Source organism: Ruegeria haliotis (genome assembly GCF_013377785.1).
Lineage (GTDB): Bacteria > Pseudomonadota > Alphaproteobacteria > Rhodobacterales > Rhodobacteraceae > Ruegeria > Ruegeria haliotis.
Genome location: NZ_JABXWT010000008.1, coordinates 57316 through 113122, shown reverse-complemented (window position 1 = coordinate 113122; position 55807 = coordinate 57316). Strand labels below are relative to the sequence as shown.

The 55807-nt window shown below is 55.1% G+C and carries 59 protein-coding genes (1 of these 59 cut by a window edge); 20 read left to right on the top strand and 39 right to left on the bottom strand.

Annotation, left to right across the window (positions count from 1 at the left end):
- Positions 1-20 precede the first annotated feature (20 nt).
- Genes HW561_RS14550 through HW561_RS14530 form a run of 5 tightly spaced genes read right to left on the bottom strand, consistent with a single transcriptional unit; the run spans position 21 to position 4934 of the window.
- Positions 21-488: a hypothetical protein gene (locus HW561_RS14550; protein ID WP_176866007.1), complete on the bottom strand. Its 468-nt coding sequence runs from the start codon at positions 486-488 to the stop codon at positions 21-23.
- A complete protein-coding gene (locus HW561_RS14545; protein WP_176866005.1) occupies positions 485-1771 on the bottom strand; it encodes an amidase in 1287 nt (428 codons plus the stop codon). Before HW561_RS14545 ends, HW561_RS14550 begins: the two co-directional genes overlap by 4 nt.
- Complete coding sequence (locus tag HW561_RS14540; RefSeq protein ID WP_176866003.1) at positions 1771-2658, bottom strand: polysaccharide deacetylase family protein; 888 nt, start codon at positions 2656-2658, stop codon at positions 1771-1773. The genes HW561_RS14545 and HW561_RS14540 overlap by 1 nt, the downstream gene beginning before the upstream one ends.
- Complete coding sequence (locus HW561_RS14535) at positions 2655-4241, bottom strand: amidohydrolase family protein (RefSeq protein ID WP_176866001.1); 1587 nt, start codon at positions 4239-4241, stop codon at positions 2655-2657. The genes HW561_RS14540 and HW561_RS14535 overlap by 4 nt, the downstream gene beginning before the upstream one ends.
- Positions 4242-4247: 6 nt before the next feature.
- Positions 4248-4934, bottom strand: a complete 687-nt coding sequence (locus HW561_RS14530) for a DUF1989 domain-containing protein (RefSeq protein ID WP_176865999.1) — start codon at positions 4932-4934, stop codon at positions 4248-4250.
- Positions 4935-5191: 257 nt separating this feature from the next.
- On the opposite strand from HW561_RS14530, the gene HW561_RS14525 reads away from it, so the two are divergent.
- Together HW561_RS14525 and gcvA (HW561_RS14520) are read left to right on the top strand one after the other, a co-directional pair.
- Entirely contained in the window at positions 5192-5770 is a 579-nt protein-coding gene (locus tag HW561_RS14525; RefSeq protein ID WP_211198653.1) for a VOC family protein, read from the top strand.
- A 112-nt stretch (positions 5771-5882) separates the two neighbouring features.
- Positions 5883-6806, top strand: coding sequence for a transcriptional regulator GcvA (gcvA, locus tag HW561_RS14520; RefSeq protein WP_176865998.1), 924 nt, complete (start codon positions 5883-5885; stop codon positions 6804-6806).
- 29 nt (positions 6807-6835) lie between these two features.
- On the opposite strand, the gene HW561_RS14515 is transcribed toward gcvA (HW561_RS14520), so the two are convergent.
- The 5 genes from HW561_RS14515 to HW561_RS14495 form a co-directional block, all read right to left on the bottom strand.
- On the bottom strand, positions 6836-7828 hold the full coding sequence (locus HW561_RS14515; protein WP_176865996.1) for a branched-chain amino acid ABC transporter permease: 993 nt from the start codon (positions 7826-7828) through the stop codon (positions 6836-6838).
- A 1-nt stretch (position 7829) separates the two neighbouring features.
- A complete protein-coding gene (locus HW561_RS14510; protein WP_176865994.1) occupies positions 7830-8702 on the bottom strand; it encodes a branched-chain amino acid ABC transporter permease in 873 nt (290 codons plus the stop codon).
- Positions 8699-9373, bottom strand: coding sequence for an ABC transporter ATP-binding protein (locus HW561_RS14505; RefSeq protein ID WP_176865992.1), 675 nt, complete (start codon positions 9371-9373; stop codon positions 8699-8701). The genes HW561_RS14510 and HW561_RS14505 overlap by 4 nt, the downstream gene beginning before the upstream one ends.
- Positions 9366-10094, bottom strand: coding sequence for an ABC transporter ATP-binding protein (locus HW561_RS14500; protein ID WP_176865990.1), 729 nt, complete (start codon positions 10092-10094; stop codon positions 9366-9368). The genes HW561_RS14505 and HW561_RS14500 overlap by 8 nt, the downstream gene beginning before the upstream one ends.
- A gap of 85 nt (positions 10095-10179) precedes the next feature.
- On the bottom strand, positions 10180-11382 hold the full coding sequence (locus HW561_RS14495) for an ABC transporter substrate-binding protein (RefSeq protein ID WP_176865988.1): 1203 nt from the start codon (positions 11380-11382) through the stop codon (positions 10180-10182).
- Positions 11383-11701: 319 nt separating this feature from the next.
- On the opposite strand from HW561_RS14495, the gene HW561_RS14490 reads away from it, so the two are divergent.
- The 4 genes from HW561_RS14490 (at position 11702) to HW561_RS14475 (ending at position 14873) form a co-directional block, all read left to right on the top strand.
- The gene (locus HW561_RS14490; RefSeq protein WP_176865986.1) at positions 11702-12163 is read left to right on the top strand and encodes an ester cyclase; all 462 of its coding nucleotides are present in this window, start codon (positions 11702-11704) and stop codon (positions 12161-12163) included.
- A 120-nt stretch (positions 12164-12283) separates the two neighbouring features.
- On the top strand, positions 12284-13069 hold the full coding sequence (locus tag HW561_RS14485; RefSeq protein ID WP_176865984.1) for an SDR family NAD(P)-dependent oxidoreductase: 786 nt from the start codon (positions 12284-12286) through the stop codon (positions 13067-13069).
- 14 nt (positions 13070-13083) lie between these two features.
- Positions 13084-13989 carry an ADP-ribosylglycohydrolase family protein gene (locus HW561_RS14480; RefSeq protein ID WP_176865982.1) on the top strand — a complete coding sequence of 302 codons (906 nt, stop codon included), beginning with the start codon at positions 13084-13086 and terminating at the stop codon, positions 13987-13989.
- A 176-nt stretch (positions 13990-14165) separates the two neighbouring features.
- Positions 14166-14873, top strand: a complete 708-nt coding sequence (locus tag HW561_RS14475) for an IS6 family transposase (protein WP_176865980.1) — start codon at positions 14166-14168, stop codon at positions 14871-14873.
- A 9-nt stretch (positions 14874-14882) separates the two neighbouring features.
- Here HW561_RS14475 and HW561_RS23970 read toward each other — a convergent pair whose 3' ends face one another.
- Positions 14883-15188 (bottom strand): hypothetical protein, encoded by a 306-nt coding sequence (locus HW561_RS23970; RefSeq protein ID WP_408015390.1) that lies wholly within the window; start codon positions 15186-15188, stop codon positions 14883-14885.
- Entirely contained in the window at positions 15175-15732 is a 558-nt protein-coding gene (locus tag HW561_RS14465) for a MarR family winged helix-turn-helix transcriptional regulator (RefSeq protein WP_176865978.1), read from the bottom strand. Before HW561_RS14465 ends, HW561_RS23970 begins: the two co-directional genes overlap by 14 nt.
- A 90-nt stretch (positions 15733-15822) precedes the next feature.
- On the opposite strand from HW561_RS14465, the gene HW561_RS14460 reads away from it, so the two are divergent.
- Positions 15823-16575, top strand: a complete 753-nt coding sequence (locus tag HW561_RS14460; protein ID WP_176865976.1) for a hypothetical protein — start codon at positions 15823-15825, stop codon at positions 16573-16575.
- Positions 16576-16681: 106 nt separating this feature from the next.
- Here the strand turns inward: HW561_RS14460 and HW561_RS14455 are convergent, their stop codons facing one another.
- Positions 16682-17011: an ArsR/SmtB family transcription factor gene (locus HW561_RS14455; protein WP_176865974.1), complete on the bottom strand. Its 330-nt coding sequence runs from the start codon at positions 17009-17011 to the stop codon at positions 16682-16684.
- Positions 17012-17112: 101 nt separating this feature from the next.
- Here HW561_RS14455 and HW561_RS14450 point away from each other — a divergent pair, with 101 nt between their 5' ends.
- The 6 genes from HW561_RS14450 (at position 17113) to HW561_RS24315 (ending at position 22058) form a co-directional block, all read left to right on the top strand.
- Entirely contained in the window at positions 17113-17814 is a 702-nt protein-coding gene (locus HW561_RS14450) for a glutathione S-transferase family protein (RefSeq protein WP_176865972.1), read from the top strand.
- A 63-nt stretch (positions 17815-17877) separates the two neighbouring features.
- On the top strand, positions 17878-19122 hold the full coding sequence (locus HW561_RS14445) for a MalY/PatB family protein (RefSeq protein WP_211198652.1): 1245 nt from the start codon (positions 17878-17880) through the stop codon (positions 19120-19122).
- A gap of 108 nt (positions 19123-19230) precedes the next feature.
- Entirely contained in the window at positions 19231-20487 is a 1257-nt protein-coding gene (gene soxC, locus HW561_RS14440; RefSeq protein WP_176865968.1) for a sulfite dehydrogenase, read from the top strand.
- A complete protein-coding gene (locus HW561_RS14435) occupies positions 20477-21022 on the top strand; it encodes a c-type cytochrome (protein WP_176865966.1) in 546 nt (181 codons plus the stop codon). Before soxC (HW561_RS14440) ends, HW561_RS14435 begins: the two co-directional genes overlap by 11 nt.
- 74 nt (positions 21023-21096) lie before the next feature.
- A complete protein-coding gene (locus HW561_RS14430) occupies positions 21097-21840 on the top strand; it encodes an SDR family oxidoreductase (protein ID WP_176865964.1) in 744 nt (247 codons plus the stop codon).
- Between the two features lie 62 nt (positions 21841-21902).
- Entirely contained in the window at positions 21903-22058 is a 156-nt protein-coding gene (locus HW561_RS24315) for a DUF3088 family protein (protein ID WP_176865962.1), read from the top strand.
- An 11-nt stretch (positions 22059-22069) separates the two neighbouring features.
- Here HW561_RS24315 and HW561_RS14420 read toward each other — a convergent pair whose 3' ends face one another.
- Positions 22070-22780: an IS6 family transposase gene (locus HW561_RS14420; protein ID WP_176865959.1), complete on the bottom strand. Its 711-nt coding sequence runs from the start codon at positions 22778-22780 to the stop codon at positions 22070-22072.
- Between the two features lie 74 nt (positions 22781-22854).
- Here HW561_RS14420 and HW561_RS24310 point away from each other — a divergent pair, with 74 nt between their 5' ends.
- Together HW561_RS24310 and HW561_RS14410 are read left to right on the top strand one after the other, a co-directional pair.
- Positions 22855-23043 (top strand): agmatine deiminase family protein, encoded by a 189-nt coding sequence (locus HW561_RS24310; RefSeq protein ID WP_176865957.1) that lies wholly within the window; start codon positions 22855-22857, stop codon positions 23041-23043.
- Between the two features lie 411 nt (positions 23044-23454).
- Positions 23455-24000 carry a cysteine hydrolase family protein gene (locus tag HW561_RS14410; protein ID WP_176865955.1) on the top strand — a complete coding sequence of 182 codons (546 nt, stop codon included), beginning with the start codon at positions 23455-23457 and terminating at the stop codon, positions 23998-24000.
- Positions 24001-24085: 85 nt separating this feature from the next.
- Here HW561_RS14410 and HW561_RS14405 read toward each other — a convergent pair whose 3' ends face one another.
- The 4 genes from HW561_RS14405 to HW561_RS14390 form a co-directional block, all read right to left on the bottom strand.
- Complete coding sequence (locus HW561_RS14405) at positions 24086-24775, bottom strand: c-type cytochrome (RefSeq protein WP_176865953.1); 690 nt, start codon at positions 24773-24775, stop codon at positions 24086-24088.
- Entirely contained in the window at positions 24762-26093 is a 1332-nt protein-coding gene (gene soxC, locus HW561_RS14400; protein ID WP_176865951.1) for a sulfite dehydrogenase, read from the bottom strand. Before soxC (HW561_RS14400) ends, HW561_RS14405 begins: the two co-directional genes overlap by 14 nt.
- Before the next feature lie 38 nt (positions 26094-26131).
- A complete protein-coding gene (locus HW561_RS14395; RefSeq protein ID WP_176865948.1) occupies positions 26132-27394 on the bottom strand; it encodes a cytochrome c in 1263 nt (420 codons plus the stop codon).
- A 1143-nt stretch (positions 27395-28537) separates the two neighbouring features.
- A complete protein-coding gene (locus tag HW561_RS14390; protein WP_176865946.1) occupies positions 28538-29662 on the bottom strand; it encodes a Coenzyme F420 hydrogenase/dehydrogenase, beta subunit C-terminal domain in 1125 nt (374 codons plus the stop codon).
- A 294-nt stretch (positions 29663-29956) separates the two neighbouring features.
- On the opposite strand from HW561_RS14390, the gene gcvA (HW561_RS14385) reads away from it, so the two are divergent.
- Complete coding sequence (gene gcvA, locus HW561_RS14385) at positions 29957-30868, top strand: transcriptional regulator GcvA (protein WP_176865943.1); 912 nt, start codon at positions 29957-29959, stop codon at positions 30866-30868.
- 83 nt (positions 30869-30951) lie between these two features.
- On the opposite strand, the gene acuI is transcribed toward gcvA (HW561_RS14385), so the two are convergent.
- The 11 genes from acuI to HW561_RS14330 form a co-directional block, all read right to left on the bottom strand.
- Positions 30952-31941: an acryloyl-CoA reductase gene (gene acuI / locus HW561_RS14380; RefSeq protein ID WP_176865942.1), complete on the bottom strand. Its 990-nt coding sequence runs from the start codon at positions 31939-31941 to the stop codon at positions 30952-30954.
- Positions 31942-32022: 81 nt separating this feature from the next.
- Complete coding sequence (locus HW561_RS14375) at positions 32023-32847, bottom strand: enoyl-CoA hydratase/isomerase family protein (protein ID WP_176865940.1); 825 nt, start codon at positions 32845-32847, stop codon at positions 32023-32025.
- Positions 32840-34957, bottom strand: coding sequence for an acetate--CoA ligase family protein (locus HW561_RS14370; RefSeq protein WP_176865938.1), 2118 nt, complete (start codon positions 34955-34957; stop codon positions 32840-32842). Before HW561_RS14370 ends, HW561_RS14375 begins: the two co-directional genes overlap by 8 nt.
- A 269-nt stretch (positions 34958-35226) precedes the next feature.
- Positions 35227-36207, bottom strand: a complete 981-nt coding sequence (speB, locus tag HW561_RS14365; RefSeq protein ID WP_176865936.1) for an agmatinase — start codon at positions 36205-36207, stop codon at positions 35227-35229.
- 177 nt (positions 36208-36384) lie between these two features.
- Positions 36385-37092 (bottom strand): glutathione binding-like protein, encoded by a 708-nt coding sequence (locus HW561_RS14360; protein WP_176865934.1) that lies wholly within the window; start codon positions 37090-37092, stop codon positions 36385-36387.
- Between the two features lie 90 nt (positions 37093-37182).
- The gene (locus HW561_RS14355) at positions 37183-37860 is read right to left on the bottom strand and encodes an ABC transporter permease (RefSeq protein WP_176865932.1); all 678 of its coding nucleotides are present in this window, start codon (positions 37858-37860) and stop codon (positions 37183-37185) included.
- A gap of 8 nt (positions 37861-37868) precedes the next feature.
- The gene (locus HW561_RS14350; RefSeq protein WP_176865930.1) at positions 37869-38546 is read right to left on the bottom strand and encodes an ABC transporter permease; all 678 of its coding nucleotides are present in this window, start codon (positions 38544-38546) and stop codon (positions 37869-37871) included.
- A 75-nt stretch (positions 38547-38621) separates the two neighbouring features.
- A complete protein-coding gene (locus HW561_RS14345; RefSeq protein ID WP_176865928.1) occupies positions 38622-39386 on the bottom strand; it encodes a transporter substrate-binding domain-containing protein in 765 nt (254 codons plus the stop codon).
- 31 nt (positions 39387-39417) lie between these two features.
- Entirely contained in the window at positions 39418-40203 is a 786-nt protein-coding gene (locus HW561_RS14340) for an ABC transporter ATP-binding protein (protein ID WP_328803289.1), read from the bottom strand.
- Positions 40204-40332: 129 nt separating this feature from the next.
- Positions 40333-41250 (bottom strand): LysR family transcriptional regulator, encoded by a 918-nt coding sequence (locus tag HW561_RS14335; protein ID WP_176865926.1) that lies wholly within the window; start codon positions 41248-41250, stop codon positions 40333-40335.
- A 290-nt stretch (positions 41251-41540) separates the two neighbouring features.
- Positions 41541-42446, bottom strand: coding sequence for a LysR family transcriptional regulator (locus tag HW561_RS14330; RefSeq protein WP_176865924.1), 906 nt, complete (start codon positions 42444-42446; stop codon positions 41541-41543).
- 111 nt (positions 42447-42557) lie between these two features.
- Between HW561_RS14330 and HW561_RS14325 the strand changes: the two genes are divergently transcribed.
- The 3 genes from HW561_RS14325 (at position 42558) to HW561_RS14315 (ending at position 44444) form a co-directional block, all read left to right on the top strand.
- Positions 42558-42989, top strand: a complete 432-nt coding sequence (locus HW561_RS14325; RefSeq protein WP_176865922.1) for a DoxX family protein — start codon at positions 42558-42560, stop codon at positions 42987-42989.
- 118 nt (positions 42990-43107) lie between these two features.
- On the top strand, positions 43108-43704 hold the full coding sequence (locus HW561_RS14320) for an FMN-dependent NADH-azoreductase (RefSeq protein WP_176865920.1): 597 nt from the start codon (positions 43108-43110) through the stop codon (positions 43702-43704).
- Positions 43701-44444, top strand: coding sequence for a pirin family protein (locus HW561_RS14315; RefSeq protein ID WP_176865918.1), 744 nt, complete (start codon positions 43701-43703; stop codon positions 44442-44444). Before HW561_RS14320 ends, HW561_RS14315 begins: the two co-directional genes overlap by 4 nt.
- Before the next feature lie 148 nt (positions 44445-44592).
- On the opposite strand, the gene HW561_RS14310 is transcribed toward HW561_RS14315, so the two are convergent.
- The 9 genes from HW561_RS14310 to HW561_RS14270 form a co-directional block, all read right to left on the bottom strand.
- Positions 44593-45438, bottom strand: coding sequence for a BKACE family enzyme (locus HW561_RS14310; RefSeq protein WP_176865916.1), 846 nt, complete (start codon positions 45436-45438; stop codon positions 44593-44595).
- Entirely contained in the window at positions 45435-46316 is an 882-nt protein-coding gene (locus HW561_RS14305) for an intradiol ring-cleavage dioxygenase (protein ID WP_176865914.1), read from the bottom strand. Before HW561_RS14305 ends, HW561_RS14310 begins: the two co-directional genes overlap by 4 nt.
- Before the next feature lie 9 nt (positions 46317-46325).
- Positions 46326-48080: an FAD-dependent oxidoreductase gene (locus tag HW561_RS14300; protein WP_176865912.1), complete on the bottom strand. Its 1755-nt coding sequence runs from the start codon at positions 48078-48080 to the stop codon at positions 46326-46328.
- Between the two features lie 2 nt (positions 48081-48082).
- Complete coding sequence (locus HW561_RS14295; protein ID WP_176865910.1) at positions 48083-49138, bottom strand: branched-chain amino acid ABC transporter permease; 1056 nt, start codon at positions 49136-49138, stop codon at positions 48083-48085.
- Entirely contained in the window at positions 49138-50001 is an 864-nt protein-coding gene (locus HW561_RS14290) for a branched-chain amino acid ABC transporter permease (protein WP_176865908.1), read from the bottom strand. Before HW561_RS14290 ends, HW561_RS14295 begins: the two co-directional genes overlap by 1 nt.
- The gene (locus HW561_RS14285) at positions 49998-50720 is read right to left on the bottom strand and encodes an ABC transporter ATP-binding protein (protein ID WP_176865906.1); all 723 of its coding nucleotides are present in this window, start codon (positions 50718-50720) and stop codon (positions 49998-50000) included. Before HW561_RS14285 ends, HW561_RS14290 begins: the two co-directional genes overlap by 4 nt.
- Positions 50720-51439: an ABC transporter ATP-binding protein gene (locus HW561_RS14280; protein WP_176865904.1), complete on the bottom strand. Its 720-nt coding sequence runs from the start codon at positions 51437-51439 to the stop codon at positions 50720-50722. The genes HW561_RS14285 and HW561_RS14280 overlap by 1 nt, the downstream gene beginning before the upstream one ends.
- Positions 51440-51527: 88 nt before the next feature.
- Positions 51528-52697, bottom strand: coding sequence for an ABC transporter substrate-binding protein (locus HW561_RS14275; RefSeq protein ID WP_235962908.1), 1170 nt, complete (start codon positions 52695-52697; stop codon positions 51528-51530).
- 130 nt (positions 52698-52827) lie between these two features.
- Entirely contained in the window at positions 52828-53892 is a 1065-nt protein-coding gene (locus tag HW561_RS14270) for a maleylacetate reductase (protein ID WP_176865900.1), read from the bottom strand.
- Between the two features lie 93 nt (positions 53893-53985).
- On the opposite strand from HW561_RS14270, the gene HW561_RS14265 reads away from it, so the two are divergent.
- Positions 53986-54936 (top strand): LysR family transcriptional regulator, encoded by a 951-nt coding sequence (locus HW561_RS14265; protein ID WP_176865898.1) that lies wholly within the window; start codon positions 53986-53988, stop codon positions 54934-54936.
- A gap of 325 nt (positions 54937-55261) precedes the next feature.
- Here HW561_RS14265 and HW561_RS14260 read toward each other — a convergent pair whose 3' ends face one another.
- Positions 55262-55807, bottom strand: partial view of a LysR family transcriptional regulator gene (locus tag HW561_RS14260; RefSeq protein WP_176865896.1) — the 3' portion only. The gene runs 339 nt beyond the window's last position; the window shows 546 of its 885 coding nt (coding positions 340-885); the start codon falls outside the window, past its right edge — the gene reads right to left on this strand; the stop codon is at positions 55262-55264.

Here is a 55807-nt window from a genome sequence, read left to right as displayed (position 1 = left end):
CCAAATTATGTCAGGGGGGATCAGATTTCGAACCGGTCTGCGCTTAGGCCGGTTGCAGCAAAGGCTTGTGCGATCGAAGGCAGGATGTCCCAGGCCTGTGAAGCAATGGCCCAGCCATCGGGGTTTTTGACCAGCAGAAAGGCGCTGATATCTTCGGTGATTTCGCCGCGGTTTTCGTGCATTTCGCACCCCGCCATGGCCACGGCCACGTTGCCTGCGACCCAGATATGCAGACCCACGCCCTTTTCTTCGAAAACGGGGATGGTTCCGTCGTCGCGCAGCCGGGCCATTCGTTCGCCAAAGGCCTGCGGGGTCTGCCCCTTGGCAGGACGGGCAGAGGCAAAGAGGTTCGCGCCTTCGACATAGGTCGCGTTCAGCGCCATCAGGTCCGGCGGCGTGGCCTCATCCCAGCATAAGGATCGGAACTGGCGTTTGATCAGCTGCGCAATCTCGGCCCGGTCCTGGGCAACTTGGGTTTCGTCACTCATGCGGCAACTCCGGTTTCAAGGTTTAACAGCGGCTGGGCGATAGCCTCGGCGACCTGCAACAGCACATCATCCCGTCCGGTTGCAGCGCTCAGCGTCAGGGATTGCCCCGGCAGGCGCCCGGCCACCGGCATGGCCAGCGACGGCAGATCAAGGAATGCACCCAGCATAGTCAGGCTCAGCGCCTTGGCGTTTTCACTGGCGAAACGATCAGGATCGGCGACAATGGCGGACATGGCAGGCGGCGGCGCGGGCACTGTTGGCATCAACATCAGAGCGTCGCCCAGCAGGTTGTCCATTTCGCATTGGAACCCTGCACGAGCAGTCTGCAACAAGGCCAGCTTGCCCGGATCGAACGGCATGCCCTGCGCGATGCGGCGGCGCACATTCGGGTCCAGATCAGGATGATCGAACGCCGTGAATTGCGACAGTACATCGGGAGCCTCAGCTGCAACCAGCGTGCCTTCGCGCACGAACAGCTCTCGCACATGCTGAAACACGGGAACGGGCGCGGTCTCTACCTTGTGCCCGGCCTGCTCCAACACGGCTTGCGCTTGGGGTAAAAGCGCCGCGATTTGCGGGCTTATCGGCCCAAGGCTGTCGGCGTCAGGGATCAAGATACGCGTTGGCTTTGCATCGCGCGACGTTGCCACTTTGCGCAGAACGGCATCCAAAGCCCGAATCCCGGCAATATCCCACGCCATCGGGCCGGGTGTGTCCAATGACGGGGCAAGTGGCAAGACACCGGTCACGTCATAGCGGCCCATGCTGGGGCGATAGCCATAGATGCCCTGATACGCCGCGGGCACGCGGGTCGAGCCTGACGTGTCAGACCCCACCGCCAGATCCGCGATCCCCAGCGCAATGGCCGAGGCACATCCGCTGGATGATCCACCCGGAACCAGATCCGCATCCAAGCCATTGACAGGTGTACCGAAATGCGGGTTCAACCCTAACCCGCTATAAGCATATTCCGACATGTTCACATGACCCAACGGCACGCCGCCCGCAGCCACGATCCGGTCCACCAACGGGGCCGATCCGGGCGCGGGTTGGGCCTGAAAGGTGCGAGTGCCCGCGGTGGTGGGCAGGCCTTCAATGTCGATATTGCCCTTGAGGATCACCACAGCTCCATCCAGCGGGTAGGCGGCGTCAGTAGCATCCAGCCGCCGCGCCACATTCTGGGCCGCATCCACTCCCAGATGCAGGAACAGATCGGTCGCATCTTCCCGGCCCGCACGCTGTATCGCGCGAGCTAAAGTATCCTGAGCCGTCATTAGAGTCATTAGAACAGGACAGGTTTGGTGTAATAAGGCAGCCGCTCAACACGTACGGCGTTGGGGTCTTTGGCGGCCTCGGCCCGGACATGGGCAGCGATTTCATGCATCGGAGCAAACCAGATGTCTCCCCGTTGCAGAACGGCCTCCAGCCATCGCTCGACCTGCCGCCAGCGCGCCAGACGGCCCGTAAGGAACGGGTGCCAGATGGCCAGCCAGAAACCACCGGCTTCGTATTGTGCCTCAAACTCTTCCCAGAACCCTTCCAGACCCTGGCTGGGGCTCGCGACAGGCATCATGTATCCGATTTCGTCGTAATGGGCGAAGGGCGGCCAGTCATCAGTGCCCCAATGAACCGGCAGTTCCACCAAAGAGCCCTTGGCCGTTTTCATCAAATAGGGAATATCGTCAGCCATCAGCGAGCTTTCGTATTCGAACCCGTGTTCGATCATCAGATCGATCACTGACTGGTTCACATTATAAACCGGCGCGCGATAACCCTTGGGTGTATTGCCGATGACCCGTTTGTGGCTGTCCAAAGTGCGTTCGAACCATTCGCGTTGCTCGGCCGGGCCATGGGCGGTCGGGTCTTCGTGCAAATAGCCGTGATGGCCAATCTCATGACCATCCTTCAGGATCATCTCCATCGTGTCCGGGTATTGCTCGACTACCCAGCCCGGTACAAAGAAGGACTGCTTCAGGCCGAATTTGCGATAGGTCTCAAGAATACGCGGGATCGCCACGGTGGGGCCATACCGCCCCATCGAGATCGGATAAAGACGGTCATGCCCGTCCTTGGGGCGCGAGATGTGGATCAGGCTGTCAGCGTCGATATCAAAGCTGATCGCACAGGCGCAGCGCGCACCATTCGGCCATTTGATTGGATTGCGGATCATGTTACCTCTCCTAGTTTCACCTTGGGTGCGGGGGTCCGTGCAGCCAGAGGCGATGTTTTGTGCATCGGGAACGGCGCGCCATAGCGGGTGACCGGGACAGTTCCGGCCTGTTCCCAATGGGCGTACCAATCCAGCAGATAGGGGCGTAGGTTGCGTGCCAGTGTCAGCGCCGCGTCATCGGGCGGGCTCTGCTCCAGCTCAGCGCGCAGTTTTTGCAGCAGCTGAGTTTCGTTCAGGCCAGTCACGGTGCCATGGGCGACCACCAGCGCGCCGTTCACGATCACGTCGCGCACATCAGCGGCGGTTGCGCGACCTACGATCAGCTCGATCGGGTCCACATCCGGCGCACACCAGGGTGACATCGGTCGGCTCAGGTCCAGAACCACGGCATCGGCGCAATAGCCCAGTTGAAGCTGTCCCAACTCATGGGCACGGCCCAGAACCCGGGCCCCACCTTGGGTGGCCAGCGCCAGCACATCGCGAGCGTTCAGCGCTTTGGCCGAACGGTGCGGCGGCGTGTTCAACGCCAGTGCCAGACGCATCTCGGTAAAGATATCTTCGGCCCCGCCCAGCGTGGTGCCATCCATCCCCAACGCAACGCTGACCCCGTTGCCGCACATGTCGGCAATCGGTGCCACGCCCGAGCGCAGCCGCAGGTTCGAACTGGGATTGTGACTGACCTGAACGCCGCTGCGGGCCAGTTCTTCGATATCCTGCGGCCCGGCCCAAACCACATGAGCAAGGGACAGCCGCTCGGACAGAATCCCCTGATCTGCGAAATGCTGCATCAGATGCTTGCCGCGGATCTGCTGGCTTTCCAGCCCTTCGTAAAAGCTTTCCAATGCGTGGGTCTGGATGCGGGTGTCCAGCCGCTCGGCCTCTTGCGCGACACGGGCGAGAACTGCGTCTGGGGTCCATTGCGGGCCGGTGGGCCCAAACCAGAAGTCGCGCAACCCGTCGCCCTGCGGCACCAGCGCAGCCATCAGTTCGAAATAGGCATCAGGGCTCAATCGCGCGCGCCCCGCCTCGTTGCGGGCCAGATCATCGCGCAGATTTTGCGGCAGGGTGGCCAGAAATCCGGCCTCTTCCCCGGCGCCATGTACGATCCGGTTCTGCCAACGTTCACCGGGTGCGATGGCCGCGCGCAGACCGGCGTCGCGATAGGCCTGAGCCTTTTCCAGCAGCCGCACTTCTCCGCTTTCCCGCGTCACCCCGGCCGAGCACATGTCGACCACGGCTGTCACCCCGGTTTTCAGCAGCCGCAGCGCCGAATGGGCCGAGGACAGATAGGGCGACAACCCAACCATGGAAGGACCGCAAAACATCCACGGCTCCAGAAAGTCATCTTTAACTTTCTGATTGACCAGCTCGATCCCATAACAATGGTGATGCGCGTTGATCAGCCCCGGCAGGATGGTGCAATCCGCCCCACCATGTTCGGGGATACCTGCATGACGCGCGCGCATCTCGGGCGCCTTGCCGATCTCGGCCACACGACCGCCGCGCAGCAAAACGGCGCTGTCCTCGCGCACATCATCTGCCGAGACAACAACCCACCGACCCCAGAGAAGCATGTCCGCCATCACGGATTACCCATCGACCCGGAATGTCAGACCGGCGGGCGAGGTGCCCTCGCCATTCACTGGTGTCACATCCTGCGGGCAGGCGGACATCACCGCGATCACATCCATATCCGCCTTGAACGACATATAGTCCCCCGGCTTAGCCACAGGTGGCTGAAAGCTGAGGCCGCCATCGGAGCCAACCGGCACATTCATCCAAAGGTTGAACGGCGCAGGGATCGCAGGGGCGCGCAGACCGATTGCAATCAGCGATTGACGAAGGTTGTCGGCGCAGTTCTCATGGTATTCCGTCAGGCCGAGCTGTTTGTAACGGGCGTGATCGCAATTTGCGATTACGGTGTCATGGATGCCGGGCGAAGTGTCTTCGGTGATCGTCATCAGCGACCGGCGTAGATTTGATGCAACGCCATCACCCGCCTTGGGAAAGATCGACAGAAGCGAAGTGTGCAGGTGCTCCATCGAGCTATATTCCTCGATGTCGTTGGCGTTAAATATCCAGAAATCACAGACCTGATAGCCCGCCGGGTTCGAGACCGTCAGCACCTGCCCTTTTTTGACTCGAACGGCCCGCCCGCAACGGGCGGGGATTTCGTAGGTGGTACCCAGTTCTGGCGTGCCGCCATCCGGCAGACCAAGACCAAGGCTTTGGTTGGTGCCGTCGGGCTGTCCGGGGTCAAAGGAGGAATCCTTCATGGCGCAATCCTTGTTGATCAATTTGTTGCACCCAAAGACACACTATACTGACGCCATCGGAAACTGAGGAAATCTCAGGTCAGACTGAAGGAAAATCGCATTGTCCATCCTTGCAGCGGCGAAACCGGGTTCCCAAAGGGCGTAGATGAAAATCTCTCACGTCCAGCATGACATATCATCGTGTGACAAGTCCGACACTCCGGTTCAAGACTGGTTCAAGGGCTGCGATGCCGTGGTTTACAATGATGGAAATGCCGATGACAAACCTACCTCAAGACATCCTTTCGAACCTGCCCGAAGTCACCAGTGACGAAACGCTGTCAAACACCTTCATGGGCAATGTGGTCGAGCTGGCGATTGTCACCGATGATCATGTGAAAACCATGGAAGGACTGTGCCGACTGGGGATAGGACCCTGGGCAGTGTACGAGTTTTCGCCGAAAAACGTGACCGATCAGACCTATAAGGGCGAGCCGTGCGAATTCGCACTTAAAGTGTGTTTTGCCAAATCCGGCAACATGATCTGGGAGCTGATGGAGCCGCTCTGGGGCTCCTCGATCTTCAAGGATTTCCTGGACAAGAACGGCACCGCTTTTCACCACGTGGCCTATGACTGCAATGACGCCCCGTGGGAGGATCGTCTGGCCGAGTTCGAAAAACGTGGGTTCAAACTGGTGCAATCAGGCAAGTGGAAGGGCAAGAACGCATTTGCCTTCTTCGAAACCGGTGACGCCACTGGCACCACATTTGAAACCTATCACTTCCCCGAAGACTGGGATTACCCGGAACCTGAAAGCTGGTTCCCGGCCAAACCAGAGGGTGAGGTGACCTGGTAACCCCGAAAACCCTGCCGCTCACCTAGAATGTCGGGTGGAGATTTGTGCCGTATCGAATTCTCTCAACTTGCGATATGGTCCCGGAAACTCCACCCGGCGTCAAAGATGGCACATGTCCCGTCTCCCCAATTTGAAAAGCGTTCAAGCCTTTGAAGCTGTCGCCCGGCACCTGAGCTTCAAGGATGCCGCAGATGAGTTGTGCGTGACGCCCACGGCGGTGTCGCATCAAGTCAAAGCATTGGAAACCCATCTTGGTCTGCAATTGCTGAACCGGTCGAACCGATTTGTCACCCTGACCCAAGATGGGGCGATCTATGCCCAACATATCTCGACCGCGTTCGAACATCTGGTGGCGGGCACCGATGCGTTGGCGCAGGATGAGATTGATGGCGATCTGACCATCTCGACCACCACCTCTTTTGCCTCGAACTGGCTCAGCCCGCGTCTGGCGCAGTTTGCCGAGCTTTATCCCAGCCTGTCGGTGCGCATTCTGGGCAGCGATACGGTAACCGATTTCAAAGCCGAACCGGTGGATATCGCCATCCGCTATGGGTTTGGAGATTACCCTGATATGCATTGCGCCTGGGTGCTGGATGATTTCGTTGCCCCCGTCTGCCGACCGGATCTGGCTAAGACTTTGCAAACGACCGAAGATCTGGCCTCGGCCCGGTTGATACAATATGAATGGGCCGGCTATTCCGAGGCCGATCCCAGCTGGCAGAAATGGCTGGCGCAGCATGGCATCACGTCTGCCGGGTTTCGCCCCTTTGTGACCTATTCCGAGGAACATATGTGCCTGCTGACCGCCAGCGACGGCCATGGCGTCAGCCTGGTCAGCCTGATTGCGGCGGCGCGGTACGTGGCTGACGGGCGGCTAGTGGTGCCGCATCCCGCCAAGATCAAGAACAAAAGTTATTACCTGGTCTGTCCCCATTCCGCCGCGCACAAATCCAAGATTGAAGCGTTTCAGAACTGGCTGTTGGATCAGGCCGATCAGTTCCGCGACAGCGATTACGGTCGCGAATTCTTTGAATGAAACCCGCCCCGGTGTCGGGGCGGGCTGTCTTATTTGCGTTTCGCAAACAGCCCGGCCACGCCATTGGGCAGGAAAATCACCGTCAGCACCACGGCTATCCCCAAGAGCAGCAGGCGATAATCGTCAAAGCTGCGCAGCAGCTCATTGCCGATCACCACGATGAACACACCCAGCACCGCGCCCGGGAAGCGCCCCATGCCGCCAATGGCTAGCATGACCATCGCCATCAGAAAGAACTCGGTCCCAAGAACTTTGGGCGTCACCACGGATGTGTAGTGCGCATAAAGCCCCCCCGCCACGGCGGTGAACATGGCTGAGACGACAAAGGCAAGCATTTTGTACTTGTACTCATTCACACCGATGGCTTGCGCAAAAGTATCGGCATCTCGCATGGCGATAAACGCCAGACCCATGCGTCCACGCAGCACGATGAAATAGATCAGGTAGACACAGACAGCGCCAAAAGCTAGCGCCACCCAATACCAGGTCAGCTTGTCAATCGACGACACCTGATAGCCAAACAGGTTCAGCCATGGGATACCCAGAAGACCGGTATTGCCGCCCATGCCGATGGCTTTGCCCTGCTGAATCAGCGGCGGCAGCGCCAGATGCACGGCAAAGGTGAAGAGGGCCACATATTCGCCCTTCAGCCGCAGGCTGGGCACCGCCACGATCAGGCCGATCACCGCCCCGATCCCGGCTGCGGCAGCAATCGCTAGCAAAGGTGTCAGCCCCGCATAGATCGACAGCATCGCCGAGCCATAGGCGCCGAAGGTAAAGAACACCAGCTGCGCATAGTTGAAGATTCCGGCATAGCCCAGGATCAGATCCCAGCTGGCGATCACGATGCACCAGATGAACACCAGGATCAGGATGTGGTGGACATAGCTGTCGCCGATCAGCCCGCCCAGCAGGGCCAGCCCGGCCACGACGGCCCAATAGACCATCGAGTCACGCTTGAGCCCGGTGCCTGTAAAGACCGACGGAATTTTGGCAAGGGTCGCGTTTATTTTTGCGGACATCTCAGTTCTCCCACACGCCGAACAGGCCTTTTGGACGGACCATCAACACGATGATCAGCATCAAGAGCCAGGCCGGCATGGCCCAGCTTGGACCGATATAGAAAATGACGAAGGCTTCGAGCACGGCCAGGATAAAGGCAGCTACGAACGCCCCTTTGGTGCTGCCCAGACCGCCTAGAACCACGATCACAAAGGCCTTGAGGAACGGCGCCCAACCGCCCAACGGTGACACAAGGAACACCGGTGCTAGCAAGATTCCCGCGACACCGGTCAGGACCACCGACAGCGCAAAAGTGGTCGAAAACACCTGATTGACGTTGATCCCAACCTGATTGGCCCCCTGCATATCCTGACTGACGGCCCGCACCGCCTGCCCATAGCGGGTCGAGGACAGAAACAGCTCTAACGTGCCAACCAAGGCCAATGAGATCACGAAGATCGACAGCTTGTACCAGGTTATGGTAATGCCACCGATGCTAAGTGATCCTTCGACAAAGGGCGGAATAGTGCGAGTTCCTGGGCCAAAGACCAGTTGCAGCCCGTTTTCAATGATGAAAGCCAGGCCCAGCGTCACCATGATGGTGTTGATCTTCCAGTTGTCTGACCCGCGCAGAGGACGGATGATGGCCCGCTCAATGACCACGCCGGTCAGCGCCAGAACCGGCAGGATCAGCAGAAACGCCAGCCACAGCGGCAGTCCCGGCCCGCCGACAACCAGATACCAAGCCAGAAACCCGCCCAGCGAATACAGAGACCCATGGGCAAAGTTCAGAATGCGCGACGCGCCATAGACAAGTGACAAGCCCACTGCCACAACGCAATAGACCGCGCCCTGGGTGATGCCGCTGATCAGAATTTCAAGTATCTGCATCATAGCACTTCCTGCATGTTGTCTGCATTGGTTTCACGCACGATGCCTTCTTCGATGGAGTAGACCCGGTCAATCATGCCCTGAAGCAGCGCCAGGCTTTGTTCCACGATCAGGACGGTCAGCCCGTCCTTGTTCAGTTGCGAAACGGTCTTCAGCATCATCTCGGTCAGGTTCGGGGCCAGACCCAGGGACGGCTCGTCAATCGCCAGCAGAGAAGGGTTCGACATCAGCCCGCGTCCCAGCGCCACCATCTGCGCCTCACCCCCTGACAACGAACGGCACAACTGTTTACGGCGTTCGGCCAGACGGGGGTAAAGTGTGAATATCCGGTCGAGATTTTGCGCCTCCTGCGCCCGGGCGCCGGACAGATAAGCCCCAAGTTGTAGGTTTTCGAGAACGGTCATGTCGGGAAACAGACGGCGGTCCTCAGCCACGTAAACCAGTCCCTGACCCACAAGATGCGGGGTCTTGCACCTGGCGATGTCGCTACCGTCGAACCGGATCTGGCCCGATTTCACCGGAGTCAATCCGCAAATCGCCTTGAGCAAAGTGCTTTTACCGTGACCATTAGCACCCACCACGGCCACCAGCTCGCCTTTGCCAACGCGCAGCGAGGCATCGTGCAGCACGTGAAAATCGCCGTAGAAGGCGTTGATACCCTCAACCTCAAGCATCGTGTCTCTTTCCCAGATAGATTTCGACCACATGGTCGTCGTTGAGCACGACCTGTGGGGTGTCGAGCATGACAAACTCGCCGAAATTGATGATCAACACGCGGTCGGCGATTTCGGCCAGGGCGCGGGTCTTGTGTTCGACCATGACAATGGTGATGCCCAGCTCTTCGCGCACATGGCGAATGACCTGCAAAAACTCGACAATCTCTTCGGCATTCAAACCACCTAGAGGCTCATCCATGAAGATGATCTCGGGGCCTGTGGCCAGTGCCGCGCCCAGCATGATCCGTTTGCGCGTCAGCAGGTCGGCCTGCGCGGCTGGTATCGGCAGGTGGTCCTCAAGCTGGGTCAGGAACAGGATGTCCTCCATGGAAATCCCGGTTTCTTCACCCCGCACTTCGCGCCCAAAGATCTGTCCGGCCAGCAGATTTTCGCCCACGGTGAGCGAGGACAGCAGCGTGGGGATCTGGAATGTCTGCGCGATGCCCAGCCCGCAGCGGTGATGTCGTTTGAACCGGGTAATATCCTGACCGTTGAAAATGACCTGCCCGCCCGAGGCGCGCAGACCCCCGGTACAAACATTCATCAGGGTGGATTTGCCAGCGCCGTTCGGCCCGGCCACGCCTAGAATCTCGCCTCGTTCGATGTGAAAAGACATATCAGTCAGCGCCCGGAACGGTCCGAACTGCATCGTGACATTTTCCAGCGACATTTGCGTCATTCCGCGTATTCCTGTGCTGATGCGTAAGAAGATGGAAAATGTCGCGCCCGTCGCAATAGCGAGGGCGCGACCAGTTGGGGGAGTGTTAGTTGATCCAGGCAGGCTGGGTGATCTCGCCAACTTTCTGGTCACCGACAACCAGACGCACACGTTCGCCGTTCTGCACCTGGAACAGCTGCGCGGGCTGCGTGTCGGATCCGTTGTTGATGAAGTTGCGCTCGTTGAAATCAAAGGTGCCTACTAGGCCTTCGTATTTCATGGTGCGGATCGCATCAGCCACGGCGTTATAATCCGAGGCATCGCCCACCTGCTCGACCGCAGCGGCCCACATATAGACCATGTCATAGACTGCGGCGGCCAGGCTGACCGAGGGCTCGAACCCATAGGCTGTTTCCCAGCGTTCGACAAAGGCGTTGCCTGCCTCGTTGTCCTGATGCGCGTTCAGGGTAAAGGACAGCAGACCTTCGGCCCGGCCTTGCGCGATCACGTCATCCAGACCGGTGGTGGCCCCGATATAGCCCACATTCAGCAACGCGTCGCCAGCGGGGTTTTCCTTGTATTGCGACAGGAAAGTGGTAGCGACCGCAGGCTCCAGCGCTTCCAGATGGATCAGCGAGGGCTGCGCTTCGCGGATCTGGCTTTGGATGCCGGTCCATTCCACAGTGTCATAGGGCACTTCCTGCACATAGACTACTTCCCAGCCAGCCGCTTCGGCGGCATCGGCCATGGATTTAGCATTGTTGATGTCCCATTCGAAATCGCCATGCACGATGGCCAGGCGCTTGGTTTCAAAGTTATGACCGGTGGTCATCATCATGTCGAACTGGGTTTTGCCATAGTTCAGATCGATGTCAGAGGCGTTGAAGATCGCGTTACAGCGCATCCGCTCGGCCAGATCGATCACACCTGCCACCGCGTCGTTGTGGATATAGGGGATGCCATAGGGGCAAAAGGCCGGGATATCCGGGCCCATACCGCCATAGCCGTTGATCAAGGCGCTGACGCCACCGCGTTCGATCAGGTTTGCCGCCGCAGCCGCCAACTTATCCGGTGTCAGATCGCCGATGTCGAAGGTGACCACTTCGATATGTTTGCCCAGCAGGCCGCCCTCGGCGTTGATCTCACCCACAGCCAGGTTGATCGCCTGTTCCATCGTTTCGCCGTCGGCGGCGAAATACCCGGTCAGCGGAATCGGCGCGCCCAGCGAGATCGTGTCGGCCATTGCTAGGGTTGCGCTGGCACCAAAGGCCATCGCACCCAGGGTGGTTTTCAGAAACGTGTTAGCCATTTTTTGTTCCTCCCGATTGGAACAGGTTGCTGTTAGCGGCGGCGCAGAAGGATGCATTGCTCAGCCTGTCTGCAGATTGGAACCGAGGTTCAGGGCGCCACCGCCTTATGAAGGTTCAGCCGCTTCATGCGACAGGACAGACACCCCTCAGCATGCTGGAACCAGGTTGGTTGAGCGGCGTTGACGTTTTTCATAGGCGCAACTCTTTCAGTCCCGTGCCTGAATTCTCTTCAGCCAAGACATGAGGTTTCATCGGGTGACACAAGCAACGGTGAGTAGTCACACTTCCCGGGAACAGAATTACCGACCGGAGAGATACATGACCGATCAAGAGCGCAACAAGGCCACGGTGGCCGACATTTATGCCACCTGCTGGAACAAAAACGATATGAAACGCGTCGACGAAATCTTCAACGAAGACCTAAGCCACGGCCTTCTATTGGATGGCTGGCCTTCTGGTCGTGATGGTTTCAAGAAGCTTGTCAGCTTCTGGCGCGAGGCCTTCCCCGACATCCACGAAGACGCCATCGATCTGGTGGCCGACGGCAACACCGTAATGTCCCGCTTCCGCTTGCGTGGCACCCACAATGGTGATTTCTACGGCATCCCCGGCACGGGTCGCAAGGTCGACATCTATGGCGCTGAATGGTTCAAGTTCGACGAAAATGGTAAGGTCACCGACTACCTCTATCACGAGGATACGCTAGGTCTCTTCTTTCAGCTCGGGGTCATGCCCCTGCCTCATCTGGCCATCGCAGGTGTCGACGGCACTGAGAAGTGAACCCTCGCAACCGCTTATTTTCAAACCATAAAGAGGTCAGGTACGCAGTGCCTGACCTTTCGACGATTCAGTGATCCCAACCCGGGCTCCGCCCCGGATATATGCTTCAGGAGACCCAATATGAATCTGATTCCCGGCCTCGATTTCACCGGTCAAATGGTGATGGTCACCGGTGCAAGCCGTGGCATCGGCCATAGCGTAGCTCGTAACTTTGCGCTTCATGGTGCCGATCTGAACATTCTGTCTCAAGGCGAGGAAATCCATCAGGTCGCACGCGACCTGGCGCACGAAACCGGTCGCTCAGTTACTGGATGGACCTGCGACATCACTGATGGCACCCGGGTGAACGAGGTGTTTTCGCAGATCCCCTCATTGGATGTGTTCGTCGCCAATGCGGGGTTGGAGGATGTCACCCCAATCAGCGACCAGAGTGATGAGGCTGAGGCCCGTTTTCGCCGCGTCATCGACATCAATGTCAACGGCACCTATCTGACCACCCGTGCGGCCGTACCACTGATGGGTCACAGCGGCCGGATCATCATCACCGCATCGATCTGGGGCACCACAGCTGAGCCGGATCTTAGCGCTTATATTTCTTCAAAACACGCTAATATCGGCTTTATGCGCGTGATGGCGAAAGAACTGGGTCCGCTTGGTATTCGCGTCAATGCAGTCTGTCCCGGCTGGGTCCTGACCGGTCCTGCCCTGAATACGCTGCGTGAAATGGCGCAGGACAGGGGCGTGTCCGAAGAGGTCATCGAAGATGAAATCAGTGCCAGTCAATCACTACCAGGCGTCCAACTGGCCGATGACGTTTCCTTGACCTACCTTTACTTAGCCTCCCCCTTGGCAGCAAACATCACCGGACAGAAACTGAATGCGGATCGCGGTGCGGTCCAGGGTTAAAGGCGGGCAATAAGATGAACACAAAGCGTAATTTGGTCATTGGCGCCTTAGTTGGAGATGCGGCGTCGCTGGGGTTGCACTGGCTCTATGATCAGCCACGCATCGCTCAGCTGGCTGGCGACACGCCCGAATTTTGCGGCACAACGGCCAAGGATTTCGAAGGCGTCCCAGCCTATTTCGCGCACCCGCTGAAACGCCCCGGCGACCTGACCCAGTATGGGGAACAGTTGATGGTGCTGCTGCGGGCGCTGGCGGCGTCTGGTGGCACCTATGACCAAACGGTGTATAACGCCGAATTTGCCGCGCATTTCGGGTATGGCGGGACCTATTCCGGCTATATCGACCACGCGACCCGTGAAACGCTCGACAATCTCGCTAAGGGTGACGCTGACGCGCCGCAGGGGGCCAATGACGTGCAATTGCCCGCCATTGCCAAACTGCCTGCACTGGTGGCTGCCGGTCAGGAGCGCCACGCCGCGGACGCGGTGCGCACCACCAACGCGACCGAGATCGCCGATCTTTACGGAGCGGTCGCGACCGCCATGTTGATCGCCGCGCGCGACGGGGAATCCAAAGCCCAGATCGCCGAAGCTGCAGTGGGCGCAGCTGATCCGCAGATCCTGCCCCGGCTGGACCTAGCCCGCGCCGCCACGGATCGCACCAACGCGGAGATCACCAGTGAACTGGGTCTGGCCTGCGAGCTGGAAAATGGCGTTCCCAGCGTATTGCACAACCTTCTGACTGCCGGATCCTACAAGGACGCCGTCCGTGCCAATATCATGTCCGGCGGCGACAGCAGTGGCCGGGCCATGCTGCTGGGTGCAGTGTCAGGCGTCTTACATGGCGTGCCCGACGATTGGGCGGCTCGCCTGAATAGTTACGCCAGCGTAAAGGAGTTGCTGGATCGGCTGAAGCTATGATCCCAAGACTCCTCAGTTCCCTCTCTCGCTCGCGAGCGCGTTCAATTGGGCGTATTGTTCATGCGAGTGAATTGCGTTGTCTCAACCTCTGATACCCGACTGTTGATAACCTCCAAACGGCTTCAACGGCACCGTAAAGTTAATGCGGCTGCCCGCGTAAAGTGCGACATGACGGCATGACTAACACCCACCTCTATCGCCGCCACCGTTTCCCGCCTGACGTGATTGCTTATGCCGTCTGGCTGTATTTCCGGTTTCCCCTGAGCCTGCGAATGGTCGAGGATCTTCTAGCCGACCGCGGCATCATCGTTTCGCACCAGACGGTGAGGTCCTGGGCCGAAAAATTCGGACGGGAATTCGCGAAAACGATCCGACGCCGGTCGACAGGTAAGCTCGGCGACAAGTGGCACCTGGATGAAGTTGTCGTCTCGATCAGGGGATGCAAGCATTGGGTTTGGCGGGCTGTCGATCAGGAGGGGTTCGTACTAGATGTTCTGGTTCAAGCTCGGCGTGACCGGAAGGCCGCCCTGCGCCTGATGCGCAAGTTGTTGAAACGACAGGGCCATCCGCCGAGGGTTTTGATCACTGACAAACTTCGCTCATACCCGGCGGCAAAGCGCGAGATCATGCCGGGGGTCGAGCATCGTTCGCACAAGGGCTTGAATAACCGGGCTGAGAACTCTCACCAAAGGATCCGAAGGCGCGAGCGCGTTATGAAACGCTTCAAATCGCCTCGGCATTTGCAACGCTTCATCTCCATTCACGACCCGATTGCAAACCTGTTTCACCTGCCCCGCCACGAGATGACATCCTCAGAATTTCGCGAGCTCCGCACCGCCGCTATGGATGCGTGGCGTAAGATCGCTCGACTCCAACCAGCGTGAATAGCGCAATCAGGCCCAGTTTCGGGCTCGGTCAGTTAACTTTACAGTGCCCGCAGGGATTGTATTTAGGACCATATGCCCCTCTGCCTGCCAAGCCGTGTAATGATCAGAGGCATAGTGATGAATGGCCTTTTCTGCGCCACCATGCACCGTCAGGTCTGCCTGTTCATCGCCGGAAAACCCGCTGAATGATACATCCTGTGGTCCGCTGACCCGGTCCTTCTGAATGGACGATGGCGGTTTTCCTTCCCACCGATCTTTGGCGACACCGAGGAACAGGCCATCTACGAGTGCGCTCAGATTAGGATGCGACAACTGCCACCTCTTTATGTTCGACACAGATCTTGTTGTTTTCGCCTTTTGACAGCGAGACCGAGAGAAGCTTGCAAAACCCGTTTACCTCTTGAGGGTCATAGTGCTCACACGTCTTGCACAAGCCAAAGGACTGACCGCCGTTGGCCTTGAGCGCCAGTTGCAGGCCGCGCCTCAGTGTCTTTTCCAATTCGGCCTGTTCATCCGGGTTGAGCGCTTCGAACGCGGCGGAGATGGGGTTTGAAGCGGCGATCAACGCGCTCCCTGCATCAGTTGGCGTATACGAGATTGACCGTTTGTCAGACTTCGAAGTCTCTTCAGATACATAACCCTTGCGTGCCAGCACCTTGAGAGTCTGAGACATCGTTCCTCGTGTTGTACCGAAGTACTCAGCGACATGAGACGGTGCCCGAGAGTACATGTTGGCCTGAACCAAATACTCCAAAGCACCCCGTTGTGCAGGGTTCAGATCACCCTCCCAACTGTGAGCGGCGTCAAGTCTGGCGATCCTGTTGATAAGCGCGCGAATGCGGTGACTCATATCCATGGCTAATTCATAGCGAGTCGCTACTAGTCTTGCAATCGCTTTCGGTAAGTAGTATCGACTCGCTATATTTTCGAATCTAGGAGAAACGTCATGAGACTGTCCCTGCCCAAAATCGCTACCGCGGTCGTACTGTCCGCAAGTGGAGGCTTTGCCGATGGAGATCACGCGGCAGACATGCACGATGCCGTCACCTCACCCGCCGATAACACCAAGGTGGCTGACTTTGACATATTGGCGGCCCACGCCCATCGAAACGGCAACGTTGTCACCTTCCACATGACAACAAATGGCATCGCCGGAGCTTCTAAGCCCGCCTCAACCGGATCTGTCGGCGGGTCGGATGTCTGGTCCTACGTCTGGCCAACCTCACTGGATCCTTCAGCAGTCGGTTTTGAAGGTGGGACGGGCATTCTGGCCATGGCTGCGACCAGCCATCCTGACTTCGATGACACGCCGCTTTTCGACGAAAATGGCGATGGAGACCCCGCCAATGACGGTCTCGAATGGCACAGTCATTGGGTTGTTCTTACGCCAACCGAAGAATGTGGCCCGGGCGCTCTGGCCGTGCGTGACATACCCGATGGAACCAACCCGAAACTACCCGCGACCTGGCCCGGGTTTCCGATCTTCCTCGACAGCCCGGGCTTTACTCCGCTGTTCGACGGTCCGGAAATCAAGGTGAACGCCGGTTTTGCCAACGATGTTGAGCTTTCAGATGTCGCCTATGACGGCGTCACGTCGGCCTTGCGAGTAAACGTCAATGTCCATGCACCCCTGCTTTGTGTAACGGATGTATTCGACATCGCTTCAGGGAACCTGAGCTTGCCCGGCAAAGTGAAATAGACAGGTCACGTTGCTACGAACTTCGCACAAAAGCTAAGGCTGCCGGAGATCAACCTTCGAGCTACGGCAGCTCATTTTTTTGGTGCTGCCTGTCAGACGATGAATGTCAGCACTCAAAATTTGGCAGGCCGCAATGTTCCCGAATGTCAGGGTGATTGCTGCAACAATCATTAAGAATGAACGAAAGAAGCCCACCCAACCCGAGAAAGCTCACCCGATAGATGATTTTCCGGGATTGCCGCTCCGAGGTGATCAGACCAGCGCGTTCCAATGCAGACAGATGAAAGGATGCTTTCGAAGATATTGCATCCATGGCTTCTGCGATCTCGCCAGCAGAAGCGCCGTCATCACCCCGCCCGATCAGATACCGAATGATGCGCAGACGCATCTCCTGAGACAGCGCACCAAGCATGGCAATCGCGTCTTTCTCATCCATATTTCAACCTCTCTTGAAATGTTGAATTAATACTCATATAACACCGTCGACTCATCTCAAACAACCCCGGCAGCCCTCTGCCTGAACAATTCGGATATGCCATGAAGATCGTCAGTTTCAACATTTGCCCTTTCGTCCAGCGCGTCGCCGCATTGCTCGAAGCCAAAGGCCTGGCCTACGAAATCGAATTCATCAGCTTGCAGAACAAGCCCCAGTGGTTTCTCGACATCTCTCCCAACGGTCAGGTGCCGCTGCTCGTAACTGATGGTGGTCAGGCCCTGTTTGAAAGCGATGCCATTGTTGAATACCTCGAAGAGGCATACGCGCCCCTGCAAACTGGTTTGTCGCCGGAAGAAAAGGCGACGAACCGTGCTTGGAGCTATCTGGCAACCAAACACTACCTCGTTCAATGTGGCGCTCAGCGCAGCAAGGATGAAGCAGCACTTTCAGAACGTGCTGAAAAACTGGATGTCGCCTTTGACCGGATCGAAAAGCAACTGGGTAATACCCCGTTTTTTAACGGCGATGAGATTGGCATGGTCGACGTTGCATGGCTGGTCTTGCTGCACCGGGCTGAAATTATCGAAAAGTACACCGGATATGATTTCATTGGCGAACGCCCGAAGCTGAAGTCTTGGCAGACGCATCTGATGCAGACAGGCCTTGCGGAAGAGTCCGTTCCGGTGGCGTTTGAAGGCGCATTTGTAGACTTTTATCTGTCGGACCAAACGTTTCTTGGCAGGTGCAAGGAAAATGGCGGGTGCCAGCCGGATGCACCTGAGTTGGCGGACGCGTGCTGCTGACGGATGCTCCATTCCGCCACCCCGAACTCTGACCCTGATACCTCTTTCCAAAGGAATGACCCCGTGAGCCCGTTTGACACTGCCCCTGCAAAAACCGGTGATACTTTCGTCCGGCATGATCCCAACTTCCTGAATATGGTGTTCGGCACCGATGAGGTGACGCCGTTGTGGGTTGCTGATATGGATTTTGCAATCGCCAACCCAATCCAAGAAGAGCTTTTGCGTCTGGCCAACCGCGGCCAATTTTCCTACGAGTTCAACTCAAAAGGCGTATTTGCGGCGATTTCGACCTGGTTCAAACGCCGCCACGACCTCTCGTTGGACCCGGAAAAGTTTGAACAAGTTCCCGGAGTGCTCACGGCCATTGCGATGCTGATCCGCGAGTTGACCGAGCCGGGTGACAGCGTGCTGATGCAGGTTCCGGCGTATCATCAGTTCGGCAAGGTGATCAGCACAGCCAGTCGAAACATCGTCAAAAGCGCGCTGCGCAATGTCGATGGATCATATGAGATGGATTACGTCGATCTCGAAGAGAAGCTAAGCGCACCGGACGTCAAAGCCATGATCCTGTGTAACCCGCACAACCCGGTTGGCCGCGTGTGGCGCAGAGACGAGTTGGAGAAGCTGGTCGAAATCGCCAATCGCCACAACGTGACGATCATCAGCGATGAGATCCATTCCGATATCATCTACACCGGCCATCGCTTCACCAGCCTTATGGCCGTGGATCAGAAGAAACACGTGTCGGTCATCGGTTCGCCCGCAAAGACTTTTGGCCTGCACAGCATCTCAAACGGATACGTCTATACCGGGAACGAAGAGCTTCTGGATCGTTTCAAGAAGACTGCGGATTCTATGTACCTAACGCACGGGAATGCGTTCACAACCTTTGCGACCATCGCAGCCTATGAGAAAGGCGAAGCCTGGGTAGATGCCTTGCTCACTTATCTGGAAGGCACGGTGGCATGGATTGATCGGTTCCTGAAAGGAGAGTTGCCTTCTATCAGGATGTCTCCCGTCGAAGGCACCTATCAGGTTTGGCTCGATTGTTCCGCTACCGGGTTAGCCGGCGATGAACTGAAGGCCACGCTTAGCGAGTCCGGATTTGGTGCCACACCGGGCACCTGGTTTGATCAGGACGCCACTCAGTTCATTCGAGTGAACATTGCAGCACCCAGAGGGGATATCGAAAAAGCGTTTGAGCAGTTCAAAACTGTGCTGGATCGAATCGCCGAAGATCGCGCCAAAGGCATTGTACCGGTGGATCAAAAGACATGCTCCAGAGCCTCAACCAATTCCTGTTGCTGATCCAATCCGTACGAGGCTGGTTGTGGTCTTTACATCAAGCCACACAAGTAAGGCCAAATCAGTCTCGATCCAACAATTGAATTGCCGCCCATCCAAGAGGATTATCAGATGTTAAAAACGACTGGTTTCGTGGGAAGACGTGACTTCCTGAAGGCAGGTGCAACATTTCTGACCGCCAGTTCGGCGGCCCTGCCAGCCACACTTACCGCAAAAGGGGCCTCCGCTGCGCCGAAAATCCCCGATAACATGCTGTATCCGGGTGTTGAGGATGAAGCTTACGGTAGCCCGTCCCCTCATGAAGCTGGCAATGTACGAAAGATCTTTCCACAGAACGAAAAATCGACGCTGACCGCATCTTTCACACCTTTGCACACTCAAAAGGGCATCATCACGCCATCAGGATTACACTTTGGCGCGCATCACTCAGGCGTTCCCGAAATCGACCCGGAAATGCATGAGTTGTTCATTCATGGAATGACCGACCGTCCTTTGAAGTTCACAGCAAGTGATCTCATGCGATATCCTCTGTCAGGCGGCATAAATTTCCTGGAATGTGGAGGAAATAGCGCACCGCAGGGATATTACCCTGAGGCTCAGCCAATGCCTCTGCAATATCTTCACGGGTTGGTGTCCGGGTCCGAATGGATTGGTGTTCCGGTTAAGCTGCTTCTGCAAGAGGCAGGCCTAAATCCCAAGGCCAAATGGGTCATTGCCGAAGGTGCTGACGCCGGTTTCCTTGCGAGGAGTATCCCTCTGCAAAAGCTGCTGGATGATGCGATTATTGCGCTTTATCAAAATGGCGAACGGCTGAGGCCAGCGCAGGGATATCCCATGCGCCTGTTCCTTCCGGGCTGGGAGGGCAATACAAGCATCAAGTGGCTCAGACGCCTCGAAGTGACTGATCGTCCAGCCTATACCCGCGAAGAAAGCCGCCACTACTCCGAAACTCTGGCTGACGGCTCAATTGAAGGCTTCAGCATGTATATGGGTGTTAAGTCAGTGATCACCCACCCATCCGCCGGACAGGTCTTGCCCGACAAAGGGTACTATCAGGTGAACGGGTTGGCGTGGTCAGGGTTTGGAAAAATCTCCAGAGTCGAAGTGTCTGATGACGGGGGCAAGAACTGGGTGCCTGCCGAACTCGAAGGACCCGTGCTGAACAAGTCTTTGACGCGCTTTACCTTGCCCTGGCGTTGGGATGGCAGCCCAGTGCGCCTTCAAAGTCGCGCCTTCGACGAATGGGATAACGTTCAGCCAACTCATGAGGCCTGGAAGAGCAGGTATTTTGAGGGAAGCCGCAATCACTACAACGCAATCCAGACCTGGTACATCGATGCACAGGGAACAGTCTCAAATGTCTTCTAACAAACACGCAACATTCGTGATCGCACTTGGCATTCTAGCAGCAAATGTGGCCTCTGCTGAGGATACGCCAGCACTAGGTCAAACCATCCAACCCGAAGAACTGGCCGGTCTCAGCACAACGGTTTACCCGGATGGTGAAGGACTACCGCTGGGCGGCGGAACAGTCGAGCAGGGCAAGGTCGTTTACGAGGACCAGTGCTCGATCTGCCATGGTGAAAACGGGGAAGGCGATATGAGCATGTATATCCCGATCCTTGCAGGCAGCGGCAAACCCGATCACGGCTTTCATTGGTCGACAGGCTATTCCTGGCCCTATGCTACAAGCATTTTTGAGTATGTCCGCACCGCAATGCCCCCCTTCAATCCCAAGGAGCTGAGCACTGAAGAGGTCTACGCTGTCACCGCATATATTCTCTACATGAACGGTTTCCTGCCAGAAGACGGGGAAGTGAGCCAGAGCACGCTTCCGGAGATCAAGATGCCTGCGCAGGACTACATCAGCAGCAAATGGGAGAAAGAGGAAAGCCAGTACTGATCCTGGCATCAAAATGACGGATCACCGTCGCCTCAGACACGTCTAACTACTCAACCAATTTGGGAGGCACCTTCATGCTTGAAGGGAAAACAGCTCTTGTGACCGGCGGCTCCAGCGGCATTGGCTTTGCATCAGCCAAAATGCTGAATGACAATGGTGCACGCGTCGCAATCACCGGAACAAATATGGACAAGCTGAAGCTTGCTCGCGACAAGCTCGGTGATGACGCCTTTGCGATCCAGGCAGACATCAGCAAACTGGATGATCTGAACCGAACGCGATCTGAGTTGCAGCACGCGTTTGGCAAGCTGGATATTCTCTTTGCCAACGCTGGCGTCGCCTTCAACACGCCGCTCGGGAAGACCGATGAAACGATGTACTATCGGATGATGGATGTGAACGTGAAAGGCACGTTCTTCTCGGTCCAGTCCGTGCTCCCGCTGATGCCGAAAGGGGCTTCCATCATCCTGAATACGTCATGGCTCAACCAGATCGGAACTCCAAAGAAAGCGCTGCTATCAGCCTCAAAAGCTGCTGTACGTTCTTTTGCCCGCGTCATGTCAGCTGAGCTTGTGGATCGAGGCATTCGTGTGAACTGCGTTAGTCCAGGCACTATCGAAACGCCGATCCATCGTGGACCGGATGAAACCGATAAACATTTCCATGCCTATGTAGAGCGCGTCGGACAGCAAGTGCCGGTGGGTCACATGGGCAAACCAGAAGACATCGCTTCGGCCGTACTGTTTCTGGCAAGCGATGCATCCAGTTACATGTTGGGCACCGAGTTGGTCATCGATGGCGGTCGTGCTGAACTCTGAAACTCTACCAGACAGCTCAGGCATCAGAAAATCTGCGCAAACAATCTTGAATTGACGGGACCATGACAAGCACCATCCTCTATCTTCTGAGATCCGACTTTGTCGACACCCAGGCGGGTAACACAGCGTTCTATTGTCCCCAATGCCTTCCGGTCGAAGGGCTTCTTGCTGTCTTCCCGGTATTGCCAAGTTGTTGGCTACAGATTGTGAGGGATTGACGAAAGGTAGATCATGCCGCCATTTCGGCTGTGTAATCGGCCCAGAGGCTGAATGCATCTGAGCGGGCGTGGCGGTATGAAGTTGCTGTGAGTCGGTAGCGACGGGGGCGAAAGATCAGGTTGATCTGGTCATGCGCGGATAGAAACCTCTGAGCTTGGCGGTGGGATTTGAACCGACCCATTATTTTCTCTCGTTTTCGGGTCGGCCGGTGCGACACCTCGATCGCGTTGTTTAAGCCTTTGTGGGCGCGGTGGTCTGCGTCCGGGGCCAGCGTCTTGATCGGTTTGATGTAGCTGCGCAACTTGTCCGTGATGACGACCCTGGGTTCGCCAAACCGGGTTACCAATCTTTGGAAAAACCGCCTTGCCGCTTTGGCATTCCGGCGCGTTTGTACAAGAATATCAAGAACGTCTCCCCTCGCGTCGATCGCGCGCCACAGCCAGTGCTTCTTGCCACGGATCGTGATCACGACTTCGTCCATATGCCACTTGTCGTTCGGTCGCGGTCGATCCCGGCGGATGCAATCTGAAAAGTGGCAACCAAAACGATTGACCCACAGCCGGACCGTTTCCCGGCTGACAATAACGCCCCGCGCAGCCAACAGGGCTTCAACATCAGCCGTGCTCAGGGCTAACCGGTGGTACGCCCAGACCGCGTAAGCAATGACCTCACGAGGATAACGGAAGCCCTTTAGGCGCGCCATATCTGTTGGAATATTCATCAGAGGGCGATAGCCAAATCAAACGCGACAAACAACTTGGCAATGCCCCACTGACCAGTGCCAAAGTCGTTCATATGAACTTTTACATCTGCAACGGTGCTGTTGTGGTCCCTGTATCGGGCAAATCATCCGAAGATGACGGCCCGCTCAGCATCATTCAGGACGCGTTCCCAAAGCATAAAGTGCTTGGCGCGTCAGGTCGCATAATCGCCAGCGGAGGAGGAGGCGTACATTGCATAACCCAACAGGTGCCCGCCATCTGAACAGCGGCAAAAACTGGCAATAAAGAGTCTCTTTGCACCGATAGATGTGGGACGGCGGAGCCGTATCAATAGGCATCCGTGGGTGGTGGCCCTGAGTCAGCACAGATAATGTCGTCGACACCTGCTACGTGCACGCTGCTCCGCCTCCGAAGTCGATAATATCCAATTTTCTGGATGCTATGTTGATCTTGAATGATTCCGCGTCGGGATTTTAGTCCAACCGGACAATACCAAGTCGCACATCTTGGTCAGATTCCTGGCTAAACTCAACGCGCGTGAGATAAGGGTCCCGTCTCACAAAGCGCAGTTCAACATTTGCGACAGAACCCGCTCCACTATCATCCGTTCATGTTTCACCCTAACCTCGCATCCAAAACTCTACAAAAGTCCAAACATTTACTGAGAGTAACCATGACCGCACTTATTGCACTTGACTACATCAACGACATGGTGACCGAGACCGGAAAGGCCGCGATCGCCTATCCCGAAGTTGCGCGCCGAGGCGTCATCAAAAAACTCAACGCAAGTACGGCAATTGCTCGGGACAAAGGTTGGCAAGTCTATTTCGTCAATATTGCGATTGATGAACACTGCCTTCCCGCAGAGAGCCAACTAAGCACCATGCTGGGTGAAGCCGGGGCTTGCCAGTTTGGCTCGCCGGGTGTTGAGCTTGCTTCCGATGTCGCCCGTCTGAAAGACGACATTCTGCTTCGTCGCTATCGTCTTTCGGCTTTTCAGTCGGCACTCCCCAGTTACCTGAGGCCTGGTGAAACGCTGTACGTTTGTGGCGTTTCAACGAGCTTATGTGTGTCGTCGACGGTCAGAGAAGCGTTTGAACGCAACTATCCTGTGAAGATCATTGAGGATGCTTGTGCCGCCGAGTCACAGTCTGTCCATGAGGCAGAGGTTGGGGTTCTGAGTATGTTGGCCGAGCTCGTCACTTCGGACAGTTTGTGAGCCTCAACTGCTTGCACGTTCGTTACTTCGGCACCAACGCCATAAGCGTCAATCTCTAAAATTTTGTGTCAAAGCCCTCTGGCAATCATTTTAGTACCATGCAATCCGTTATCGGAACCGGTTTTCCATAGCTCTCGCCGGATCCGATCAAGACACCGGCATCGTCTGGTACAGCACAATTCGACATGCAACGAGGTGCGAACACATCTGGACGGGCATCGCAAATGAAACCATCGACATTAGGCATTGTCACCTGCATCAGGCTGTCGCGATCCAGGGTTGCTCCTGCGGGTAGGATGTCGTTCAGCACCAGGATATGCGCAGTAATGGCATAGACCTCGTTGTCGCTTAGCGAATGGGCTGTTGCGAAGGGCATGGCACGGCGGACATAATCAAAGAAAGTTGTGGGATACGGCCAATAGCTACCCACAGTTTTCGCGGGCCATTCTTCAGTGTCGGTTAAGGGTGGTGTCGAACCGACAAGGGTGGGAAATGCACCGCGATCCAGTAGGACCTTTAGCCCAACGCCTTTTTCTCCATGGCAGGCTGAGCATTTGTCTCTAAATAGTTGACGACCCTCTTCAGCGTTGCCCATCCCATCGGAAAGCCCGGTTCCATCGGGGAAAACGTTAAGAGACCAAACCGCCAGATCTGCCTCGGTGATAGTTCGGCCAAGACACAAGGGACGATCATTGCAGTCGGGGGTTTGGGCAACAGCCAACCCCGGGGCCATCAGTGATAGAATGGCCCAGAAAATCAGGTTACCCCTGCGCATTATACACCTCGCCATTGCTTTCGACCCGCCATGTCTGGATGCCGTTATTGTGGTACTCTGAGAATTTTCCGCGCGCTTCGACGATCTGTTGAACGAAAGGCTGAGTATAGCCGGTTTCGTCAGTGGCACGGCTCATAATAAGCGTCTCGCTCCCGTCCCATCTCCAGGGCATGGTGAATTCGGTCAGGCACTTCGACATCACCGGCTCGGTCAGTTGTGCTTGGGTCCAGTTGCGGCCGCCATCGAGCGACACATCCACATGCGAAATTCTCCCGCGTCCAGACCAGGCGATGCCCCGAACTTGGTAGAACCCTTTTTCAGGCAGGGACTGACCACCCGACGGGAAGGTGATGATCGATTTGGCCTCCATCACAAGCGAGGATATCCACGCCTTGCCGGACTTTTGCAGATCGGTGTAAAGGCCGGTTTCAAAGGTCGCAAACAGGGGCTGGTCGGTCACCTCTATCCGCTGCACCCATTTGATGTTCAGATTACCTTCGCAACCCGGCACGAGCAGCCGGACCGGATACCCCTGTTCGGGGCGCAGCATTTCGCCATTTTGTGCAAAGGCAAGGATGCAATCGTCCAGCGCCCGTGCCATTGGCAAACTACGGGCCAATGCTCCGGAATCTGCGCCTTCGACGATCAGCCACTTGGCCCTTACTGTATCGGCCCCTGCTTCACGCAACAGGTCGGACAGCCGCACGCCGGTCCATTCTGCGCAACTGAGGAGGCCGTGAATGTCCTGCGCGGTCAAATATGGTGACGTTTCTTGCCCGCCATACGTTGCCTTGCCCCAGATCAGATCGCTGTTGCCAGAACATTCAAGAAACCTGAACGTGGTGACTGTGGGAAAGCGGCGCAGATCCTCCATGCTTAGTTCAAGGTTGCGGTCGACCAGCCCGTGAATGACCACTTTGTGGTTTGCGGGATCCATGTCTGCATAACCACCGTGGGATCGTTCATAGAATAGCCCGTTGGGGGTGATGATCCCGCGCAGATCCTGTAACGGCGTCCCGGTCCAGGAGGATTCATTCATTGGCGGCACATAGCCCTTCGGTGAATATTCAGTTGGGGTCGGGCGACGGATCACTGTCTTTTCGAATGATGACGGGTGGCCGTAGGGATTCGTGCCGACCGGATCGCCCAGTTCGGTCGCCCATGGGCGATCCAAGGGACCGGCCGCTGCGCCTTCGGCGCCAAGCCCGGCAACCAAAGTGGCCGCAGTGCCAGTGGCCACACCGACACCACCCGTCAACAAGCAGCGTCGTGTCACCTTGATATTGCTTTTTGCCTGCTTGTCTTGATCATCACTCATGTCAAAATCCACTTTTCCCGGGTCTCGGCCGGCGGCACCTATTTCAGTATTGCCTCGATATCGGCCTCGGTAAACTTTGGCAGGTTGGGTGTTTCAGCCGCGAAGGTGTGACGTAGGTAATTGGCTAATTGCGCGATCTGCGTCGAGGTCAGACGGTCCTTGAAGGCTGGCATCGGACTGGAATTGGGGACGGATCTGGGGTCAGGAAATCCGTTAACGATTGCATAGAGCATATTGCGGCCGCCGACCTGTGCGAGCGTGGAATTCCCTGCCAGAGGTGGCGCGCCATCTTTCACTCCCTTGCCGCGCGGGCCGTGGCACATCGAACAATTGTTCAAAAACAGTGTCCGTCCCTCTGGATACGGGTCTGCCGTATCGCCTTCTGCGGCGACCAGAGTGACGTTGCCATCTGCCCCTGGCGTTGATGGCAGATCCAGAAGATAGGTGGCAATGGCGAGCCGGTCTTCATCGGTCAACTGCGACAACGAATTCTTCACCACCAGGTACATTTCCTTGAATGCGGTACCTTTAGGACCCGTGCCAGTTTTGAAGAATTCGGTCAGATATTCAGCATTCCATCCGCGTTGTTTCAGTGCGTGGGACCGAATATCGGGCGCTTCATAGTCTGCAAGCGGTGCCCCGGCCAGCGCCCGGTCATGCTCAGCGGCGCCAAAGATGTTATGTGGCGTGTGACAGGCACCGCAATGGCCCAGTCCTTCGACCAGATAGGCACCGCGGTTCCAAACCACATCTCGGGACATATTTGGCTCGTATGGCCCTCGCTCCGCAAAGAGTACATTCCAGAAAAGCACGAGCTGTCGAATATTGAAGGGAAAACTCAATTCGTTTCTTGGAACGCTTTTGTCGACTGGCGTCAGGGTCATCAGAAACGCGAATATCGCATCGGAATCTGAGCGTGTTACCAAGTGGTATGACGGATACGGCATTGCAGGATAGAGGGGCCGAAAAGTTTCATAAGAGCCATAAGCGAGAACTTGGTAGAACTCAGCCGAGGTCATGCTTTTGATACCCTTTTCAGAAGGGGTGATATTCGCCGCATATATTCCACCAAACGGGGTATCAAGCTTGAGCCCGCCCGCAAACGCGGCTCCGTCCTTGGTCGTGTGGCAAGACGTGCAGTCCCCGGCCGCGGTCAGATATTTTCCCCGAGCGATGGTTTCGGCATCGGTCGAGATCGGGCGATGCTCAACACTGGGTACGGCCCACAGCCAGAAGAAAAAAATGATCAGTATAACTGCGCAGACGGCAGCTTGGATCATCACTTTGAAGAGGCGCGCCATAGTGGTTTCCCGACCAATCGGTTTAATTCCGAAGATACTTAGACAATGCTAAAGCATTACCACATCAACACATATCTGTCTTGGGGGTGTTGCCACGGTAACCGGCGCTCGGTGCTCACGTTTGGATTTGAACGTGTCCGGGGCCTATATTTCGGGTCATATTTGATGTGAGTTAATGGACCGGTGGGTGCATGTTAATCGCCTGATGTAGGCGGGCGAGATTGTATTGTCTCAGATGAACGATCTTGAAAGAAAGCTGCTCTCTATCGAGCAACAAAACCGTCGCAAAAGAAAGGTATCGGGCAACGAGGCGATACCCGGACGAGTCTGGCGTCAGCGGTGAAGTTGACATTCGACGGGAAAGTTTGCACGAGCAACAAAGTGACGGCACAGCGTCTGTTGACCGCATAGGGGCTGTCCATGTCGAGCGGCCCGAAGACTTAGGTTTCAAGGACCTCCGAAATCGCGAGCGCATCTTCCAATTCGACTCCCAGATATCTCACTGTGCTATCCATCTTGGTATGCCAAAGCAGTAGCAGAAGCGTCATTTTGGCAGGCTGTATTCCTTGAGAGGGATAATGACTTGCCTAGACCCATTTGACCCGCGAACAGTAGGGTGCTCAATTGTTGACCTGGCCGCGAGGTTTGAGGAATTCCGTCAGATGTAGGGCACCCAAAAGGTGGATATGTTGAACAAATTTGAGCATCTTAAAACGCCGCCAACCGGGCTTTTTCGGTTTATTGCGTTGGACGTTGAAACAGCGGGCAAATCTATCGGTAGCATCTGCCAGATCGGGCTTTGTTTTGTCAGTGACGCGGGTACTTTGCAAACCTACTCTGTCCTGATCGACCCCGAGGGACCGTTTGAGGCATTTAATACTGAGCTCCACGGGATTTCCGCCGAAACCCGGGCATCAAAAAGCAGTCAGTGGAGCCCATTAAGCTCATAGACTCCACCATCAATCGACTTAGACCGGATTCGTCACGCTTGTGTTCCACACCAACCAACTTAAGAAAGTGCCGTCATGCCCTAGAGAAAAGACCCAATGTCCACGTTCTGAAGAGCGAATGCAGCCATTGAGCAGTGCGCGCGGGGAGATCTCGCACACCAGGTTATACTCAATAAAGATTGTTCTTGAGGGATTAGTCCAGCGGTTCAAGGTTGTCTCCGCGGCGGACACGCTTCCAGGTTCCATACATACTTTTGAAATTTTCTAACAGACCACCTCTCAACAGAGCTTTCCACCACCTAAAACCACGGAAGCTTGTGATTGGCTGACCAGCGAGCCACACACCCAGATGCCGTCCAGGAAACTGCAGTTTCCTTGGCAGGTGACTCGCGTGCATGGCATCCATTTCCTGCATATCGAAAGGAGCCGTTTCCATCTCACCGGATGCGATAACTTCATTGAGGAGCTTTTCTCCGGTCTCAGTCCGCGCAATCAGAAGATTTACCCCTGGGGCTTCATCGTATATTGGCACCCCATCTTTCAGAACCCATGCGTCCGGACTGGAAATATCAGCTTGTTCTCCGATCGCGTCGGCGCAGATCTTGCACCGGAACTGAACGTCGTACGTCCATGGCAGATCTTCTTTGTCGAAGGAGTCTTCGTAGCCGAGATCAAAGATCTCGCCCTGCTTGCTCTCCACCCGCAGTGGCCCGGGCCATCCGTTGCCGCGGAACCGGAAGACCGCGACATTTTCAGGTTCGACACCATGATACCGGGCGATTTTCGGAGGGGTTAGCGCACTTGCATAACCACCGCAGAACAGTGTCAGACAATAAGGGATTTGCTCTTTCGCGCGCGGGTCGGATTTTTGGAGATTGCGAATGGCAGCTATGTCGCAAGGCTTGGCAATAACGGCGAACCGCTTTCCCTCGTCCAGCAGTTTATGGACATTTACCAGAGGTGCGGCTGGACCATAGCGCGACTGGGACCCTTCGATGACTTCTTCGCGCGTGGTGCTGACATGTGCATCGCTCAACATCGGATTACCTTTCGACGTACGCACGTGAACGATGGCATCGACTTTTCCGGTCTCAAGGAGGTGAATGCCAAACTGCGTCAATGTCCCTCCTGCTGCCGCGCGAAAACGGACCGCTGGATCAGATGACCAGCCACGCTTCATGTCTCGGATGGGTCCCCAGACCGGGTGGTTTTTGCCGTTAGGACCAGCAACTTTTGGATCAGGCGCAGTGACATGCAAACCAGGGCAAACCGCATGAATTGCCTTTAGTTGCTCATCTGAAACTTTCTCTTTTACCACTGGCCGGATCCGCCCGGCGGAGGTGATTTTCATCTCCAAAGCGTTCTCTGCAATACTTGCGCAAAGACCGCAGCCAGTGCACAGACCCTTTTTGACAATGGTCTCAATGCTGGGTGAAATTGCATCTGTTGCCATGTGACCCTCGAGAATCTTCAGGTTGAACGCATGAGAATGTCTCATTTTGCCTCAACACAAGCTTACGACTTCCCCTTCAATTTAAGGAACACCAGAAAGTTTACAATTGAGATTTGGCTTGGTAGGTATGAGCTATTCTCATGATAAGACGTAAATGAAATGCAGCTCCCCCCTCTAAACTCCCTTCGCGCCTTTGAATCTGCGGCAAGATTGCTCAGCTTCAGCAATGCGGGGGAAGAGCTGTCAGTCACTCAGACGGCCATCAGTCATCAGATCAAACAGCTGGAGCAATGGTTTGATGTAAAACTGTTTACCCGGGAAGGACGCGGCATAGCGCTGACAAAGGAAGGTTATGAACTTCTGGCGGACATTCGGCCCGCATTTGACCGGATCCGCAACGCAGCTGAGAAGTTTTCTGCCCGAGCCTCCAGAAGATCCGTTTCTGTCAGTGTAACACCGACATTCGGCGCCCGCTGGCTGTCTTCACGGCTCGGAAACTTCATGCTGCAACACCCGGAAGTTGATCTGAACATCCAGCACACTGTCCGCCCGGCAAATTTGGACACCCTGAACGTGGACATTTCCGTCCGGCGCGGCCTCGGGGACTGGCCGGATGTGGAATGCAAACGCCTCATGTCCGCCGATCTGATCCCCTTCTTCAGCCCTGTTCTGCCAATCCAATCCATCAAGGACCTGGAGCACGCGACCCTGCTTCACTACCTGGACTATCAAGAGTGGACGGACTGGTTTTCCTGCCAAGGCATCCAATTGAATGCGGAACAGGAGCATGGCCCTTGCCTTGACAGCGAACACGCACTGGTCGAAGCGGCGATCAGCGGTGCCGGGGTCATCATGGGCCACCGGTCCCTGCTGCTGTCAGAACTTGAAAAGGGGCAGCTTGTGGCACCGTTTGAAGGCAGCCTCGATCCTCGATTGGGTTTCTATGTCGTCTGCCTCAAGAGCTCCCTGAAAAAGAAAGATGTCAGGGCCTTCAGAGATTTCCTGTTCGAAGAGCGCTCAAAACAAAAGCGCATTGAGCCGCACGGCAAAAGCGGCCCAACGCGTACATAGCTCGCAAGATACACCCAAATGCGACTAGCAGGTCTCGCGTGAAGCTCTATGCCACCTATCTCAGCATCTGAGCAAACTGCCAATCAAGCGTTCACATCGACAACAACCCGCCCTTTGACATGTCCCTTCAGGATGTTGGAGCCAAGCAGCGGCAAATCCGACAAAGTTGCCGGCTGAATCATGGCCTCCAACTTCTCTAACGGAAGGTCCCTTTGCAGACGCTCCCAGGCCCGGAGGCGATTACCGTAAGGCTGCATAACGCTGTCGATACCCAGCAGATTCACGCCACGCAGCAGGAAGGGAATGACCGTAGCCGGCAGCTGTGCACCCCCCGCAAGACCGACGGCAGCAACAGAACCACCGTATTTCATCTGACCCAGGACGCGGGCGAGCATGTCTCCGCCAACCGCATCAATACAGCCCGCCCAGGTTTCCTTCTCCAGCGGCCGCTTGACAGTCTCAGCAAGCTCCTCGCGCGGCACAATTGTCTGCGCCCCAAGGGATTGCAGGTATCCTGCAGTCTCGGGACGCCCCGTCACGCCAGCAACCTCATATCCCCGCTTGGCAAGGATCGCGGTGGCAACTGATCCCACGCCACCCGCAGCTCCGGTTACCAGCACCGGGCCATCCCCTGGTTTCAGGCCGTGATCCTCCAGCGCGAGAACGGCAAGCATTGCCGTGAACCCTGCCGTACCAACTGCCATCGCCTGGCGATTGGACATGCCTTCCTGAAGCGGGACCAACCAGTCTCCGTTCACGCGCGCTTTTTGGGAATAACCGCCCCAATGCGCTTCACCGACCCGCCATCCGGTCAGCACAACTTTATCTCCCGGCGCATATCGGGTATCTTCCGAGGTCTCGACCGTTCCGGCCAAATCAATGCCAGGCACATGCGGATAATTGCGAACCAACCCGCCGCCGGGGCCAAGGCACAGCCCATCTTTATAGTTCAGCGTCGAATACTCGACGTTGACGAGTACATTGCCGTCCGGCAAGGCATCCTCAGAAACTTTTTGCAGCTTCGCGTGAGTTTTACCTTCGTCATCTTTTTCAACGATCAGTGCATTGAACACAGTTGCCCCTCCCAGGAGAATTGGATTTTTCGGTCGCGGACTTTGACGGGCACACCTGATAGTATGCCCGCCGCGCCGCTCTCATTGATCAAAGCGCGAATTTCTCCATGCCAGAGCAGCCTTAAGCCCTTCCTGGACGGAAATTTCACGGAACTTACGCCGGTCCGGCGTATCCAGAGATGCGATCTCCACATCAATGTCCAAGGCAACCTGCATAGCGTCGCGCATGCCCATAATCTCGTAGCTGCGGTTCATCGCCATTTTTGTCATGCGCATCGCATCTTCATCAATGACGGCTAGCTTTTGCGCCATCGCCATCGCTGAATCCAGGACCTGACCATCCGGAACCACACGGTTGATAAGCCCCATAGACAGGGCATCCGCAGCCGAGATCCGATCGTCACCCAGAAAGTAGATTTCCTTGGCCTGTTTCGGTCCCGTCAACCACGGCATCAGCATGCAACCGATACCGACGCCAAACCGCAATTCAGGCTCGCCAAACCGGGTGTTTTCACCGGCGATCGTCAGATCGCAGGACAGGCCCAGTTCCATACCGCCGGCCAGGCAATGGCCAAAGACTGCGGAAATGGTGGGTTTGGAGCAATTCCAAAAGCCCATAAGCATGGCAAAATCCTCCTCCAGGATTTTGCGGTTCTCCTTAACCCCGGGAATATCGGTCGCAGCATCGGCCTCCTGCAGGTCGAACCCAACGCAGAACGAGCGCCCCGCCCCACTCAGCAGAATAGCTTTCACTTCAGGCGCCTCTTCCACCCAAAGCTGAACCTGCCGCAGATCCTTGATCATCTGGTGGTTCATTGCATTCAGCTTTTCCGGTCGGCTCAGCGTAATCAGACAGACGCCGCGTTCCACGGATATGTCCAGCGTCTCGAAGCAGGGCTCAGACATGAGCAGCCTCCTCGACAGAATTACTTGCCTGTACGGCCTTAGGCACAACCAGCGCATCAACCGCGACGCAGCCATCCGAACTGGCAAGAAAAGGGTTCAGGTCCACTTCGGACAGCACATCGCCCAACGCATCCGCCATCGCACCGAGCCGTTCGATCGCGGCAAACAGCCTTTGCCGGTCAACCGGCGGCGCCCCGCGTACTCCGTCCAGCATCGGTGCAATTTTTAGACGGCCAAGGGCCGCCGCAGCGGAGGCCTGATCAATTGGCGGCATCAGGAATTCCCGGTCTTTCAGAACCTCGATCAAAATCCCGCCAGCACCCACCATGACCAGTGGTCCGAACTGCTCATCAACCACAACACCCAGCGCGAGTTCCACATCGCCTTCGACCATCTTCGAGACCAGCGTTCTGCTGCCCAGACGGCTGGTTATATCCGCATGCGCAGCCTTCAGCATGACCTCATCCGCAAGGTTAGGTCGCACCCCGCCAACATCAGACTTGTGCAAAATGCCCTCGACTGCGGTTTTCAGCACAACCGGATAGCCCAGCCGCTCCGCCGCCTGCAGTGTTTCTTCTAAAGTTTCGGTGACAGAATACGGGGCCACTGGAATGCCGAAATCAGCCATCAGCTCGCCACTTGCCGCCTCATCCAGCGGATTTCCCTCCGCAAGTATCCGGCGCCACTTCGACACCGCTCCGGCGTCAGGCCTGAATCGGGACATTTTAGGCGGCTGCGCCTGAAAATCACGATAGGACAGGGCATGTTTTGCCGCCAGAATAGCGTTGCCTGCACCGTCAATGACAGGGATGCCGCTTAGCTGTGCTGGCAAGGCGGAATCCGCCTTGGGTGAACGGCTCCAGTTCAACGCCAGAGCCACCGGTTTGCCTGTTGCATCCACCACGCTCTTTGGAATCCGCATGAACGTATCCCAGACTTCATCCTCGATGATGATATCCGTGAACAGGATGCTGAGAGCCGTATCCGCATCGTTTGCCAATGCTGTCAGCGATTGCGTGAAACTCTCCTCAAACCCATCAAGACCGTTCCACGCATCAACCGGATTAACCGGCGGCAGCCCGTAATCAAGCACTTCCTCCAATCGTTTGGTTGTGTCTTTGCTGATTTGTGAAAATTGCACCCCAGCCTTATCCGCGAGGTCGATTACCATGCCGCGAAGACCACCGGAATCATGCGCCGAGGCGAGCTGTCCAGCCCCCAGATTGGGATATTCCGCCATCAAGGCGAGGGTTGCACTCAGCTCGTCAATGTCCTGCACTCTCTGCACACCATAATGTTCAAACAGTGCGCTATAGGCGGCATCATTGCCCGCCAGTGCGCCAGAGTGGCTTTGAGCGAGCTGCGTGCTCAGTTCGGTTTGCCCAACCTTGAGAGCAACAATCGGGATGTTTCGCTCGTTGGCCTTGGCCAGGGCCCGCCGGAAGCCTGCCGGATCACGCACTGTTTCAAGCAGAAGGCCAACCACGCATGTGCTCTCAAGACTAAGAGCATAGTCAAGATAGTCTGCCGCAGTGGTCACCAGTTCCTGTCCCGGAGACACCACCATGTTGAATTTAAGCCGCGGATCCGCACCTGCCAGCGCCCGGTAAACGATACCGGAGTGGCTGATCAGTGAGATATTGCCGGGACGAAGCTCCTCATAATCAAACCAGGTACCCCGCACACCGGTTTCAAGCTGCACAAACCCCATGCAATTGGCGCCGCACAAGGATATCCCGGCATCTGCCGCCATTTTTTCAAGTCTGTCTTTCAGAACCGGCTCAATATCTTCATCGAGATATCCGCTGGTAAAGATCACCGCCGCCCTTGCGCCATGCTTGATTGCGAACCGCAACTGCTCTTCAATGTGCTTGTCCCCAACGGCGAGAACCGCCAACTCAGCCGACTCAGGAAGCTGATCGTAAGACGGATAACATTTGGCGCCCTGGATCTCTTCATATCTCGGGTTGATCGGATAGATCCCTCCCTCGAAACCGCCAATCAGGGCCTGACATGTGGCACGGTAGCCGAGGGATCCTTCCCGCGCAGAGGCACCGACGATTGCGATTGCATTCGGCTCAAACATTGGCCGCAGGTGGTGATCCGGCATAAGGCTCCCCTTTTCCTGGCTGTTGAAAACGTGTTTGAAGGGTACCCCTGAAGCGCTCATGAGGTCTATAAAAACTCATATGAAAAGTTCTATCATTGACATGAGAATCCTTTTTGAAAGGCGCCAGAATTGGCATTAATTTCAATATTTAAGTTAGTTACGAAAAGTGATCTAAGGTCTCCATCAAATTTCAGATTGAATTATCATGAAAATTATTCATGGGTAGCCAGGCGAGTAGACCCGCCTGGCATCGTAAATTACAGAAACGGTCAAGCCCGCGTTTTGCGGTTCGCAACACTTGGCGCCATGGCGCACAGAATCTCAAACATCACGGACACGCCAACCCAGGCAGTTCCGCCGCTTGGATCGAAAGGAGGAGATACCTCCACGAGGTCCGCACCTGCGATATTCACCCCAGTCAGACCGCGCACTAGCTGTTGAGCCTCGCGTGTGGAAAAACCACCGATTTCCGGCGTGCCTGTGCCGGGGGCAAATGATGGGTCGATGCAATCGATATCAAAGCTGACATATGTGCGGGTATCACCAACGATGCGGCGCGCCTCGGTCATCACGTCGCCAATTCCCCTGTCCAGAACCTCTTCTATCGTGATGATACGGACACCCTGTTCCAGCCCCCATTCGACATCTGCCTCGTCGTAGGTTGTGCCTCGAATGCCGATCTGAATGACCCGCTTGGGATCAAGCAGCCCCTCTTCGATCGCCCTGCGAAACGGAGTGCCATGGGTGATCTTGCAGCCACCGAAATACTCATCAAACAGGTCCGTATGAGCGTCGAAGTGGATCATGCTCAACGGGCTTTTTTCAGCGAGCGCCCGCAAGATGGGGAGCGAAATCAGATGATCGCCGCCGGCCGTCATTGGTGTAATCCCAAAATCCCGTAGCTGACGGTAACAGCCGGTGACGCGCTCCATCGTGTCCATCAAGTCCGCCGGGTTGACCGGGCTGTCCCCCAGATCAGCACAGTTCACCATCGAAAATGGGCGCACCTTGCTTACCGGATGCATGGCTCGGATCATGGTCGAATAGTCACGCAACTGGCGCGGACCGTGCCGGGCGCCGGGGCGGTTCGTGGTCCCCCCATCCCAGGGCACCCCAACAAAACCGATGTCGACCTGGCTGATACGTTCCTCATCCACCCCGATCGCCGGCAAGCGCATGAACGTCGGATGCCCGGCAAATCTCGGCACCTCTGATGCCGAGACAGGTTCAAATGAAAATTGTTCACTCATCGCAGGTTTTCCTTCTTGCTTTTCCATTTGGCCTATAAACCGGCATCAGGATCGCCCCCGCCCGGCAGTCTGGATTGCAGCCAGTTTCCCTACATGAGGATTGAACAGAGAGCGCCCCGGGACAAACGAGAAGAACTCATACCTGCATGAGGAAGTAAGGACTTTCAGTGCCTTGCATTAACGTTTGCGGTACTGCATTGCGCCGAACCCCATGCCCCAGCTTTCTTCGGTGAATTCCGGGACTGTATCCGTAGAAAAAGCGACGCTCCTGGCTACAGCCGGGCGCTTGCCGACCCTTTCAAACCAACTTGCCACATTTGGGAAATCACTCAGATCCTGACCCTGGCGCTCGTGTAACCGCGCCCATGGGAACACGGCCATATCGGCAATGCTGTATTCATCTCCTCCAACGTATTCGGATTCCGACAGCCGCCGGTCCAGAACATTGTAGAGCCTGCACGCCTCATTCCGGTAGCGATCTTGGGCATAGGGCAGAACCACAGGCTCTTCAGGACGCATCGGTGCATATTTCAGAAAGTGATGTGCTTGTCCCAACATCGGCCCGAAACCACCCACTTGCCAGAACAGCCACTGGAATACTTCCATTCTTTCCGCATAGGGAAGCGGCAGGAATTTGCCCGCTTTGTCCGCCAAATGAAGAAGGATTGCGCCGGATTCAAAGATTGTAGTGGGAACACCGCCAAGACCATTGTGATCCGTGATCGTTGGCACTTTGTTGTTTGGATTGAGCTTCAGGTAGTCCGGGTGGAACTGGTCGCCAGCGTCGATGTCGATTTGAATCAGCCGGTAAAGCAGTCCGCATTCCTCCAGCATGATGTGTATCTTCTGAGCATTCGGGACATGGGCAAAATATAGGTCGATCATGAGGTTTCCCTGTTATTCGCGCCGAAGCGACGCTTTCAGTAGTAGCTATCGCGCTGCCGGGCTAATCGCGATCAGACCGGATGCCTGCTCCTACATGAACCGCAGGAACTTGAACTCGAGTGCGCGGAACACAAGCGACAAGGTGAAGACAATCGCCATGTAAAGCGCTGCTGCCGTTATGAAGCCTTCGTAAGTGACGTAGTACGTGCCATTTAACTGCCGTCCGGCACCCAGAATATCCACGACAGTGATGGTCGATGCCAGAACACTGCCATGCAAAACGAAGATAACTTCGTTGGAATAAGCCGGGATGGATTTGCGCAGAGCAATCGGCAGGATGATACGACGGAAGGCCGCTGCCCATGACATCCCGCAGGCCATGGCAGCTTCCCAATAGCCTTTACCCACATCCAAAAGTGCCCCGCGGAAAATCTCGCTCGCATATGCTGCGCCGTTCAGCGAGAAGCCGATTAGAGCGCAATAGAAAGGTTCGCGCAGCACCGGCCAGAAGATCGAATTTCGTACCGTCTCAAACTGAGCCAACCCATAGTAAATGATGAACAGCTGGACCAGCAGCGGCGTCCCGCGGAAGACATAAGAGTACCCCAACGCAAGCTTCCCAAGCACCGGCACGTTATAGGCCTGCACCATCGCCAGAGGCACCGCCAGAACACCGCCGAAAAGAAGCGAGCAAGAGACAAGAATGATGGTGTTTTGCAGCCCGCGCGCAAACAGTTCCCAATTGTCATATATGAGCGCCAGATCCATTTTTTGTCCTATTTCAATGCGTACACTCTTCCGAGTTTCCTGAGGAAAAAGTCGGAAATGAGCGTAAGAACGAGGTAGATAAAAAAGCTCACCATCAGGAAGATGAACGGTTCCTGGGTCGTCCGGCCCGCCTGATATGCATTGTAGACGATGTCATGCAGCCCGATGATCGACACAAGTGCGGTGGTCTTGAGCAGTACCAACCAGTTGTTCGTGAATGTCGGCAGCGCCCTTGGCACAATTTGGGGCCAGACGATCCGTACAAGGTACGTTCGCGGAGACATCCCGATGGATTGCGCCGCTTCGATCTGGCCAGCGGGAATGGCCAGAAACGCTCCACGGAACGTTTCCGTCATATAGGCGCCAAAAATGAAGCCCAGAGTAAACATACCCGCAGTAAATGGATCGATTTCAACATAGCGCCAAAGCCCGGTGAGCTTGCCCAAATCATTGATCAGGATCTGGCCGCCAAAGAAGATGAGAAGCATCAGAACCAGGTCAGGAATTCCGCGCACCAGTGTCGTGTAGGCACTGCCGACCATGCGGAGAACTCTGCTGCGGCTCAGTTTCAGGGCCGCCCCGGCCAATCCGAAACAAGTTGCTATAAACAGCGACGTGAGGGCGAGCAGAATCGTGACTTTGAGCCCACCCAGGACCATTGGCCCAAATTCAATGAGTTGGTCCATGCCTGAAACTCCTTTCTCTGCCTTTGGGTGGAGAGGAGACACGGGGAGGAAACTCCTCCCCGCCAGCCGTCAGTTTCATTCGCCGTAGACGTCAAACGGAAAGTACTTGCTGTTTACTTCCGCATAGGTGCCGTTCGCCCTCAGATCTTGGATCGCCCCGGAGATTTTTTTCGCCAGTTCGGTTTCACCCTTGCGGACGGCGATACCGGTTCCTTCCCCGAAATGTTCCGGATCCGTGTGGTTGGTATCCTGCATGACAAAACCCTTGCCGTTATCCGTGGTCAGAAAACTGTCCTGAATCACGATCATGTTGGCCATGGCGGTATCCACGCGCCCAGCCGACAGGTCGAGCCAGACTTCATCCCAGGTCGGGTATTCACGAATGGTGGCTTTCGGCCACTTCGCACGCAGGTAGCCCACCTGGATCGTTGCTCGCTGTACGCCGATCACAACACCATCAAGGTCAGAGTTTTCGTCAATCGGTGCGTCTTCGCGCGCCACGAACCGGTTGGGAATCCGGTAATACCGTTCAGAGAAGTCAACGACACGCTTACGATCATCGGTGATGTTCATAGAAGCCAGAATGGCATCGTATTTCTCGGCCTGAAGAGCAGGGATAATGCCGTCCCAGTCTTGTTCGGTCCAGGTGCAGGTAGCTTTGAGCTCAGCACAGATGGCATTTCCTATGTCATAGTCAAAGCCAGTGAGCCCCCCATCGGACGTCTTGTACATAAAGGGTTTGTAACCAGCCTCGGTGCCCCAGCGGATTGTCAACTCTTCTGCCGAGGCCGCGTGCCCAAGCATCAGGCCAATGATTGCGATTGCGGTTGTTTTTTTCATGTTGTTCTCCCTGTTAGTGGTTGCCGTGATTTCAGTCGTATGCGCGCGAGACAAACTCGGCCCATCTCTGCGTATGATTTGTTGGGGAAGAGAAGAGTTCCTCTGGGCAGCCATTGGTTTCCACGGTGCCTTGATTGAGGAACATGACCTGGTTGCTGACGTTGCGGGCAAAACCCATTTCGTGGGTCACAACCAGCATCGTCCGACCTTCAGCCGCCAGTTGCTGCATGACTTTCAGAACTTCGCCAACCAGCTCCGGGTCCAATGCGGAAGTCGGCTCGTCGAACAAAAGAACTTTAGGCTCCATCGCCAGAGCCCGCGCTATGGCAGCACGCTGCTGCTGGCCGCCGGATAGTTGTGACGGGTAGTAATCCTTGCGATCAAGAACCCCGACTTTGTCGAGATAAGCCTCGGCCCGCTCAAGCGCTTCGCTTTTGGAGACGCGTTCAACATGCACAGGCCCCTCAATGACATTTTCAAGAACCGTCAGATGCGGCCACAGGTTGAAGCTTTGAAACACCATGCCAACTTGCGTTCTGTACTCTGCCAAGTCTTTTGAGCTTGTTGCGTAGAGCTGCCGGTCTCGGTGCCGGCTGAGATTCAGCTCCTTGCCATCGAGGAAAAGCTGCCCTTCTGAAGGATTCTCAAGGAGGTTGATGCATCTCAGGAACGTGCTCTTTCCTGACCCTGAAGAGCCAAGAATTGAAATGACGTCACCTGAGCAGGCTGTAAGGGACAACCCTTTCAATACGTGGTGCGCACCGAAGTATTTTTCGATGTTCTGCACACTCAGGATGCTATTGGTCTGCTGTGACACGTTTCCCCCGGAATTTGGTTCACGTGTCAGAAATATCGCCTTTCTCACACTCAAAAAATGGCAAGCTATTCCGAGATACTTTCCATTTTATGAAAATAATGTAAGGCCCCTGAACAAGCGAATTGGACGCTAGTTTTTCGCGCTAGATTCCAGAATCCTGAGGAATTCCTGGAACACAGGTGTTCGCTGGCGATTCCTGCGATGAACCAGGGCCATCGGCATTTCATAACTGAAGGTGTCCGGCAAAATTTCAACAAAGTCCCCTGCGCCAGCAGCAACATGCTGCGGAAAAAACCCCAGGTAGATGCCCGAGCGAACCAACGCCGCGACGCCCTCTGCTGAATTCACAGTGCCACCCAGTTCAAATCGGGCCTTTTTTCGGATCAATGCTTCCGGCTCTCTGCTGCCAAAGTTCACAATCCGGAATTTGCGGACATCCTTGGGTTTCAGGTCCTGGCCATCACGAAGCAGCTCCGCAACCGGATGCTTCTGGCCTGCAAACAAGCCGATCCGTTCAGAATAGATTTCATAGGAGGTAAGCTCATGCCGCTGTTGGTACTTGGGAAACAGACCAAAATGATAATACCCTTCCAGCACCCCCAACTCGATGTCGCTGGAGGAACCCGTTGCCAGATTGATGTTTACGAGGGGGGCAATATTGTGAAACTCCTGCATGGCTGCTACGAGCGGATTTGCCGGATCACTATAAGAATTGTCCACGATACCGATGCTGACTTCACCAACAAGCTCTTCGTTCAATCCTGCGATATTGGCGGTTAGTTCGCTAGAGGCGGCAAGAAACTGCTGTATAAAAACCAAAGCCCGCTCGCCTTGCTGGGTAAGACGGAAGCCGGAACGACCTCTGTTGCATAATTTGAAACCAAACCGGGTTTCTAATGCGCTCAGCTGTTTGGAAATGGTTGAACTTCCAACGCCCAACTCAATCTGTGCAGCCGCGATTCCGCCGCACTCAACAACCTTTTGAAAGACTCGCATCAAGTGAATGTCTGCGTCACTGACGCGCCCGATCTTCGTCTTTCGCCCCACCGCTTACCTCATAGCTTCTTGTGTCACCGAGATTATTGCAAGTTAGGCGTGACGCCCCGGCAAGTCCCATCGTATTGATCCATTTTAGTTTTGGTTTATCACATACTGCAAGCAGCCGCTTCTATTCACGAAAGCGTCGGAAGGAATCCGGGTCAGAAGGCATCATTCCGGGTTTCTCGGGGTTTCGGAATTCGAGTCGGTCCCGTGGCAAAACCCCAGGAAGAGGTGTTCGCTCAGGTATCTCTCACACGCAAAATGTCAGCGCTGCACATAACGGCCCAACGCCATGGTTAGCACTCCCATGGGAATTGTTTACAGGTCGATATCAGATGATCAACAAACAGCCGTTGCCGCGTCGACTGAAAGCGGCTTGGTTGGAAGATGACGTATATGTCCCGGTTTGGCCAAGTCACGTGATCTGGCAATACTGCACACAGTTCTTGGTTTTCGATGTATTCGGCAACATAAAAGATTGGAAGAAGAGCAATTCCCACGCCCTCTTGAGCTGCACGACATAAAATGTCTCCGGAATCAGATTTGAAATTGCCCGTTAGACTGACCTGTCCGATTTGGCCATTCGCGTCCTTAAAACGCCACTCATGTAACCCGCTATTCCCCGTAAACTCCAAAACATTGTGGCGCACGAGGTCGGCTGGTCGTTTGGGAGTTCCGTGTACTTCCAGATAGGTGGCGCTAGCGCAAAGAACAAAGGGACAAGACGCCATTCGTCGCGCAATGAGCGATGTATCTTGAAGCGATCCTATCCGCAGAGCCAAATCAAAATTTTCATTTACGATATCAACGATGCGATCGTCCAGGCTGACATCCAGTTCAACTTCAGGATACTCCGCTGCAAAAGAAGCAATCATATGTCCGAAGTATTTTTTCCCTAAGCTCTGGGGAAGACTGATCTTCAATCGCCCTCGTGGACGCGATTTCAGTTCATAAATCTGTTCCTGCGCCTCCTGCAAATCTTCCAACGCCCGAGCCGCACCTTCAAAAAAAACAGCCCCCTCTTCCGTGACGGAGACCTTCCGAGTTGTGCGGTTAAGAAGTTTGACTTGCAGATCTTGCTCAAGGTTCTGGATCTGTTTGGACACCGCCGAACTTGTAATGCCCAACGCACGCGCTGCACCCGCAAAACTCTCAGCTTTGACAACCGCTATGAAGACACCGACGCGTGAAACATGGTCCATTCGACTATCAACTCAATGGAATTAGTTTTCTTCCAATGTTCAGTATTATCAATTCTAGGTTGGCATGCAATCTATACTTCAGACAAACACCAACACTATTGGAGTAAGATAATGACACAGCAAACCAACTCTAACTACGGCGCCCTTCTCACCCGATTGTCCCTTGGGAGCATCTTAGTATCCCACGGGCTTTTGAAGGTACTCGTCTTCACAATTCCAGGCACTGTAGGGTATTTTGCAAGTCTCGGGTTGCCCGCATCTGCCGCCTATCTGACGATCTTCGCAGAAATCATAGGTGGCACAGCTATTCTATTGGGTCTCTATACGCGCCTAGCTTCCCTGCTCTCCATCCCGCTTTTATTGGGTGCACTTTGGGCACATGCCAACAACGGCTGGGTGTTCAGCTCAGAAGGTGGCGGTTGGGAGTTTCCATTGTTGCTGGTGCTTCTTGCGGTTGTCGTTGCCCTACAAGGCAGTGGCCCATTCGCGCTGCGCAAACTGCCGTTGATCGACGGCTTTATCCCTCAGTCCTTGAAGGCATGAAAGTCAAGCCCAAGCCCAAACCTCTCATGTTCAAGAGAAGTGCGTGAGAAACGTTCGAAAATAAATTCGCAGATTTGCGCAAACCACACCGAGCAATTCAAAATCAAGGGAAACCGACATGGCATGTACTATATTGAACATACAAGCGAGCGCCCGGCACGAAGGATCTGTCTCACGGCAACTGTCTGATGCAGTTTTGGAGCAACTGAATGCAGATGCGATCATCGTACGTGACTTGACTGAAGGTGTTGCGTTGCTGACGAACGACTGGTTATCAGCGAACTTCACTGCACCAGTTGATCGTGGCCCCAAGGAACGCGAAATCCTAGCCCTTTCAGATGAGCTGATCAGTGAAATCAAGAGTGCTGACACACTGGTTATTGGAGCGCCAATCTACAACTTCTCTGTTCCTGCTGTTTTGAAGGCATGGATTGATCAGGTCGCCCGAGTCGGAGTGACGTTCAAATACACTGAAAACGGCCCGGTTGGACTGCTGTCGGACAAACGCGTAATTATCGTTTTGGCATCAGGAGGAACGAAAGTCGGTAGCGATATAGATTTCGCGTCAGGATACCTCAGGCACATCATGAAGTTCATCGGAATCACCAATGTGACAATCATTGCAGCCGATGAACTAGGTGCAAATGCCGACAGCAAGATCGCAGCCGCACAGTCCAAGATCGCGACCTTGGCCTACGAAGGAGTAGCAGCATGAACATCAAGAAAAAATACACAACCCAAAAAGGTAGTTTGAGATTCACCGTTCGACCTTCACGTGAACGTGGGCGGGCTGATTTTGGTTGGCTGAAGTCAGCGCATAGTTTCAGCTTTGGAGAGTACTATGATCCACAGCATATGGGATTTGGAAATCTGCGTGTCATCAACGATGATATCGTCACGGGTGGCAAAGGGTTTGGACGGCACCCGCACAAAAACGCCGAGATTTTCTCTTATGTGCTAGAAGGCGCGCTTGAACACAAGGACTCTCTGGGCAACGGATCAGTTGTTAGTGCGGGCGGTGTTCAATACATGAGCGCAGGTTCAGGCGTCACGCATTCCGAGTTCAACCCATCTTCGACTGACAAAATGCGGTTCTTGCAGATTTGGCTAATGCCAGCGAGGCAGAATACCAAGCCCGCATATGACACCATTGATCTGTCAAACGACGACAAAAGTGGCAAGCTCAAACTGTTCCTTTCCCGAGATGGGCGCAACGGCTCCATGACAACCCAGGCAGACGCAAGCGTCTATGCCGCGACATTGGAAGACAGTCAGGCGATCAGTACTGACCTGAAGGTTGGACGCAAAGGTTGGGTGCAAGTTGCCAATGGATCTCTAAACGTGAATGGCATCGCTTTGTCCAAGGGCGACGGTCTAGCCATTGATGGCAGCGGCCCACTGACATTTGACCAAGGTAACGCGGCAGAAATTTTGTTTTTTGACCTCGCCCGATAGAAGGAAATACAAACTCTGGTGGCATGTTCGTGCCACCAGAGTAAATACAAGCCTTGTTATCGTATGACCAGCAACTAGACGAGGCTGCGTGGTCTTCTATTTGAGAAAGACCCCTGTTCTGCTGTCGGTGCAAACCACTCTTTACACATCAATCAGGCGGCAGGTATCGTTCCAAACCGAGCAATGACCGCGCCTCCGAGCAGCTGGCAACCGGGCGTTCGTATCTATTGCAAAGATCAACGACACGCCGTACCAAAGCAGCGTTTGATGGTGCCAGGTTGGCCTTGTCGATACGAATGTTATCCTCGAGTCCCGTCCGCGCATGACCACCTGCAGAAACTGACCAATCATTCAGAGTGAATTGATCCGCTCCTATCCCTGCCGCGCACCACTGAGCACCATCGCCAAACAGTCGTTTGACGGTTTGAACATAGAAATCAAAGACATGCCGATCAGCTGGCATCGCATTTTTTACCCCGAGGACAAATTGCACATAGGGAGTATCTGTTATCTTCCCTGCCTTGTGCATCTCTGCGGCTTTTAAAATATGAGACAAGTCAAAGGCTTCAACTTCTGGCTTAACACCATGAGCGACCATTTCCGACGCCAACCAATCCACAAGATCAGGCGGGTTTTCATAGACGCGGGTTGGAAAGTTATTGGACCCGACTGACAGTGACGCCATCTCAGGCCGCAATGAGATCATGCCGCCGCGAGTTTTACCCGCACCAGAGCGTCCTCCAGTTGAAAACTGAATGATCATGCCTGGGCAGTGTTTTTCCACACCTTCCTTAAGGGCCGCAAATTTTTCAGGATCGCTGGAAGGCGTTTCGTCATCATTGCGCACATGAGCATGGACAATGCTGGCACCGGCTTCAAAAGCCTCTTGCGTGCTTTCGACCTGTTCGGACACAGTAATTGGTACAGCGGGATTGTTCTCCTTGCGTGGCAGACTGCCCGTGATTGCGACGCATATGATGCAGGGCGTAGTCATGATGAGGGTGCCAATACGAAATCGTGAACCACTTCATAAAACGGCCCGTCGACCCCTTCGTTGGCAATACGCGCTGGATCCTCGATCAAATCGAACTTTGCCAACAAGCTTTCTTTAACACCAAAGACCGCATCAGATTGGATATACTTGTCATCGGGATCGAATATATGAGTGACAAGCGTTTCATAGCCCCGTGCTTCTAAAATATAGTGCAAATGCGCAGGGCGATACGGGTGACGCCCTAAACTTCTTAGCAACTTTCCTACAGGCCCATCATCAGGAATTGGATAGAAGCGAGGTTTTGCACCCCAAAAGTTGTACGTCCCATCCGAACCGGTCCGAAAAACGCCACGCAAATTGAAATCAGGTTGTATGCCTTTTTGCTGCACGTCATAGAAGCCGTCATCATTTGTCTGCCAGACATCAATCTTGGCGCCCTCAATAGGATTACCATCCGTGTTCAAGATACGACCCTTGATCAGCATTGGATGCCCCTTGCCATCAAGGCAGATATTCGACCCCATCGACATTTCAGGCACGTTGGGGACATGGAACGGTCCCAAAACTGTTGATTCCGATGCTCCACTAGGTTTGCGGTTATTGATTGCATCCACCAACATGGAGACCCCAAAAATATCACTCAGCAGTATGTATTCTTGCCGCCAGTCATCCGATTTATGGCCCGTTTCGGTTAAGAATTTGATGGCAGCCATCCATTCGTCTTGGGTAGGCTCAATTTCTTTTACCGCAGCATGAAGATGCCGGGTGATAGCGGAAATGACTTCAGCCAATCGCGGTTCCGTTGTCGCCGCGATTTGACTGGTAACAACTTCAGCCGAGTTCTCTTCGGTAAAAAAACCTTGTTCCAGAGTGCTCATAACAACCTCCTATCGAGCCAAAATCGCGGTCAAGACGCGGGTCAATTCCAAAACAGGATCTTCTGCCGTTCCATCTTTGCGCCAGCACACATGCTGGTCAGGGCGGGTCAAGATGCAGCCGGCATCACCCACCTCCCGCGCGCGCGCCCAATCGCCGGTGTGATCCACATATTGCTGGCGTGGGCCGATAACATGGGCGCGGATTTTTATGCCTAGCTTTTCGCCGACGTCCCTTGCAGCATCCGCCCAAGTCCTTCCGCCCAGGCCGGTAAAGATGGTAAATACCCCACCTCCGGCTAGATCGAGTGTCGAGTGTTTTGCCCCGTCTTCATCAAAAAGCCATGCGTGCGGGATCCGCGCGCCGGGCCACGTCGTCGGCTGATAGTGAAGATCGGCATCGAGCGCGAAGTCGGGCTCGATCTGTCCATCAGTCACTGTTGCGTTCGACGTGTAGCGTTGATTCATCTCAACGCCGTGGGCGTCGAACTCATACTTTTTAAACGCAATTGCTGTGTTCAGTGCGTCCCGTTGTTCCTCTGCATCCGGCGTGGCATCACATCGGGCATCCATATTGGCCTTGATCTGTTCGATCTCAGTGCCGCCAGTCATGCCCAATGCCTCAAAAATGGGACCAAATTCGGCAATAGACTGGTTGGCACGGGTCACGATCTGCTTGGCCACGGGGGCGCGTTCGACGGTGTAGCTGTCCAAAAGCGCCTCACCCGCTTCACCCTTGACGACCGCGGCCATTTTCCACGCGAGGTTGAAGGCGTCCTGGATCGACGTGTTCGACCCCAACCCGTTGGAGGGTGGATGGCGGTGTGCCGCATCACCCATGATGAACACCCGGCCCTTGGACATCTCGGTCGCGTAGGTGTCGTTCACCGTCCATGTATTCGCGCTAATCAGGTCGATTTCAAGTTCCGGATCGCCAACGAGCTGACGGGCGACATCCGTGGCCATTGCTTCGTCGACCTCTGGAGCGGGTTCGTTGATGTCGTACCCCCAGACGATCAGCCATTCGTTCCAGGGCCGGATGCAGCGCACCAGCCCCATGCCGATCCCGCCGACGTTGGCCCCTGGCTGCATTACCCAATAGAGAACCGAAGGTCGGTGTGCGACATACTTGGACAGGTCCGCGCGGAAATAGATGTTCATCGAGCCGCCAACACCCATATTACCTTCGAAAGGCAGGTCTTCGTTTTCGGCCACCAGCGATTTGCCGCCGTCTGCCCCAATCAGGTATTTCGAACGAATGGTGAGTTCCTTGCCCGTCAATCGGTCGAGACAGGTTGTTGTGACGCCTTCGTCATCTTGCAAGTGGCTGATGTATTCTGTGCTCATTCGAGCGCGGGTGCCGCGTTTGCAGGCAGTCTTGAATAGGATTGGCTCCATAAATGTTTGCGGTAGATCATTCATGAATGTTGGTGAGGACAGCAGATGTTCCGCCTTGGATAAGGGATGCGTGCCCCACGACTTCATGCGACCAATCTCTTCACCGGCGAGGCTTTCGCAAAACACGTTCTCGCCCATCAAAGATTGATCCATAGCGTTGAGATACACCTCATCCTCGACCTCTCGACCGAGGTCCCGCAACACCTCCATTGTGCGTTGGTTCGTGATATGCGCACGCGGCGTGTTGGCCAGCCAATGATAGCGGTTTATCACAACGTTATCGACTCCATAGCTGGACAGCAGTGCCGCACTTGTCGACCCGGCGGGACCGGTGCCGATGATCAGGACCTCTGTTGTGATATCTGGCATATTTATTCCTCCGAAGATGCTAGTTTGCCACCCGTTAGACGGCGGCGAATTGGGAAAAGGTGTAGGCCGGTTTGCTCGCTCAGCAGGCCCCAAAGGCCGCGAGGGGCAACCAGCATGACGACAACTGCGAGCACACCCAACGTCATCAGGTACCAGCTACCGAAATCAGCCAGCAATGTTTGCAGCGCAAAAAAGACAAGCACGCCGATAATAGGTCCCTCAATTGTGCCAATACCGCCGATCACGACGATGAAGATCACGTAAGCGGTCCAATCGGTGACGCTAAAGGCGGCGTCTGGGCTGATCCGAGCTTTTTGCATATAGATCAGACCACCAGCCAAACCGGTGCCGAAGGCGGACGTCAGGAACACGATCCATTTCATTCGACCCGCATCAACGCCGACGGATTTCGCCGCCTCGGTATTGTCGCGCACGGCAGCCAATGCCAGTCCGCGCCGAGTCCGCAATAGCCAATAAATTCCTCCGATCGTCGCCAACGCCAACACCAATGCCAGCCAATAAGCCAGGACATCGCGCGCAGCCGCCGACCGAAGGCCAAGTGTGCTTTCGATTGATTCAATGAACCACATGTCGCGGGTTGCATCGCGTGGTAAAGACGTGCCGGTGCCCCCGCCGAGCATTTTCCATTGTGCGACGAGCAGGCGCACGACCTCTGCAATGACCCATGTGCCGATCGCGAAATAGGCACCGTTCAGGCGGAACGCAAAGAAGGCCGTCGGTACTGCAATGACAAGTGCTGCGATACCAGCGCAAAAGATTGCGGGTACTGGGTCCACCCCCCAAAGGATGACGACACCAAAGAGCGCGTAGGCACCCGTCCCGACAAAAGCCTGCTGCCCAATGCTGACCAATCCGCCATAACCCGCAAGAAGGTTCCAAAATTGCGCCAAAACGAGCATCGTAAGGATGAAGAACATGTCTTGGATCGTCCCTCGGCCCGCAAAGAACGGCAATGCTATCAGTAGGCTGATCAAGATGACGCCGGCGATTGCTGCAATCCGCGACGCGGGTGTTTGTGTCGTAACAGAATAAGCCATCAGTCATTCGCCCTAGGAAAGAGACCACGCGGCCGGACAAGCAGTACAAGCAGAAAAGCGAAGTGCCCTGCTAAGATTTGCCACTCAGGATTGATTGCGGCCCCCAAAGTCTGTGCCACACCGATAATGACGCCACCCAAAAGTGTGCCCCAAAGTGATCCAAGGCCGCCGATAATGACTGCCTGAAACGCGTAGATCAGCCGGGCTGGGCCGATATTGGGATCAAAGTTTGCCCGAAGCCCCAGATACAACGCCGCAATCGTGACAATAACGAATGCAATACCCGTCGCAGTCGCAAAGATATTTGCAGGCTTGATGCCCATGAGGCTCGCCGTCGTTGGATCATCCGACGTAGCGCGAAACGCGCGGCCCAGCTCGGTGCGGTAGAACAACTGATTTAGCGCCACGATCACCAGAATGGCGGAGCCAAACGTTAACAGTGGCATCACCCCCAGCGAGACCGGGCCGGCCTGAACCGAAGCCGTCGTCAATGCGCTTGTTGGCAATCGCTGACTGTCGGCTGAAAACGTCTCGAGTAGAGCATTTTGAAGCGCTATGGACAGGCCGAATGTGACCAGAAGGGGTGGGAGGATATCGTCGCCCAATGTGCGGTTCAGCAGAAACTTCTGCAACACCCATCCAAGGCAGAACATGACCGGCATTGCAATCAATGCAGCCAAGAATGGCGACAACCCCAGTATCGTGACCAAAACCAAGATAAGATAGGCTCCCATGACGATCAAATCGCCATGAGCAAGGTTCACAAGCCGCATGATACCAAACACAAGACTTAGCCCTGATGCAAAAAGCGCATAAAGCCCTCCAAGCAATATGCCTTGGATAACTGTATCAACCCAGATCATTGGCTTGCTCCGAAATAGGCGTCATGGATGTCATTGCGACTGAGGGTGTCGGGTGTGCCGGAAAGCGTCACGCGACCCTCCATCATACAATAAACGCGATCTGCGAAGGCCATGGCTTGCGCGATGTCCTGTTCGACGACGATGAGTGAAGCTCCGGCAGCTTTGATAGCGGGGACCGCTTTGTAGATGTCCTTGATTACAACGGGCGCAAGACCAAGGCTGATTTCATCACACAGCAGCACGCGCGGGTTGCTCATCAACGCGCGACCGATTGCAACCATCTGTTGTTGTCCACCAGACAACGCAGTGCCAGGGTTATTCCGCCGCTCGCGCAGGATTGGGAAAAGGTCATATACAGTGTCCAACGTCCAGTACCCGCGGGATTTACGCCCGTAAGTTCCGATCAACAGATTCTCTTCGACACTCAAGGAAGGGAAAAGCCTGCGACCCTCCGGCACCATAGCCACGCCTTGCGTCATAATCTCATCTGCCGGTTGGGCACCGATTGGACGGCCATCAAATGATACCGACGTTGCCGCATTGCGCAGAATGCCTGCTATGGACCGCATCAGGGTGGTTTTACCTGCGCCGTTCGCTCCAATGATCGCAACTGTTTCGTCCACGTCGAGCTCAATATCGACACCGAATAAGGCCTGAAAATCACCATAGTAGGCGACCAGCCCGTTGGTTTTTAGAAGCGGGGTTTGTAAAGGGGCCATCAGACTTCGATCCCCAGATAGATTTCCTGGACTTCGCGGCTGGCCATAATCTCTTCCGGATCGCCAAGCCCGATGACTTTGCCGAAGTCCAACACCAGCAGTCTTTCTACGACGGACGTCAGTGCGTGAAGCACATGTTCGATCCAGATAATTGTGACGCCGCGTGCGTGAATATCTTTGATCGTGCGGATCAGCGCCTGGCATTCGCCTTCGGTGAGGCCACCCGCGATCTCGTCCAGCAACAGCAGCTTGGGTTGCGTCGCCATCGCCCGAGCAAGTTCCAACCGCTTGCGTTCCAACAACGACAGCCGACCAGCCGGAACGTTAGCACGCCTTATTAGTTCTGTGCGTTCCAGGATATCCGCACAATCGTCGCGAACGATGGCCTCACTAAGGTTTCGCCCGTGTGTCGCGGCCACAAGCAAGTTTTCATAAACCGTCAGTTTTTCGAATGGTTGTGGGATCTGGAAAGAGCGGCCGATGCCAATAAGACACCGTTCCATTGCTGAAGCCCTTGTCACGTCGCGCCCTTCGAAATGAATACTGCCCCCATCTGCGCGCACATTGCCCGTAATCAGATTGAACAATGTGGATTTGCCAGCACCGTTCGGCCCTATGATGCCGAGGGCCTGGCCCTGCAACACGTCAAAGCTCGCATCATCTGTGACGGTCAGCGCGCCAAAGCTTTTTGAGACAGATTTGAGAGAAAGGATCGACATAGTAATATCCACGTCCCGCACAGTGATAGGGACCTAAAAAATTAGGTTGCACGCCCCGGAACGCATCCGGAGCGCATGAGATTTTAAGTCAGGAAATTTCTTCCATCGTACCATTGGTTGGAATGTCGGGATGGTCAGAGTTATCTACAATCACCAGATCATAGCTACCGTCTTCCCTCATCCGCCACTGACCGCCAACCAGCGGTGTCTTGGCCACATTGGCTGCCACAAACGGCGGCAAGCCTATCCCGTCGAAGGCAATACGACCAACTATGGAGTTCAATTGAGTCGCTGCAATTGCAGCAGCTACTTCATCTGGATTGCGACTGTCATCGACGCGCCCCATGACATCCGCCGCCATTTCAAAAAGAGCGTGAACAAATCCGATGGGTTGTGTCCACTGGTTTCCTGTTGCCGAACTATAGCGTGAGGCCAATTCGCCAGCGGATTGTTTGGTGATTGATGATGTGAATGGGTGTGTCGGCGACCACCAAACTTCAGATGACAGGTTGTGGCCCTGATCACCAAGCGCTTCGACGGCTTGAGGGAATAGGATAGCCTTGCCGATGCTAGCAACTTTGGGGTTAAAGCCCTGTTGCTTGGCTTGCGTCCAGAATGTGGTGAAGTCTGGGGGGATTGGAACGCCAGTAACGATATCACAGTTTGCAGCTTTGAAAGCGTTGATCTGGGCGCTGAAATCATCAGTCAGATTTTGGTAGCGTCCCGTATCGGTGAGGGAATAGCCCTTCCCGGCCAACACTGGTGGGAAGCCCACGTTTGGATCACCCCACGCATTGCCATCTCCGTCATTAGGAAAGATTGCGCCAACCGATTTGTTGGTATCAAGTTGGTTCCACATGGATGTGAAGGTTGAGATAACATCTTCCAATCCCCAGAAGAAATGGAAGCTATAATCAAACGGACGCCAGCTGTCCGGGTCACCCGGGTTTCCCTGCTGACCGATAAAGTATGGTTGCCAAGGAGCCACTGTAGAGATTACGGGGATTTCTTCAGCTTCGCAGGTCGTGGCAACGGGGTTCGTCGTTTCCGGCGTGGAAGCCACGAGCATCATGTCAATTTCATCATCGACAATCAGTTCTTTTGCAACTTCAGCTGCGCGGTTCGGGTTTGATTGGCTGTCCTTAACGATGACCTCAAAATTGGCTCCGGCCTCAGATTTAAGGAATCCGTCAATGATGAATTGGTCGGCGTCTGAGAATGCTGCCAGCGGACCCGATTGCGGACTGACATAGCCCAATCGAATTTTTGCGCCTTGTGCGATAGATGGGGCAGCCAGACCGCTAGCCGCAAATGTAAGGCCTGTTGCCGCAGTGGATTTGAGCAGTTTGCGTCGTGTGATCATGATGTCCTCCCTGAACGTCGTGATGTTAGTGAATTGGTGTGTCTCCCGCCCAAGCGGCTTGCAGCAACGAACGAATATGGTCCTGAGTTACAGGCCTTGGGTTCGGGTATGGCTTGGTCGTCGCCAGCTCTGCAGCGTGGTCAAGGTCTGCCTCTTTCAGGCCCAGATCTCGCAAAGCGAGCGGAGCGTTCACATTCTTTGAAAATTGATAGAGTGCTGTACCGGCGTTATCTCCGCCCAACAGGTCGCAGATCGGCTGTAGCTCCTTGGCGGCGGCACGGGCGTTGTATGCGATGGCATGCGGTAAAACGATTGCATGCGTTTCGGCATGAGGTAAATCGAATGATCCGCCCAACGTGTGGCAAAGCTTGTGATGCAGCGCCATGCCAACCTGACCCAAAACGGTGCCACATGCCCAGGCTCCACGCTGCGTTGCTTCACGAGCAATTAGGTCATTGGGGTTAGCCAGAACTTTTGGCAGGCCATCCACAAATGCCTTGAGTCCTTCAATAGCCAGTTCTGTTGTGTTGGCTGTGCGGTTGGTTGCATAAAGTGCTTCGGCTGCGTGGGCCATCGCATTCAGTGACGATGTTACAGACATATTCACAGGAAGTGTCTGAACCAACTCAGAGTCATATAGAATGACCTCCGGCAGGACGCGGGGATCGCTGATAGTCGTTTTCACACCATCTTCGGTCTGCCCAAGGATTGGGGTCGCCTCACTCCCGGCGTAGGTCGTGGGCACCACAATCTGGGGCAAGTCACTGTGAAGAGCGATGGCCTTTCCAAGCCCTGTCGTTGATCCGCCGCCTATTGCTATTAGGCAATCGGCCTTAGTCTCGGCAACGTGTGCCAGGGCGGCGTTGGTTACATGAACTGGCGTGTGCATTTCAGCCTGACAAAACACGCCAATGGCCAATGATCCCAGAAGTTCCGCCGTCTCAAGCGCCGCATCACTCTGCTGTGGGGTGGATAGGATCAAAGCCCTTGCAGCCCCCAAGCGCCGAGTTTCAGCAGCGATTGACTTACGGATCCCGCGACCAAAAACAACCCGCACATTGGAACCAGTATTATTTGCCGGCTGTTTCATCGTTTGAGCTCCCAAAACTGTCATGGGACTGTCAATAGCTGACCCAAAATGATCAGTTGATAGAATTGAGGGCAATCAATATACCTTCATGTTATGAAGATAGACCCCAACCACCTTCACATGCTTGCGGCGATCATTGATTCAGGTGGGCTGAGCGAAGGCGCAATTGCCTTGAACAAATCCCAACCAAGCCTGTCGCGCACCGTTGCCATGCTTGAAGCACGCTTAGGTTCGCGACTTTTCGAAAAAGGCAAACGCCCGTTAAGACCTACTGAGCTTTGCCAGTCCTTGGCTGACCAGGGCCGCATCATTTTACATGCGAGCGAAGCGGCTCGGCAGGTTGCGGAGCTTTACTCTGGTGGCAAGGCTGGCACTGCGCGCATCTCAGGCACGCCAATTTTCATGGACGGTGTCATTTCCAATATGATTGCCACATTCCAAGGTGCATTTCCCGAAATCGCCATTCATCAGACTTACGGTTATCTCGGCGATCTTACCGAACAGCTGAATGTGGGTAACGTCGACCTGGCCATCTGCCCTGTTTGTCCCGACACCGTCCCTGAGGGACTATCTTTCAAGCCAATTCTGCCCGGGCGGAATGTGATCGCCTGCGCCCCGTCCCACCCATTAGCGCGCAAATCTGCTATCAAACTCGAGGACATCGCGCCTTACCCATGGATCGCACCACCTGCTGGAAGCCCACTATACGAAGATTTGCGCAGCGCGCTCGCAAGGATTGGCATCAAGGATTTCAAGGTCAGTTTTACCGGCGGGTCCTTGGCATCGATTATCAGCATTCTGGCGGGGTCAGAATCCCTCACTGTACTGCCGTATTCTGTCGTCTTCATGCAGAGCAACACCAAGAATGTCACAGCGTTACCGGTAAGGCTGGAACATCCTTCTCGCGAACTGGGAGTTCTTTGGCGCGATGACAGACCCATCAGGCCTGCTGTGTTGCGCTTTCGCAAATATCTCGAGAGCGAATTCTCTGGGTTGGCAAAGCGAATTGAAGAAAAAGGTCGAAATATCGTTTGGCGGAATTGAGAGACGCCGGCAAGGAACGATGGTCGCATATGGCCAGAGAGTTCAAGCGCGGGCTGACGAAGGACATGCGACTGCAATCTAGCATCGTGTGGCCGGTCACAGGGCGCTTTTCAGCGGGGCCAGAACTTCTGTGGCGGCTAGATTCGCATACGCAACGGAAACAAGCTCAATACTCGCGGACCTCCGAAACCAAGCATTGATTTGCGGCGGCATTGTTTGAGTTTACTCTGATATCGGGTAATTTATCTTTCGCACACTCTGCGCGATCTGATTTCAGACCACAAAAACCGCGGCACTGTTACCGTTTTGAGCGGACTGATTGCTATTATCGCATCTCTTCAGCGGCAAGATCCAGAAACAATCGAGCCAACTTTGTTAACGAGGTATTTCCGCTGTGCACGGCAAAAAGCTGAATTTTGGGAAAGCGCCACTCTGGTAGGACCTCGACAAGTTTTCCGTCTCGGAGATCGTTTTTGCACAACGGTTCAGGTAACTCGCCAACGCCTTGTCCTGCAACCACTGCAGCGCGGATAGCGGCATAGTCGTTGATTGCTAGATCCGGTTCAAATTTGGTGTCTTCTGTAGTGGCGGCTCTTGAAAAAGACCAAGTCACATTGCGTCCACTATTGAAACCAAAACCGATCCGCTTGTGTCGTGACAGCTCGGATAGTTTGCGCGGCAAATTATGGACGGAGGCGTAGCTCGGGGCTGCAACTAGGCGGTGCCGATATCGCAGCAAAGTCCGTACAACGAGGTCTGGTTGTTTTGGTGGTGCAACGCGAAAAGACAGATCAACACAATCATCGACAAAATCCAACATGCGTTCAGACACCAGAACACGAAGTCGCGCCTTCGGATATCGTAGTTGGAA

Excerpts from the sequence above, each read along its gene's own strand:
- HW561_RS14360 (WP_176865934.1), bottom strand. The coding sequence starts at position 37,092 with ATGATCGACCTATATTTTGCCCATGTCCCGAATGCTCAGAAGATACAC.
- HW561_RS14265 (WP_176865898.1), top strand. The coding sequence starts at position 53,986 with ATGAAGATAGACCCCAACCACCTTCACATGCTTGCGGCGATCATTGAT.
- HW561_RS14285 (WP_176865906.1), bottom strand. The coding sequence starts at position 50,720 with ATGGCCCCTTTACAAACCCCGCTTCTAAAAACCAACGGGCTGGTCGCC.
- HW561_RS14505 (WP_176865992.1), bottom strand. The coding sequence starts at position 9,373 with ATGCTTGAGGTTGAGGGTATCAACGCCTTCTACGGCGATTTTCACGTG.
- HW561_RS14300 (WP_176865912.1), bottom strand. The coding sequence starts at position 48,080 with ATGCCAGATATCACAACAGAGGTCCTGATCATCGGCACCGGTCCCGCC.
- HW561_RS14475 (WP_176865980.1), top strand. The coding sequence starts at position 14,166 with ATGACTAACACCCACCTCTATCGCCGCCACCGTTTCCCGCCTGACGTG.
- gcvA (WP_176865998.1), top strand. The coding sequence starts at position 5,883 with ATGTCCCGTCTCCCCAATTTGAAAAGCGTTCAAGCCTTTGAAGCTGTC.
- HW561_RS14535 (WP_176866001.1), bottom strand. The coding sequence starts at position 4,241 with ATGGCGGACATGCTTCTCTGGGGTCGGTGGGTTGTTGTCTCGGCAGAT.
- HW561_RS14515 (WP_176865996.1), bottom strand. The coding sequence starts at position 7,828 with ATGTCCGCAAAAATAAACGCGACCCTTGCCAAAATTCCGTCGGTCTTT.
- HW561_RS14525 (WP_211198653.1), top strand. The coding sequence starts at position 5,192 with ATGACAAACCTACCTCAAGACATCCTTTCGAACCTGCCCGAAGTCACC.
- HW561_RS14485 (WP_176865984.1), top strand. The coding sequence starts at position 12,284 with ATGAATCTGATTCCCGGCCTCGATTTCACCGGTCAAATGGTGATGGTC.
- HW561_RS14490 (WP_176865986.1), top strand. The coding sequence starts at position 11,702 with ATGACCGATCAAGAGCGCAACAAGGCCACGGTGGCCGACATTTATGCC.
- HW561_RS14395 (WP_176865948.1), bottom strand. The coding sequence starts at position 27,394 with ATGGCGCGCCTCTTCAAAGTGATGATCCAAGCTGCCGTCTGCGCAGTT.
- HW561_RS14545 (WP_176866005.1), bottom strand. The coding sequence starts at position 1,771 with ATGACTCTAATGACGGCTCAGGATACTTTAGCTCGCGCGATACAGCGT.
- soxC (WP_176865968.1), top strand. The coding sequence starts at position 19,231 with ATGTTAAAAACGACTGGTTTCGTGGGAAGACGTGACTTCCTGAAGGCA.
- HW561_RS14410 (WP_176865955.1), top strand. The coding sequence starts at position 23,455 with ATGACCGCACTTATTGCACTTGACTACATCAACGACATGGTGACCGAG.
- HW561_RS14375 (WP_176865940.1), bottom strand. The coding sequence starts at position 32,847 with ATGTCTGAGCCCTGCTTCGAGACGCTGGACATATCCGTGGAACGCGGC.
- HW561_RS14460 (WP_176865976.1), top strand. The coding sequence starts at position 15,823 with ATGAGACTGTCCCTGCCCAAAATCGCTACCGCGGTCGTACTGTCCGCA.
- HW561_RS14480 (WP_176865982.1), top strand. The coding sequence starts at position 13,084 with ATGAACACAAAGCGTAATTTGGTCATTGGCGCCTTAGTTGGAGATGCG.
- HW561_RS14310 (WP_176865916.1), bottom strand. The coding sequence starts at position 45,438 with ATGACTACGCCCTGCATCATATGCGTCGCAATCACGGGCAGTCTGCCA.
- HW561_RS24310 (WP_176865957.1), top strand. The coding sequence starts at position 22,855 with ATGAACTTTTACATCTGCAACGGTGCTGTTGTGGTCCCTGTATCGGGC.
- HW561_RS14500 (WP_176865990.1), bottom strand. The coding sequence starts at position 10,094 with ATGACGCAAATGTCGCTGGAAAATGTCACGATGCAGTTCGGACCGTTC.
- HW561_RS24315 (WP_176865962.1), top strand. The coding sequence starts at position 21,903 with ATGACAAGCACCATCCTCTATCTTCTGAGATCCGACTTTGTCGACACC.
- HW561_RS14450 (WP_176865972.1), top strand. The coding sequence starts at position 17,113 with ATGAAGATCGTCAGTTTCAACATTTGCCCTTTCGTCCAGCGCGTCGCC.
- HW561_RS14350 (WP_176865930.1), bottom strand. The coding sequence starts at position 38,546 with ATGGACCAACTCATTGAATTTGGGCCAATGGTCCTGGGTGGGCTCAAA.
- HW561_RS14510 (WP_176865994.1), bottom strand. The coding sequence starts at position 8,702 with ATGATGCAGATACTTGAAATTCTGATCAGCGGCATCACCCAGGGCGCG.
- HW561_RS14355 (WP_176865932.1), bottom strand. The coding sequence starts at position 37,860 with ATGGATCTGGCGCTCATATATGACAATTGGGAACTGTTTGCGCGCGGG.
- HW561_RS14370 (WP_176865938.1), bottom strand. The coding sequence starts at position 34,957 with ATGCCGGATCACCACCTGCGGCCAATGTTTGAGCCGAATGCAATCGCA.
- HW561_RS14280 (WP_176865904.1), bottom strand. The coding sequence starts at position 51,439 with ATGTCGATCCTTTCTCTCAAATCTGTCTCAAAAAGCTTTGGCGCGCTG.
- HW561_RS14325 (WP_176865922.1), top strand. The coding sequence starts at position 42,558 with ATGACACAGCAAACCAACTCTAACTACGGCGCCCTTCTCACCCGATTG.
- HW561_RS14540 (WP_176866003.1), bottom strand. The coding sequence starts at position 2,658 with ATGATCCGCAATCCAATCAAATGGCCGAATGGTGCGCGCTGCGCCTGT.
- HW561_RS14550 (WP_176866007.1), bottom strand. The coding sequence starts at position 488 with ATGAGTGACGAAACCCAAGTTGCCCAGGACCGGGCCGAGATTGCGCAG.
- HW561_RS14430 (WP_176865964.1), top strand. The coding sequence starts at position 21,097 with ATGCTTGAAGGGAAAACAGCTCTTGTGACCGGCGGCTCCAGCGGCATT.
- HW561_RS14330 (WP_176865924.1), bottom strand. The coding sequence starts at position 42,446 with ATGGACCATGTTTCACGCGTCGGTGTCTTCATAGCGGTTGTCAAAGCT.
- HW561_RS14315 (WP_176865918.1), top strand. The coding sequence starts at position 43,701 with ATGAACATCAAGAAAAAATACACAACCCAAAAAGGTAGTTTGAGATTC.
- HW561_RS14305 (WP_176865914.1), bottom strand. The coding sequence starts at position 46,316 with ATGAGCACTCTGGAACAAGGTTTTTTTACCGAAGAGAACTCGGCTGAA.
- soxC (WP_176865951.1), bottom strand. The coding sequence starts at position 26,093 with ATGAGTGATGATCAAGACAAGCAGGCAAAAAGCAATATCAAGGTGACA.
- HW561_RS14465 (WP_176865978.1), bottom strand. The coding sequence starts at position 15,732 with ATGGATATGAGTCACCGCATTCGCGCGCTTATCAACAGGATCGCCAGA.
- HW561_RS14345 (WP_176865928.1), bottom strand. The coding sequence starts at position 39,386 with ATGAAAAAAACAACCGCAATCGCAATCATTGGCCTGATGCTTGGGCAC.
- HW561_RS14320 (WP_176865920.1), top strand. The coding sequence starts at position 43,108 with ATGGCATGTACTATATTGAACATACAAGCGAGCGCCCGGCACGAAGGA.
- HW561_RS14405 (WP_176865953.1), bottom strand. The coding sequence starts at position 24,775 with ATGCGCAGGGGTAACCTGATTTTCTGGGCCATTCTATCACTGATGGCC.
- speB (WP_176865936.1), bottom strand. The coding sequence starts at position 36,207 with ATGAGTGAACAATTTTCATTTGAACCTGTCTCGGCATCAGAGGTGCCG.
- HW561_RS14420 (WP_176865959.1), bottom strand. The coding sequence starts at position 22,780 with ATGAATATTCCAACAGATATGGCGCGCCTAAAGGGCTTCCGTTATCCT.
- HW561_RS14455 (WP_176865974.1), bottom strand. The coding sequence starts at position 17,011 with ATGGATGAGAAAGACGCGATTGCCATGCTTGGTGCGCTGTCTCAGGAG.
- gcvA (WP_176865943.1), top strand. The coding sequence starts at position 29,957 with ATGCAGCTCCCCCCTCTAAACTCCCTTCGCGCCTTTGAATCTGCGGCA.
- HW561_RS14290 (WP_176865908.1), bottom strand. The coding sequence starts at position 50,001 with ATGATCTGGGTTGATACAGTTATCCAAGGCATATTGCTTGGAGGGCTT.
- HW561_RS14530 (WP_176865999.1), bottom strand. The coding sequence starts at position 4,934 with ATGAAGGATTCCTCCTTTGACCCCGGACAGCCCGACGGCACCAACCAA.
- HW561_RS14295 (WP_176865910.1), bottom strand. The coding sequence starts at position 49,138 with ATGGCTTATTCTGTTACGACACAAACACCCGCGTCGCGGATTGCAGCA.
- HW561_RS14270 (WP_176865900.1), bottom strand. The coding sequence starts at position 53,892 with ATGAAACAGCCGGCAAATAATACTGGTTCCAATGTGCGGGTTGTTTTT.
- HW561_RS14435 (WP_176865966.1), top strand. The coding sequence starts at position 20,477 with ATGTCTTCTAACAAACACGCAACATTCGTGATCGCACTTGGCATTCTA.
- HW561_RS14495 (WP_176865988.1), bottom strand. The coding sequence starts at position 11,382 with ATGGCTAACACGTTTCTGAAAACCACCCTGGGTGCGATGGCCTTTGGT.